Here is a 56,776-nt window from a genome sequence, read left to right on the forward strand (position 1 = left end):
AACAAGACCTTAAGAAACGAAAAGCAGGATACAATGGTGAGAAAGCCGTTGACTATCACCTTAGCTTTCTTACTGACAAGAAATATATGATTCTGAACGATCTCCGACTCCCCATGACTCCTGATTTCTTTCAAATTGATTCGCTGCTTATGACTCCACATTACTCACTCCCAATAGAAGTTAAAAATATTGCCGGTACATTGACTATTGATCCGGAATTCAATCAGTTTTCACAGTTGTATCAAGGAGTTGAAAAAGGATATCCCGATCCCATTTCACAGGCAAACCGTAAAAAATTATTTCTCCAAAGATGGTATTACAACAACAAACTTCCCTGTCCTCCCATTGAATTCCTTGTTGTTTTCAGCAATCCTTCTTCCATTTTAAAAATGGCACCTGGCCACAAACTGATTTCGCCTTATAACAAAATCATCCATGCTCAAAATCTGGTCAGGGAAATCAGTAAGCTAAATGCGAAGTTTGGTAAAGAAGAAAAACCAATCAATGATCTGAGGAAAACCAAAAGACTTCTTCTGAATCAACATCAAGAACACGATTCTTCTATTCTGGATAGCTATCGTTTGCAACCATCAGACATCAAACATGGCGTGCTCTGTGAACAATGCAGTCAGGTCATGACCAGAATGATTGGTCACTGGCATTGCCCCCACTGCAATCACTCCTCCAAAACTGCTCATCTCCAAGCCATTGAAGATTACTTCCTGTTGATTAAGCCCACCATCACCAACCGGGAGCTAAGAGAGTTTCTTATTCTTCCGTCACGAAAAACCTCTACTCTCATCTTGCAATCACTTGATTTAACTCGAATTGGGTTGAACAAGGGGGTATATTATATGAAATAAAGAAGAGGAGTGCCTTGCTACTAGGCACTCCTCTTCTTTATTAATGTAAATCGATATTGACATATCGACAAACGGGTCATATTGTAAAATTTAGGATTTAATCCACAAAGTATGAATCCCAATCCGGATCATACGTGCTGAAATCCAGCTCATAATATGATTCATTCTAATGGACAGGTTTTTTCTCAAATCGCACTTACATTAATACTTTACAAAAAAACAGAAACGACCAATATTAATTCACCGACGACTTCTCTCTCGTCCTCACATACTTAATCAGACCCGCTGAGTACATTATCAGGTGAAGCGATCCTCCCAATCCATAAAAAAGAAAAGAAACCTTCCGTCCGTCCATCCAACTTTGATATGCATGGATGAAACAGAGAAAGGACATTAAAAACCCAAATACACGTTGTCACGAGGTTATCCTCTTCCCTTTCATCACCTTTCAATCTTCCTTATCTTCACCGTTTGGAACGCCGTGAATGAACATGTCAAAATGGCGATGAGTGAGAATAAAAACGGATTGTTTAAAAACTCCTGATTTCCACTTACTACAAACACAGCCATCCCCCAATACATAACGATTGCCAGAATTCGATTCACCTTTTCAGATTTAAACACGAGTTCTCAGCTCCTCCTACCGTGAACCCGAATACCATTCCCCAAACTTCTTCATACCCGAATCTTCTTTCACCCGGTTGTATTCCAAAAAATCTCCTTCATCAAACTCAGCCATCGTTCTATGAAAATGCTTCGGGATAAAGATATACCAAAGGTCAGACCAGCTATTCACATTATCCGATCCCCGTATTTCTTCTGCGATGACGCCGGGAGATTTACTCTCAAAAAATCTCATTTCCTCCCCGTCATAATAAGCCAGACAGGACCTGAATTCACATGCTCTATTCTCCTCCCCATGCATCAGCTTTAAAATTCCCTCGATGCCGATTGTATCAAGCATATGATTCACGTATGCCCTTGGGAAACCATTCAATGCCGAGATAAAAAAGCCTGAATCCAGTGCAATGCATGGCTTTTTCACGATGGAGTATGCTTGCAACACTTTTTCTTTTGCGATTTCCTTGATGTCATCACTTCTCGGTTCACTTAATTCTGCTTCAATCGGCAACACCTTTATGTTCGTTAACTCTTTTTGAGCAGATGCGATTTTCCCTTTGTTGGTGGTGACGAAGATGATTTCATTCATGGTTTTCTCTTTGGTTTTTATCACATTTCTTCCTCCCGATTCTGAATGCTTTCATCTAGCTGTGAGTCGCTGCTTTTTTTCAATTGAAGATGATGATATCCGAAGACAATAGCCAACACGCCCATCACAAATAAGATACTTCCTCCCACCAAATAGGTATTGATATACCCTTTTACAATGACGTTGTAATATTCTGGACCGCCAATTCCATTATGGAATAACTGTGCCTCCGCAGTCGCAGTCCCAAAATAAACATTAAAGAAAAACATAATAAAACCCGCCATCGTTGACAAAATCCCCAGGATGATGACAAGTGTCAAGTTATCCTTTGACATGGGCGTTTCCCCTTTCGTAAACCGCTATTGATCAATCCGCGCCGGCACCTCCACCACCGCCGCCGTCAAATCCTCCGCCTCCTCCGGAAAATCCACCATCAGAGGAACCGGAAGACGTACTCGGAGGGGGACCGCTCCACTTCCATGAATTCGTCAAAAACTCATGAGGATCCTGGCCCGATAGGATAAGGGCAGTCAGGGGGGCGGCTGAAAACACCGTATTGTCTTCCATGCTTGCACCCGTCATCCTTTTCAGTTTCCTCTTTCGTTCAAACAGGAGGGTCCGGATCATCCACTTTTCCATCTCCTCCCCGCTTCCTTTCGGGTACCCTTCTCTCTTCACCTGTTTCCGGAATCTGCCGATGCCCGCTTTCACATCAAGTGCCGCTCCCGACAACGTATGGCGAGGGACGAAGAATAAGAGAAATAAGGTTATTAAAAGGCATAAAAACAGAAGGAAGAAGGAGGTTTCATCCTTGAGTTGAGCAATTGCAAAAAATGAAATTACACCAAAAACAAGTGCCGGCCACTTCTTTTCATTCTTCCACCATAGTAATACAAGGGACCCACAACCAATGATTCCATAAAACCACATGGCAAACATCGATTTCGTGTCAAAGTGATAGGCACATAAAGTTCCAAGCACAACAGAAAGTGGTGCAAGCTTCGTAACGAAGTGGAACCACCGGTCATGCAGAAGTCCCGCTTCCTTGGCCTCTTTCAAAACTTCGGCAAACCATTCTCTTTCCTGCTCCTTCAGTGACTTGACTTTTGTATGATACTTTTTCACATGGCGGCTGAGATCTTTCTCACTCTTTGTCGCCCCAGCAAGATCGGTCATGGCAAAGGATGCGGAACCGTTCTTTCCTCTTCTTTTAAAAATCCAGGACACCAGCTTTTCTTCGATCGTCGATAATTGACCTTCAGAGGTCAAGGTAAAGAACAAGGTCTCATCCGGTGACCGGGCATCACTGAGAAAACGAGTGGTCGTTTTCTGTCTGCGGACCGTTGCCTTCCCTCTTTCCACCAAGGAGTACAACCCTGCCATCAATGCTCCATGGGTGAACTTCCCCCGCCTATGGACCATATATAAAAGAAGAGGATCCGACTCGAGTACATCCCTCGTTCTCCCACTGCCTTTTATTCTGCCTATTAAGAATCCAAGCATCATGATGAATAAAACTGTACCTAAAGTAAGTGCGAGCCCACCCAGCACTTTATTGTATGTTTTCATTTGTGCTTCCCTGTGAGCGGCAAGGGCCACACGGTCTTCTTCTTCCTGAATGGCCGCTTCCAACGATTTCGGAGCCGCGTTTTTTTTCTGCTGACTCATGACTGAAGAAGGGAAGAGCACCCGAGTTTCCGTTAAAGAATACATGGCTGAAACAGGGGTTGTAAAGCGCACCACCTCTGGTCCCTTCTCCTCCACCTTCCCCTTTGGATCGTGAAAGAAAGCATGATACTCCGCCGGGTCGAGTTTTTCAGGAAAAACGAAATCAATTGTTACATTATGTAAATCAATATCATGATTGCTATCTGTTCCGAAAAAAGGAACCGTTACATCGCTGTATGAGTCATACGATTTCACGGCATCCTTCAGTTCATATGCAAATAAAATGGTCTTTGTGGCGTCCTCCACGGGGAATGGTGAACGATACGTACCATCCTCCCGTTTCACATCAAGTTGACGGATATCCCCATTCTCGATGAAGCCAAGCTCCGCCTCATCATTGATCAGTTCAGAGGCTTTAAACCACTGCACTCCCGCATGATGATCCTCATGGATGGCCCTCCTGACACTCTTATACTTTCCATCGAACGTGTACGTGAACAATTCATTGACCAGCAGATTCCCATTCGGCTGGATCCACGCACGGATCTGTACTTCATCGATACTATAAGACTTTGCATAAGCCGTCTGTCCAAAGGAGAAGAGCAGGATAAATAGGATGGCTAATTTCTTGAACATATGCTTTACTCCTCCTCATTAAAAGATCAGGACTTATGGTAAAAAGAACCTTCTCACTTCATTCCAATTCTCCACGCGTACATACCCTAACTCATACCGGTTATGAGGAGCTGAAAATAATATCCCCTCTCCCATAAAGTCTTTAAAATGCCTTGGGCTGTCGTCTATTAAGTAGTCAGCATGAATAATGCTTTTGTTACCGCAGAAGACAAATTGTAAGTCTGATAGAAACGGGAAATGTTCTTTTAGCCATTCGTATTTTGCCGTAAAAGAAGTAGGATGTTCCATTGCCGCAGTCGTGATGTAAATTTCATAGGATTCACTCAGCTCTTTGATCACTTCCTGACTCCCTTCCATTACTTCTAAATCCCTAAAGAACGTCGGGTCATCTATATAAGCAAGGATGTCATCGGCATCATGGGGACGGACTTTCCAAATTCTTGTACCAGTAAGTCCTCTGGAGTCAAGCTTTCGTTATATTTCTCATTAAATAGATTCAGGTGCTTTTTATGTAAGTCAACGATTACTTCATCCATATCAATGGCTATCCTTTTCATACGTCCCCCTCCCTTTGGAGAAGATATTCTTCCCGGAGAAGTCCATACACCGCACAGTCCTTGTACTGATCCTTTGCATTTCTGATCATATGCCGGATGACGCCTTCCTGCTTCATCCCGGCTTTTTCCATGATCCTCCCTGATGCCGGATTATCCGTATTATGGGCAGCGGATAGTTTGTGTACGTTCATGTGGGTAAAGGCAAATTCCACCACGGCTTTCAACGCCTCGGTCCCGTACCCCTTATTCCACCAGTCATATCCAATGGAATAACTAACCTCACAATTACCTGTGGTTAAGTCAAAATCATATAAATCAATCTCTCCAATCAGGTCACGTCCATCATTGAGCTCGATTCCCCAGTGACAAACCTCTTTCGAATCGTACGCATTTACAATCTTCTCCAACCGCAACTTTGTTTCGGCCCCGGTCTTGAGTGCCGGACTGACTCGATGATCGGAAATCCGTTCGTCAGAAAGCCAGTGATCAAAGGCACTTCGCGTATCGTCCATGCGCATCTTTCGCAGAGTTAATCGATTGGTTTTTAAAGCGGGGGTTCCATTAAAGTAAATCATGCGTCACTCCGATCTAAAACAGACTTTCGTTACAAATAGGTCACCATCATCACTACAAAACTGATCATTGTAAATAAAAGGACACCATAAAACACTGAACCTACATTGGATTTCAGCTCATTATCCTTCTGAATCTTCCACCCTGCCTGACTTGCTCCGAGTGTGGCATTTTTAGATAATGCACCGCCACTGCTGTTGAAAAAGAAAAGCCCAACTGTTAATCCGAGACCGATGAAAAAGCTCCATTCTCCAAAGGAAAATGAGAACAGAAGGCTTCCAATCCAAATGGCAACGGCGAGGATCACGGCCGTCACGATTGACGTTCGTGTGATAAATTTTTTCATTACGATTCCCCCTTGTATTATTCATACTTACGTTTGAGATAGGGAGAAGTTTCAATTTTCAGTCAAAATAAGACAGCTAACCTGTCCAAGAGGTTGGATTTCAAGTTGTCTTTCTTCATTTTGTCACCTCTTTAGTAAGAACGATTTTGAAGGCAGCTCGGTAAGCTCCTCCATCGTACATTCACTGTTTTCATTCATATACCATTCAACCAGGTAATAGCCTATAGAATATCCACCCCAAAAAGGGAGTTGCAATTCTTTATTCCCAAACATGTAAGAATCTGTTCTCTTCCCTTTATCATGGATGTGATGCCTAAACGTTGTCTCCCACAGTTGTTGTGCTTCTTTTTCTGAGAGAACACTTTTATAAGGGCCCAGGAAAGCATCACCCAATTCAATTCTTACAAAGTGCTCAGCCAATCCTTCTAAAACTAATCGGTCCAGCAAGGTCTCATTTCCTTCGGTCATATTGTGTTTACTCATTCTCCAGTGATGATGGTACTCGTGAAAAATCACCGACTTCAATGTGTCTCTTACACCTTCATCGGCTGCCACGATAAAGCACATTTGGCCGTTCCATTCTGTATAGGCAGATATTCCTCCAAGCTTCTCTTTCACAAATTCATCATGCTGATCTAAGATCAACAACTCAAATTGAATCGGTTTTTCTGACGGATATGTTGCTTGTAATCTTGTCAATTCGGATTGAATATAAGACTCATAATCACATAGACTTATTCTATCTAATTGCTGCTGTAAAGAATCCACATTTGAATAAAGATCAAACATTCCGAGAAACATTCTGGTATTAAGCTCCTCTTTTTGAAGCTGGAACGTTTCCATGAAGAGCTTTTCTCTATCTATTGTCACATCTACCTTTGTCTGGTCAAGAAAGCGTTTCATCTGAGTCAACCTAGGTAATTTTTCTACTGAACTCACTTTACGTTCTCCTTACTTCAGGTAATATTCGATGTTTTCTAAAATTCCACAAAAAACGGATGCTTTTCCTCATTCAAACAGAGCTCGATCCGCTCTCTGAAATTCGAATGCGTCACCATTTTGAGTGCCTCTTCAATCGAAAAAAATCCAACCTCCAGACTTTCAGGAGAAGTAGTCGGCACTCCCCCAACGGGCTTAGCTAGAAATAGGGTATTGCAGATGGACCTCTTCACATTTTGAAATACCCCACAAAACGCTACGATTTCAACTTCAATACCCGACTCCTCTTTCGTCTCCCTGATCGCTGCGTCTTTTAACGACTCCCCTTCTTCCACTTGACCACCGGGCATTTCCCAACCACGCCTAGGTCCTTTAATTAATAGGATTTCCTGGTTTTCATTCATGACGATCGTAGCCGCTGAAACGATATGTTTTGGCGGTGTGTATGTTTGTTGTGTCATTATTTTTCCCCCTCCATAAAAATAGGAGCTTACCTATCACGATAAACCCCGGATACCCAAAAACCTTTATTCATGGACCAAATGAGAATGTTGGCGCCTTTATGAATCTCCCCTTACTTAAATAGGCTGACCCTTTTCAGCCGTCGTGAAAAATGCACCTTTCACATAAATCGTATAAATTAAGACAATGACCGAAAAAACAAGATTACCTAGAAAGGGTTGCTCAGGTTGATTTGTCACTAATACTGAACTAATTAAAGCAAACAGCACTGAGTACGAGACGAACAACCAAAATCCCCATCTTTTCAATCTCATGTACCCATATACCATCAATAGAGAAAACAGTGCCAATACTATTCTCATCATCCGTTCAGGCAGGATCGATACACCAAAACGTTCCGAAATGCTGATGGCGTCCGAACCAGCCTGATAAAAAATGGCCGTGAATAACAGAACCACCGCTCCAAAAATATAGAAATATCCTATGATAGATACACCTAAAGGTCTTTTCATCCATTCCCTCCATTCCACGGTTTGAGGTCACTTCCCCCACTACCAATTATGTCAAAATAAACCAAAACACTCAATCATTATTTCCATTATATGAGGCTCATTCATCCAGAATTCGTGTCTTTCCAGATTCACTCTGTACCTTTCTCCACCCAATACCCCTCATCCGAATTCCTCACAACCACATCAAAATTCTCACTCTTCGGATGCATGAAGACTTCATATTGAACCCTGCGCTCGTCATGGGTTTTCCGTAAATACTCCACTTCCATCCCTCTTTCGTTCACGTCGCGGATGCCCCTTCTTATGAGCTCTGTCTCTCCATCTGTGTAGAAGTAGATTTTCAAATCATATAAATCCTGTTTACTGAACGCGACGGACATCCCTTCTACAATTGTCAGGTTGTTTTCGGATGAAATGAGCCGACTTGGTTCATAAGGTACGTCCAACGTGTAAAAATTCATTCCCTCCCTCACCATCCGGACGTCCCGATCAAGGGCGAATAGATGATGGGCATCGGGATGACATGCGGTCATTTTGGACTGATGCTTTTCGTTCTTATATTCATATTCTATGAAGGAATGTTTTCTGACAGCCGAACTCACGATATAAGGATCGGTGTTGATATAATTTGCTTCTCCAAGCAGCGCCAGCAGTTTCTTCGCAAATGTCGTTTTACCCGAAGCACCGTGACCTGAGATGCCGATAACCATTTTTCCTTCCTGCTTCTTCAAGCGATCTGCTATGTTATGTAAAATGTTGTCCATAGATGACTCCCTCTCTTAAGTATTAATCTTCTCCGCTGATATCGATCTCAGTATTGTCTTCACCCACACCGTCCGGATGCCTCATTTCATACATCTGTCCACGCCTCCTGAATTGCTTGATCATCATAGCCAGGAATACGCCGACCAACGATAAATAAAAGAGGAAATCGAAGTGAAAAAATAGTGCCACACTTAATAACAAAATCGACGGAAGTGCAATGAGGAATTGAAGCTTTTTCATCGGGAACAAGCCAGTCTGATAAACTCCTCACTATCCTTCACACACAATTCCATCCCTTTTTCCCAGAAATCTTCCTTCGTAATGTCTTCCCCCAAGTGCTTCATGACGAGATCTTCTGCCGACATACGTCCTGAATCCCGCAGGAGGTCCATGTATTGTTCCTCAAATCCTTTTCCTTTTTCCTTTGCACGTGCAAAAAGGTGGAGAGCCAGTAAATACCCAAAGGTGTACGGAAAGTTATAAAAAGGTGATTCTGTTTTATAGAAATGGGGCGTCCATATCCACGAATGAACCGGGACCTCATCAAGGGCACCTGCATATCCTTCTTCCATGGCAGACTCCATGAGCTCGTTCAGGCGTGATGCCGGGATGAACCCTTTTCTCCGCTCTTCGTGAACATTCATTTCAAAGATGAATCTGGCGTGCAGATTCATGAAGTTCATCACACTTCTCTTCAGTTTCTCATCAAGGAGGAACAGCTTCTCTTCGTCGGTATCCGCCTTTTCCATAGCTGCTTCCAGGATGATCATCTCTGCAAAGGTTGACGCTGTTTCTGCCAAATTCATGGGGTACGAATTGTTCATCCCGTTTTCATTTTTCATCGCATGGTTGTGAAAGGCATGGCCCAGTTCATGTACAAGGGTCAGGACTCCTTTAAATGTACCCGGGAACGTCATGAAGACCCTTGATTCCCCCGTCAACGGAAATCCTGCACAAAGGGGAACCGCCGACTTACCAGGTCGGTTTTCCGCTTCGACCCACCCTTCACGGAATGCATTCTCGGCAAACCGCCCCATTTCGTTCCCGAACGCGCGGAATCGCTCTTCGATCAACTGAGCAGCATCAGCGTATTCCATTCCTTGATGATCATGATTCATCGGGGACCAGAAGTGATAGGACTTCATTTTGAGATCACCATTCATCTCTGCCTTCACATTCAGATATTCGGCAAATGGCTCTTTATACTTTTTCATTACGGAAAGCATCGCATTCAGTGTTTCCGGCTTCATCCGGTTTTGAGCGAGAGGTACTTGGGTGACATCCTCCACCCCCATGCTGTCATACATATTCAACCTGAAGCCTATCAGATGATTCAAGATCTGGGCGAACTGTCCCGCGTGTTCGTTCCATTTTGCCACCAGCGCTTCATGAGATTCTTTTCTAACCGATTCATCGGCATGGGTCCGGAGATTGATCGCCTGTCCAACCGAAAGCTCTTCTCCCCTGAACCGTACCTTTATGCTGCTCATGAATGATTGATAGAATTGTCCCCAGGCATGGTAACCGTCTGGCATAAGATTCGCCACTTCACGTGTAGGCTCACGTTCCGCTTCTTCACGCCACTCTTCCAGGATAAAGCGATACTCCTTGAGATTCTCTGAAGCAAGCAGAAGTCCCCATTCCATTTCCTCTATAGAAGCTAACTCTCTCTTCAAGTCACTCCTGATAGAATCATGTCTTGATTGAAGGGCCGTTGCTTCCCCTCTATAAAATTGGGCAACCTGGTCATCCGGATCCACCGAAAGCAGACAAATAGCAAATGACCTCATTTGTGATATCGAAACCTTAATTTCCGTGAGCCGATCAAGAACATTTCTCAGTTGATCAGGCTTTGGCGTCACTTTCTGCATGAGCTCTTCCAGCGCGGAAATCCTTACTTTCGTCTGATTCATATGGTCTTCTAAATCAGGTGATGCGCTTCCCCCATTGAAGATGCTGTCGAGATTCCAAACCGCCTTATATTCCGTATGAATCATATTCCATTCTCCCCCTAATCCCAGAGATTCGCCCTCGTAATCCCGCCTGTTCGTAAATAATCCAATAACTGACCGGCGTGAACGGATTCGTGATATGCGATTCTCATCAACATATCGCCCATTACCCTCACGTATCCTACATCGGAACGATCAATCTTATCAGCAGATAAAGATTCTTCGTTCAAATCCGAAACATATTCCAGAAAACTTTTTCTGAAGGGCTCGGCAAACTCCAACTCATTTTCCACTGAAATGTACGGCTTACCTGCAAAGGGTGATTCGTACTCACTTAAACTCCCTCCATTGATTAATGCCAAGTGATAATAATGTTCACCTTCCAACACATGACGAACCATCTCGATGCAAGACATCGCCTCACCATCTGGTTTCCAATGTAAAAAGTCCTTTGGAATGCCTGACCACAGCTTTACGCTTCTCCGTCTCACTTCTTCCAAATTGAGTATGATTAATTGAATTGCATTCATCTCTAATATCCCCCTAATCAAACGTATGTTCTTATTTTACCTTATTTTCTACTATCTTCCAATCATTATTTGTCCCAATTTTCTAAATAGATTATAATTCCCTTATACTACTAAACGGAGGAATCATCGTGCCAATCACTTTAGCCTTATACAACGAAACCTATGAACATCGGCTTAAGGACTTCCACCTGCCGGATGACCAGCTTCAATTCACGAGCCTGCCACTTGATAAAATCCATAATCCCGCCATCTCTAAAGACACCCGTCACATAGTGATCCTAAGTGATGACACACCTGTCGGTTATTTTGCTTTGGAGAAAGGGGAAAAGCTTCGTAAATATTCGACTAATCCTAAAGCCAGACTCTTAACCTCTTTTTCTATCGATGCAAGACATCAGGGACAAGGCGTGGCGAAAAAGGGACTCATCCAGCTTCCAAACTTCATTCGGGAGCACCTTCCGGATACGGACGAAGTGGTCCTCGGAGTAAACAAACGGAACGGGGCAGCCATCAGCCTCTACTTGAAAACCGGGTTCACTGATGAAGACGAAGTATATGTAGGACCTAAAGGACCACAGCATGTTCTTCATTTGAAAATATAAAAACAGGAATGCCCTCTATCTTGGGCATTCCTGTTTCATTATCCCGTACAGATCATCACTCGATTTCCATCGGGATCCTGGATGACGAAGAAGGAAAAATCATCGAATCTTGTGATGTCAGAGACGATTTCATAATTCAGCTGTTCTACAAACGAATAAGCTTCTTCAATGTTATCAGTGTGGAAATTAAAAAGAGGATGTGGACTCTGACCTGCCTCTTTCGTCATACCCTCCGGCCCTGCATCCAGGGTCAATCCCGTGAAATGATTGATGGCCAGGTTGTAGACGGGATCTTCCACCTGACCGAGATCATACGCCTGACCCAGTAACTCGGAGTACCATCGGACAGATTCCTTCAGATTGCTGACATGAATAAACACCGTATTCATTTGATTTAAAATTGGACTTTTCATTGATTTCCCTCTCCCATACCCTTTGATTGTCTTCATACATAACAACGCAGAAAACGTTCAAAACCTTACAGGGAAATTTAAAAAACATGATAAAAACAGGTGGCGTTCAATTTCACCTGCATCTCTTCAGCTGCCCGCTTCATCAAATCCCAGGAAAAACAATAGAAAGTCCACTTAGTGACCTCGAATCCCACCGTTTCGATTATATGAAGATTATTGAGGTACAGATCTCCGTCAAGCTTCCTCTCCATCTCGACGACGACCTGCTTGCCCCAGAGCATTCTATATTCGGCAACAATTTGATGCTGCGTATCGACGACTTCCTTCCAATCGTTGAGGGAATTCCCCTTCGTTTCATCCCTGCCCATTTCAATCCCGGCATGAACGATATTGACTGTGACATTTTCATTCAGGACTGAAACAATCAACTCGGGATCCTTATTTCTGAACCCCCTCAATAACGTGTCAAGAGTCGCATTGGAAACCAGATTAAGGACGGGTGTCGATGCCGTTTGCTTTCCTTTTGCTTTTCTGAAGACTGATCTTGCCCTTGTCAGGTTGGTATACACAGCCCCTTCCGTCGTCGAAATCATGCCTGCAATCTCACTCGCCTTGAACCGGAAAGCCTCTGCGAGCAGGAGTGAGACATATTGATGGGGAGTCAAATGCTGCATAAGAAACTCTAGATGATCCATTATCTCAAAGTCGAAAGTTGACTTGCGGTCAGGCTGAATCTCTTCCTCCAAAGACTGGACAGTATAAGGAGTTCGTCTATAACGATCAATCCACAGATTGGACGCAATCTTAAATAAATACGATTTCATCTTTACAGGCCGATGCATCTTGGCAAGCATGGCCAGAGACTTGAACAGTGTATCCTGTACCAGATCCTCTGCATCCCAAGGCGATCGAGTTAACTTGTAGCAATACTTCCACAAATCCGATCGATAGGGCTCGATTTCCTTTTTAAAACGTTGGTCGATCCCCCTCAGATCATCACTCAATTGTGTTGTCATAGCTTCTCACTCCTTTATATCACAACCGATTGTTCAGAATATGTTAGTAAGAAATATTTTTAGCCGCATGATTCCGGACACCACGATCACCCGAAAGAAAAGATGACCTTCTCCTCATATAATCTCCATCGAAAAGGGTACGGACCCCGTTTGTCAACAGGGTCAGTGAGACGATCAGAAGGGTTAACATCAGGACCGGAAAGAAAACAATCCATGGTGACAGCATCAACTCATAGTAGTTGCTCCCGATGAATGACGTCCACCCGGGGATATAAAAACCAAGGATCGACACGTGCATCATGAGAGTTAATACAGTAATCAGTTGGCCGCTGATCACCAACAGGAACTTCCCTCTCACACTCGGAAGGACATGTTTTACAAGAATGTGAAGATGTCTTCCTCCCAGCACCCGGGCACCCTGGATGAATTCCTGCTGCATAGCCAGAAAAGTTTCTTTTCCGATCAGCTGGGATAATGAAGGGATGCCCACTCCGATTAATATCCACATGGTCATGGTCCATCTGAAGTCGGGATTTCCCATAAAAAGATTAAAGTCCATTAATCTCATACTGTAGAGTAGTAGAAAGGCGAGAAGCGTAGTCGGGACAAAATGAAACCCCTTTATGAAAACATCCAACCATTTCAACCTTCGATAAAGGAGTCCGTATAGAAGTCCCAACACGAGGGAAATAAGCATTCTCCCACATGTGACAACCAGGGCAAATTTCAGAGTCGTCATGGTTTGCCCTAAAGTCGCATCAAACATATCGATCCCTCCGGTCGAAGTGCCAAAAGGATGTTCCCATGTAGGAGGGAGTGGCTTTTTGTTATAGTAATCCTCTTTGGAAATGTCGCCTATATCCTCTTTAAAGAATTGACTATTCACATAACTTGTCCCTAACAGGAGGACCATCAACACTAGACCCGCTATAAGGCTTCCATCCTTACATAGCCTTCTGATCATAGAGCATCACTCCTTTCGGCAGAAATGATTGAATCAAGAAAAAGACGATCGACAAAGGGAGTGTGAGTAAGATCAAGCCGGCCGATATGATTTCGTAGCTCGGATGATTCGTCATGAATTGTAAAATGCCGTAGATGTTATACATGTATTCGAGGATGATCATATTGGATAGAAGCAGTAGATACATATATTTCAAGTTATAAAAAAATGAATAAAGCACGTTCGGGAAAACATGTCGGATCAAGATGTACAACTTCCCCATCCCCTTTGCCACCCCAAGCTCGACATAGGGTTTCCCGAGTTCATTCTCATACATCAAGATCGTATTTTTATAGATATAAATCATGGGAATCAATGATAGCGTGAGTATCGGCAGAAAATAGATCTTTTGTCCGGATAGTGAATAGGGCTCTGTCACAAGTAGATTCGTATGTTTAAATACCCAAATGGCCCCCAGCTGCAAGGAGAAAATCACGAATACATCGGGCAGCGCCTCTAGAACCGTAAGGATGGTTTTCACTGTTTCCTGCATCTTTTGGGGTAAATAAAACGTTGCCGTCGTAAAAATAACAGCGAATACTAACGCAATGAAGAGTGAAACAAAAAGGGGAATAAGTGAATAGGCATAGGATTCCAGTATATATGGAAAAATCGTTCTCTCGACGTTGGTCCCCTGTGCAACATAGCTGATCTCCTTAAAATGAACCAGCTCATTAAACGTCTTCTTTAATTCAATGAAGTAGTTTCCAGGGAAAAAACCTAATTCTTTTGTTTCCATATCAAAAGGTTGATCAGCCGGTGGCGGAATGTCTTTAAACATAAGCGCTGGAATATGGCAAATCCAGATGACGCTCAACGTAATGGCTACTAAAACAATCAAAAAACGAGTCAATTTACGCCCCATTCAATCCCCCCTGACCATAATGGAAAACAAATCCAATTTATTATTATGTTAATACAAAGTTTAGAGTGATGACAACCTATTTCCGAAAAATCAAAGAAGGGAAATCACCTTAGTGTCTTGAAATAGTTAAAGATGCGATCAAAGGAGATGAGAAAATGAACGTTCAGGACGTACTCGAACAATACAAGGATGCGATTCACAAAAGAGATATTGAAAGCTTCCTCTCCATTTATGATCCCGCCGTCCATATCTATGACTGCTGGGGGAAATGGGAGTGTATCGGACTTGCTTCATGGCAAGAGAATGTGACGGAGTGGTTCATCGGATTAAAGGATGATGGAGAAGTACTGAAAGTCGACTTTCAAGATGTGGTGATTGAGGAAAATGCCAATCTTGCATTTGCCCACTGTGCCGTGACATTCGCAGCCCACAAAGAATCATCTGTGGAGAAACTTCGCCAGATGACGAACCGCTTTACATTCTGCTTGGAAAAAGTAAAGGACACGTGGCTGATCATTCACGAACATTCTTCATTACCGATCAATATGGAGGATGGGAAAGGGATGTTTGGGTTGAGATAGGAGGACGATCAGATTTGGAGGATACTATGCACATTCAACAAATTGACCGTTCAAAACTTCCCCAGTACGCAACTGTTTCCATTGCGTACCAAGTGACTACTGAGCTACACGTATGTCCCATCCACAACGGGTTTGGAGGGCTTCGGCTGGTTGAAAAACCATGCAGATCATATGTGAAGGACTATGATCTCTTACCGGATTGTCATCCACTCTGTTGGACAAAGCAGTTTGACTTAGACGAATGGGGATTGTTCCTGGCTATTGAAAACGGCAAGTACATTGGGGCTGCTGCGGTGGCTCCAGAAATGGAAGGCGCCGCGACCTTATGGGACTTGCGCGTGCAGCCAGATGCCAGGGGCAAAGGCATTGGTGGTAAATTGCTTGAAGCGGTCTTACATTGGTCAAAAGAACGAGACTACCAAACACTGATGGTGGAAACCCAAAATGTGAATACTCCTGCTTGTACATTTTACTCCGGCAAGGGCTTTATTTTAGAGACGATTGATCAACATGGATACCGTGATTCGTTGGTAGAGAATGAAGTGAAATTAATATGGTCGATGGATCTAAAGCTCATAGAGGTCAGCTAAGTGAAAGTTCTATACCATAAGGGTCTTTTATGAGTGTTCACTTCCATACTGCAGTCGAATCCTCATATTTCAATTCCACACTTCCTCAAAACGAATGCCGACGAAAAATAAACTGCCGGCAGCGCTATTAACCAGTAAAATATATTTTTTGGCATGATCATATTAAAATAGTAAAAAAATAAAGTGATCCAACCAAACATCAATACTATCCCGAGTACTTTTTTCATCATTTATGTGAAAACTCCTTCGTTAAAACCTCTTCACCAGCTCCGTATCGGCAAACTGGAATCCGTTTCATGATCCGTTCCACTCTCCTACTTTTCCTCTGAAACATCGGGATACTGCTCATTAAATTCCCGTATCGATAACTTTCTTATAATCATTAATAGAATAATAGAAATTAAGAAACACAAAGGCGCCCCTATATCACTGAACTGAAATTGTCCATCGCCCCAACTGTCAAAGCCTATTATAAATCCATTCGCCAATATGAAAGTGAAAATTAGATTTAACCCGATCACTTTCCACGAGTATTTAAAGATACTTTGCATCCACCAAATAGTAAAACCTCCCTGCATTCGTCTTCTTAAAGATTGAACGTTACTTCAAGTCCCGTCGGCTTCTTTTTAAAAGGAGTCCCATATTCTTTGAATGTTAAGGTCATCCCGGATAGGTCTTCAGGTAACCTGGGAGTGACAATAAAGTCAAAACTCGTATGTTCCTGGGATCCGCCTCCACCCGTTACCCGGCAATCATATCTGTCCCCTATCTCCAAGTGCCAGAAGCTGTTTCGGTGAAACCTTTCCCGCTCCTGACTTTCATCATACTCCCTATCGATGTTCAGGTGGACCACACTGGCATTCGCGTATTGTTTCATAAACGGGACGGTATACAGACAATCATCCTGTTCAGCCGATTGGAGGATCTTTATGTATGTTTGAAAATCCTCAGGTTCAATTTGTGGCTTGAAAGCCTCGTCATTCTCCAACACACCAAAGATAGATCTTAAAAGGTCCTCATACAGATCATACTTTTCGGCCCATTTTGCAATTTCTTCGAGTTTTGGATAACCAGGATTGTTATGGGATACTTGTTTTCTTTGTTGTAGCAATGAGCATAGTTTCTCATCGATTGGTAACAGTTTTTCATCATAATATTCCGTTGGTCGTTCGAACGGCATCCGTCTCATTTGATCAACCTCCATCGTTTAGAATAATGGTTCGTCATTATCGGTTACGGTCACGAACCATGGCAACACTAGTATATACCCCATGACCCACACCATGAACAGAGCCATGTAGCCAAGCATGAACGCAAGCACAAATAACGCGGGTATCAGCATGGTCATACCAAACAGGATCTTCTTGGAACGGGATGTGAAATATAAATTATGACAGCATGATGGGCATTCAAAATCAGGTCTTTTGATAATCATTAATCTCTTGAAAATAAAAAACCAAGACAAGTTCGCTTTACAATGGATACAGCGTGCCATCTGTCAGCCCCCTACTCACCTAATAACTCTGTATCTCCTTACAAAAACAGTTACAAACGGAATCCTATAAAATATTCTCCTCTATCAATACTTCTAATAAATTTGTCTCTGCTCTATTTAAATGTACACCCTTTATTCCGACTTGTTCAGCTCCTTGAACATTCTTTATGATGTCATCTATAAAAATACTTTCATTCACAGTTGCTCCCAGTTTATTTAATGCAGTATGATAGATGGTTTCGTCTGGTTTTTCCGCATTCACAAAAGCAGATAAAATAATTCCATCAAAATATTTTCTTATGTTTAACTTGTCAAAAATCCAATCCATACTTGGCATAGCATTTGAGATGACTCCTAATCTATAGTTCTTACTTAGTAAATCTAAGACTTCTTTCACTTCTGGAAATAGCTCACACTGAGCAGCATAATGAGCGAAAAATAATAATTCATTGGTAAGTTCATCTTCTCCAAGTTCTTCAGCAATAGCCCCATAAAAACGTTTGTAGTATTGCTCTTCTTCCTCCCAATTGGTGATAAACGATAACTTCTGCTCTTTTGCTTTTCTGATCGCCTTATTTATTGCTTCTATTTGATATCCTCTTGCCGTCAGCAAGTTCCTTATCCGGTCATCTCCCTTTTGAAATGTATCAAAAAGGACACCACCAGCGTCAAAGAAGATAAATTTGATACTGCTATTGCTTTTCTCCAACTTCTGAGCCTCTTTTCTCTGGCAGCTTTTCTATGTTTTTATATTCGCAATAATATTATTTACAATCACGGATTTAGGAAGAGTCCCATCAACGATCAAATCAGAACTTGGCTTTACTGAATTCAACATACTAATGTAGCCCGATTTCCCTCGTAGCATGTAGTTTTCCAAATCCACAAGAATCTCTTTGGAAGAACGATTTTGAAAATCCCTTATTATTCTACGGGCCAAGGCAATATCCAAAGGAGTCTCAATAAACACTGCATAATCAATGAATTCCCTGGTTTCGTTATGTAAATAGGCAAATGGAAAATCTAGTATGATGTAGTCCAGAGGTTCATCCAGTAACTTTTTAATATCTCGAATCAACGGTGTTAAATCCCACTCATCAGGAGTACAACCATTCTCAATCCACTCTATCATGTCATCTGGACCCTCAAAGTCATACGCATCAAAAGAAAGAACTTCACTTTGATCCAACTTTGTTTTCAAACCAGTTGCTATTGTCGTTTTCCCGCCTCCTGAAACTGCTGCTACAGCAATCACGATTGGTGTTTTTTTATTCATATACTCTCCCGTCTTTGATAGAAATCAATCATACACCGCTTCCTTCCCACCATCCCTCAAAAACTCAAACATCATCTTAATCTGTGATTCTGTATTTCTTCCAACGGAAAGCTCCGGCAAATCGTCTTCTTCAAAAAATCCGATCCCCTTCGTTTCGACGCCACTTCTGGATTCTCCACCGGTCATCCTGCATTGGATGAAGATTTTGTAGTAATGGTGTGACTGCGGGGGATGGGGATGTTTGTTCAAGTCGAGCAATGCAAGTAATTTCACAGGGGTGACATCATAGCCAGATTCTTCCTTAATTTCATTCACAACGTTTTCACTAGGAGACAGGCCGATGTCACAGAACCCGCCAGGTAACGACCATTTGTCATCGATTTTTTCTTTGACCATCAGTATTTTATCGTCTTTGAAGACGACACCCCTCACGTCGACTTTCGGAGTCTGATAGCCTGATTCGTTCGCGAATAAATCCTTTATCTTCGTCATCTCCAAGCCGGTATATTCCTGCATGATTTCCGTACTGATCGCCCTTAATTCCTCATATCTTTCCTTATCGTAAACGTTCTTGGAAAAGGCCAGACCTGATTGAGATAATGCCTGTATCCGCCTCGCCCATTCCAGCCATTTATCGCTCATCGCTTTGCACTCCTTTCGTATTCCGATTTGTTCAATCGATAATGAAGATACGGTTCTCCATCAATCTTCATCTGTCCTTGATAAGTAAACCCACACTTCTCTATGACTTTTATAGATGAATCATTGTCTATGAGGGCTACGGCGTTCAGGAGGTCAACGTTGGTCTGAGTGAACAAATATTCAATCAACCCAATAGATGCCTTGGTTGCATAGCCGTTTCCCTGGTGTTCAATTGAAATGGCATACATGATTTCCCGATTCGGTGCAGGCAGCTCTTCCTTTATCCCTGTACAGCACCACCCGATCAACTCCTTTGTATCCTTTCGAAATACCCCCATTTTCAAAACATGATCCCCTACATTCCCTGTATTGGCAGCCGCTTCAAGAAAGGATTTATTTGCCGGAATTTCATAATGGGTCAACCACTCGCCCCTTTGCTCTACTGTTGATTTCCAGTCAGGCAGGTAGTGGGCTATTTCGGGTTGGTTGGAGATTCTGTGTATATGATTGGCATCTTCAATGGAGAATTCCTGGAGGTAAATGTCTCCACAGTCTATTTGGAATAGTCCTTCTGGGGTTTTTTGTTCCATCGTTCTCATCCTTTTTTCCATTCCCATTTTGTCCATATATTCAACCAACCTATCAAATCCCCGATCATGTCCGATGTAATCTGATGATTCACACCCTCATACACACGGAAATCTACATGTCTTCTATTCTCTTTCAAATAACGGTCATAATCCATTTGTCCCTCAATCGGCATGATTTCATCACAGTCGCCGTGCATGAGAAGAACCGGAGAAAGACCGGCCTTTCTTTCGACAGGATCGTAATCCATTAAACGTTTTTTCAACCGATCAGGTATGTCATCACGACCGTCTCTTTCCCTAAAAAGCTTTTCTGACAAAACAAATGAGCCAGACCCGTTCATGTTCACCAATCCACTCAGCTTTGGCTCCCGGGCGAAAATCCCATTGGCGATACACCCGCCCATGGAACTGCCGACAAGGAATACTTTCTCCTTATCTATTCCTAATGCCTTCACAAATTCATGAAATTCATCAATCGTCGTCATGATCGTTTCCCAGAAATAAGACTGCACGGTTTTTGACTCAAAATGGTCTGCCAGCGTCTGTCGTGTATCGTGATAGATGATTTCTGGAACGACTACGTTAAATCCTTCTCCCGCAAGTTCTTCCGCCAGGTCCCTGTATCCGAGAGCACTGCCTCCCCAGCCGTGGTAGATGATAATGACTTTATTTGAATCGTTTTGTTTATCCGGTTTAATAGAATAATAGTTGAATGGATTGATGCTGTGTTTTTGCATATTGATGCTCCTATAAAACTTATTTAATTATCGAAAAAGGATGAGCACACGGGTGCCCCTAAAATAATCATGTGCTAAGCATCCATAAAAACATCCATGATCTTATCACAAATATCATGATGGGCAGTCCCATCAAAATTGAGAAGGACCACTATCCCCAGGTTGAGTTCAGGCACCATCGTCATGAGGGATCTTACTGCCATTTGGCCGCCTCCATGTTCAACAACATTGAAGCCTTTATAGTTGTCTGTAAACCATGCTAGTCCGTAACTTCTTACTTCACTTCCAAACCGCCATTCTTCGCTCACAAGGTGAATCGGGTTTTGCATGTCTTTCATTAGATCAGTCCGTAAGACAGTCGGGTGTCCGGTCAGATGAAAGGCTAAATACTTGCCTAAATCATTGGCTGTTGAGTACAGATAGCCGATTGGTGCAGAAAGTGAATTCTTTGGAAAAGGGGTTTCCGTTTGGTCCTTACCCATATAATATTTTGCACTGTTAGGGTCATCTTCAACAGTATTTGAGTCACTTGTGGTGCGATTCATATTCAGAGGGGAAAGTATTTCTTCTTCGAGATGGGTTTCCCACTTTACTCCTGTCACCTTTTCGAACAAATCGGCCAGGATGACATACGCATCGGTGCAATAATTCCATCCCTTCCCTACTGGATATTCCAACTCTACTTTTTGAAACCATTTCGTTACATCTTCTCTGTTGTTAACACTTTCAATCTCTTTTTCCGTTAGATTGTAGTAGTCGAGTGCCTCCTGAAATTCAGTAGGAGTCTCTGAAAATATGTCTCTTACATTCGGAGCAGTCATATTGGCAATCCCCAAATCTGCCGGGAAGCCTGCGGTATGTGATAATAGATGGCGTATCGTGATCGCATCACTTTGCTCTTTATTCTTTGTTCTGAAATATGGCAGAAATTGAACAACCGTATCATCCAAAGATAGGAAGTTCTTTTCGACAAGCTGCATGATCGAAAGTGCCATGAAATTCTTTGAAATACTTTGAATGCTCATCAATGTATCTCCATCCATCTGTTTGTTTACAGGGTGAATACGTGAACTGCCAAACCCTCTGGAATAGATGATGTCAGAACCTTTCACGATGGCAACGCTCGCACCGACTCCTTGCTGGTCATTCATTATTTGCTCGATATAATCCGTTATGTTTATTAATTTTTCAGTTGTTTGTTTCATAGTAGTCTCCTCTTAAATCAGTCAATTCTTCTTTTACTTTGTAAATGAGGAAATGATCAATCTTTCCTCCCAATCTTCACCGACAACCTCGACTCCTCTTTAAACACTCCTGATTCACTCATCTCAAGCATCTTCTCTCTCACTTCACGTTCAAATAACGGTACATCCGACCCTAGGAAACGTTTCGAACCAAATGAAGTGGAGTAAAGGTTCCCTAGGAGCGACTCAATGGTCCAGGTGATCTCGTATGTAGGTAGCGTGTGCACTTCAAGGTTGAACTTAGATTGAGAAATCATGTCTTCGTGAGGGATGACGGGATGGGTGTAGGTGGAGTTCCCGGCTTTCCGCTCGTTTCCATACCATTTTAGGGTCAGTTCATTAAACCTTTCTTGCCATGGTTGCAATGTCTTATGGGGCTCGTAGTTGTCTATGATCGCTACCCCTCCCCCCGGAGACACGATGTCAAATAATTCATCCAACACCTTTGCCCGATCCATCCAGTGAAAGGCTTTTGCGATTGTCACGAGATGATAGTGATGGGAATGGTTGTATTCATCCAACGTGCCATTGAACCACTGAATCTCTCCTATCCTCATTTCACGGTGCAGCCGTTCCGCTTCTTCAATCATTTCCGTCTCCATATCGATTCCGACGACTCTTTTGCACCAATCTGAAAATCGAATGGTCAGATGTCCTGTCCCGCAACCCAGATCCAGGAGGTTCTGTTCTCCGTCTAATGAGAACTCTTCAACTAGGAATCTGATTAAAGTAGAAGGATAGATGGGTCTGTATTTTGAATAATAGGGTGCTGCTCCCTTAAATAATTCTGTGCCGTATGCATTCATTCTTGTAAACCTCCATCATAAGCTTCTTACCAATTATTTCAAATCAGAAGGGTGAACTCAATCATTTTTCATAAAAAGGTAAGCAAAAAAAGCAACCTCCTATCACAGAGATTGCCCTCAAACTCAAATATACTTTTCCGTCTCTTCTACATACAGCTCAATTGCGTCCTTCAACGGGCGTACAGCCGCTTCCCAGAAGTCCGTCCCTAATTCTTCCTGCAGGAACTCGATGCTCAGTTCTTCCATGGAATGGTTCCCCGATTGTGTAAGCAGCTGGTCATACCGTTCAGGGAATGTTTCTTTGTCTTCCTGATAGAGTGAATAGACCCCGTTGCTGAATAAATAGCCGATCGTATACGGCAGATTGTAAAAGGCTTTCTCCGTATTGAAGAAGTGGGGGATGGTCATCCAGTTATGGGCAAACACTTCATCCACGGAGTCCTGAAACCAGTCCCTTTCTGTTTCTTCCATCAATTGAACAATGTCTCCTGCTGAAAGCTTCCCGTTCAGTCGTTTTTTGTAAAAGGCCGCTTCGAACTCGAACTTGGCCGGGATGAATGTGGTGTATTTCAGTCCGTTGGTGATTTTCATTTCTAATAGAGATAGACGGTCCTCTTCTGTCTCCGCCATATCAATCGCCGCATCCAGAACGAGATTTTCCGCGAACGTCGACGCTGTTTCAGCTAGTCCCGTACCCACCTTGTGGGAGAAACCAGGCTGTTCATGAAGCTGGGAATTGTGATAGGCATGCCCCAGTTCATGAGCGATGGTGACGACGTCGTTGTAGTTGCCCGTAAAAGAGAGCATCACTCGGCTTTCCTTCGCATTCGGGAATGAGGCACAGAATGCACCGTGCTGTTTGGAATCTCCTGGCTCCGCGTCAATCCATCCTGCTTCAAAAGCCGTTTGGGCAAATTGGCCGAGGTTCTCACTGAAGCGACGGAACTGCCCGATCACGATGTCTGCCGCTTCCTCATACGTCAAGGTCGCTTTGGACGTGAAGGTCGGGGCATAGATGTCATACCAGCTCAGTTTTTCCATTTGAATCAGTTTGGCTTTTCGTTCAAAAAAACGATGGAGCAGGGATTTATGCTGATGGAGCGTCTCCATCATGGTGTTCACGGACCTTTCACTGATCCGGTTTTGTCCAAACATTTCCTTCAGGGGATTCGTCCATCCTCTCAACCGGTAAAGTTCATTTCGGAAGCCGGCAAAATGGTTGAAGATCGACGCAAACCGGTCTTCATTCTCACGGCAAACCTTCGAGATGGCTTCCCCCATTTCCATCCTCGTCTCACGATCATTTGAAAGCATTCCGCGAATATAGGCCATATCAAAAGAAATGTATTCCGTCTTCCCATTATCCGTTACCGGCACTTTCAGTCGGGCGTATTCCTGATCATAGTGATCCTCCCAACCGTCAAACCCGTCAACGGAAAGGGCATGAATCAGCTTTTCCATCTCCGGATCAAGCTGGTCCTTCACCTTTCGTCTTTGTTCCTTCAAGAATCGCTCACTGCCTGCCACTTCACTGCGTCCGATGAAAGCTTTCCAGTCTTCCTCCGGCATATGGGCAAGACGCTGACTATATGTGAGGAGCAAGGTGTCTATTTTTGCCTGCAGATGAGTGCTCCTGGCGTTTAGATCCTGCGCTTCCACATCCAGGACATTTATCGACTGGAGACAGATGATATACTCATCCATGTGAAATGCCTCTGTATAAAGGTCCTGCACCCGTTTCGTGATGTCGACCGCTTCATCGGGATTCATCCCATGCCCCAATGCAGATTGCGCTTCCTCGATATGTAGAAGAATCTCCTGAATTTGCTCTTTAACCGGTTGGCTTCCAGGTCGTACACTACCCAGATTCCACTGTTTGTCACGTACTTGATTCACATTAATCCCCTCCTATTACTCTATTATCATGGTATAGATAAATGGAAAATTTTACATCAGACTAGGGGCTGAGATTGTCTCATTCATAGGCCGTGATTTTCTCAAAGTCGCTTCCTGCTATGATTTCAGCTTCGTGCATGCTGGTCCATCTCTCAATCGAGATTTCAGGATGATTCTGCCTGTAGCTTTGGACGATTTCATATCCGATTTTGTAGTTGGCCCATTGGGGGATGCCTTTAGAAGAGTTTCCTGCTCTTAACTTTTCGTAGGACTTCATATCATCGGAGTATCGAAGTTCAGTAATCTCCGCTACTACCTTTTCCCTTTCCTCCGTTGTCATTGGTTCTTGCCAAGGGGCCTCAATTTTTGGATAGATGGTATGGGCAAATGCATCTGCCTTCCCTTCCAGCACAACCCCACCGAGGATGGTCCTTATCATTCCCCGATTACTTTCTTCTGCGATGAGATGGTTGTATTCATGAGCGACAGTGTACTTCAAAATGTCTTCTTGCACGGATGGTGAAAGTTGCAGCACAATGACATCCTCTGAAAGGGCAAACCCCGATACACCGCCCATTTGTTCCACTGTAAACGTATCCTCTGGGTTCGCTGGCAAAACAATAACTTTCTTATCCTTACCTGGAAGTTCTTTAGCTGATTTCATCAATGCTTCTTTAATGATCCCGCTCGTCGGATCTTTGTCCTTTTCCAAATCCTTTATGGATTCTCCAAGCTTGTCCACTTCTGAGGACGGATCAAAAACATATCTTATGCTGATATCCTCCATATTGGATTCCTTTTTAAACGGTTCAAACACCTTTTCAATAAACACGGTCTCATTGCTTTTTCCTGTTTTTTCTCTTACGGTGTCTATGTACTCCTTAATTTCATCATACATATAAATGATTTCGAAGTTTTGCTCCTTTTGGGAGAAGGTGATATGCGTTTCCTGTTCCTTCTTATCAAATGGCTCTTTATTGGAGCATCCTACAAACATGAAGCATAATGCCGGTATGAGTAACGCCTTCCCAACAGTCTTCAAGTGTTCAATCTCCTCCATTCATTTCCACTTGTTACTAACTATACGCTTCTCATTTGGAAATAGTTTCAAATAAAGGAGGACCAAAAAAAGAACCACCCGATTCTAACCAGGAAGTTCTTTTTATCCTCACCCACCGGTATACACACTTGCACACGTCCCTGCGGCCGGTTCATAGTAACAATGATTTTTGAATTGTCCCGCAAACGGCTGATCGTACCATGTCGGGGGACACGGTGCATAGGGATTGAAATACCAAAGGGAATACTTTGCAGGATGCATCGCCCAATAATCCAGGTTCTTTTTGGCTAATTTCTTCTCGACAGATCTTGCACGATTATAAAATAAATTCCCTTTTTGGACTGCTTCAAAGGAGTAGTTTCCCCCCTGTACCTGGAAGATGACCTGCCGGATGCTCCTCACCTTCTTAAAATCCAGACAGTCCGCTTTCGCACGGTTCACGATGACATTGCCAACGTACAACATTCCCTGTTTCCCTTCGCCTTCCGCTTCCGCCCTCATCATCCTCGCCATCAAGGCAACATCCGCATCGGTATATTTGACTCTTGGCATTTTACTCACCTCAGGATAGTTTATGAGGAATACCGGGTTTCATGTCAGGAATTATTACTAAAGGAGAGTTGGATATGCTTCTGGTGCTTATTTTGACATAATTTCCTCTTCGTACTTTATGTCTTTTGATGACCTATAATCCATTTTAATCAGCTGATCATAACTAATATCCCCGTCATTCGCGGCATAGTCAACCCTTGCCATCGCCACAATGCTCCCGGCTTTCCACCTCATATAGAGGCTCGTGGTTATATAATCATTTCTCTTGTTATTGCTTTTGTAATAAACATAGGTATGGTGACCCTCTTGAAAAACCCGAAAACCTGTTACACTTGTGTCTTTATAAATGTCTTTCCTGATTTTTTTTGGTGCTTCTTCCAGTGAAATTTCTTCATAGTCCACTTTAAAACCTATACTCATATAGTAGAAGAAACCTAGCCCCAAGAAGAAGGTTAACAGAATGAGCCTCTTTTTCATGATCTTACCTCTCCGTTTTCAACCGTTATAGATTGGGGGTATATGAAAAAATTCAAACCGAGGGCGAGGATCATCACTCCCATTTTTTGGATCACGTCCATCCCCCCCTTGTACCGAATTAAAATTCTTCAAGTTCTTTTAAGAAGATCTTCATCCGCTCTTGTATCTGCTCCTTCGTCCCGTACCGAATCATTTGCTCCCGGCTTAAACACTCCTGCTTAAGGAGCTGATCATGTTCATGAGTCATGGTGACAAGCTTCAAGTACACTTCTACCCTCAGGTCATTCCATTTTTGTTTTGAACCGTTCGTATACCCTTCCACGAATCCTTTTGCACTTGCCTTTAATTGCGGGATGAGGAGGTGGTATTGATTCTTGCCGTGCCTCTTTGTGTTATGCAAGGCATGAAAAAGCGTCTGATAATTGAAGACGTAATTTGCCGCAAGGGACGTCCCTGTATAGATAATCGGAAACGGATCAATCATCCTGACGCCGCTGCTGGTAAAAATCATATTCTCAGGGGACGTATCCTGATTCGTCAGAACCCGTTTCTCCCGGTCAACGGAACGGGCGGCAATCAGCTCTTCCCCGGTCCTGCTCACTTTTTCCTTATTAAAAGAATAGGAGCTTTCAAGAAGCGCCTCCCATTCTTCCCGGTACTCTTCAGTTTCTTCCAGGATAAACGCACTCAGGTCCCCTTCGTATTGCCCTTTGATCTCTCCCCCGGCCCCGACGGTTATGTATCCTATTCCTGGTATGGGAGAATCCAGTTCTTCAAGGGCGAGGAAGAACTCCCCGACTTCCCTTCCATATCGTTTCGATTGCTCCGGTGTCTGGCCAACAAGACCGATCGATTTCCCAACATAGGATTCGATGGTGTAGGTTAACTCCTCGGAAACATAGTAGTTATAATGCTCGGGACACATCCCTTTCCCTGTCCTGTTGGCATGCTGATAGAACGCCTTCGTCCCGGCATAATCCGCCGTCAGCTCAGCCCGGTTGAAGACGACCTCTTTCTCATAGGCAATCCTTTTCGGAATGCGGAGGACGAGCTGCTCACCTTCTATTAAATATGCGCAGTGCCAGGCACCTTCTCCTAATCTGGTGATCTCGGAATCACATGAGAGTTGTTTTAATCCTTCGTTATTAAGAGCTTTGTTGATGAGTTCGCGTTCTGTAAGTGGTGTGGTTGTGAGGAATGGCATGTAGTGTGGTCTCCTTTTTCTACTCTTATGTTGGTGCTGATAATAAAACGATCTCACCGGTGAAATGACCCTTACATTGCTTGGGTATTCACCCTCGGCCAACTTGTTTACATCCCAATTATTTCAAAATAATCCAATAAACTCAATCACAAAAAAGAAGCCTGACTCATTCCGGCTTCCTCCGGAGTAAAGCTTACCGGGATATTGGAAGTGATCAGAAAACGAAACAGGAACTCACATACACATAACCCCATTCCGAGCGAATAAAGAAAAGCCGAGGACGTTTCTACTCAACATTGGTCTTCTCCTTTTGATGGTCTTCCGTATCTAAACTCAAGAAATTCAACACCAACACGTAAAAAGGATAAGCGACCAACGCTCCGATCATCACCAATCCCGTCGCAGGGTTAGGAGCATCACCTCGATATGTCGTCGGAAAGAAAGTTGCGATAAGGTTAGTAAACAACATAAAGTACGGAAACCAAATCACCGCTGTCCAATAGCATGCCTTCCGTCCCTCCATCCACTTCCCTGTTAAAAAGTAGAGAAAGACCGATCCTATCAGTAGGACCGCGACTATCATGAAGCCACTGCCATCCATCACCGATTCCATTTCCCAACCCGTCAGCCTCGTCAACCTGTATACATTCACCATCAGCTCAACAGGAACGAGGATCATCAGGGCATAAATTATGCTGACCACATTTATTTTGACGAAATAGTTCATTTAAAATCACCTGTCTTCTGATACCAATTATTCCAAATTTACTTAATTTCCTCAACAAAAAAAGGAATGACCAGGTAGATGATCATCCCTTTTTTATAAACTAGAACTGACCTCGTTCCAGTTGTTTCTTGCTAAGCGGTTGCATAAATTCTTCCCGTACGTTCCCATGGGAATAGCTGGAGTTATTCGAAATATCACTGAATCCAGCTTCCTCCTCATTTTCGTCAAGCGGTAGCCAGCCAAATCTGGAGTGCAATCCCAAATTAAACTCTTCCCCAAAGGATAGGCCCGTACCTTTACTGCCGTCAGATAATTTCATCGCAAGAACCCATTCCCTCGGAAGCTTCTTGACACCATATGATTTCCCCTCCGTGGAGACTTCCATCTTCATCAGGATACTGGGAACATAATGTTGCTGATCTGCACTCATTGAATAGCCCCTCTCCCTTAAGAAGTAATACTGCAAGATGGAAACCTGATCAGGGTTGATGTTCCATACGATACGGAAACTTGATGGATCTCCTCGATCTACCATCCATACCCTGGGCTCCCCATCGGTCCGGATGCTTTTCACCTTCCATCCGGTTATGTTCCACTCCCAGTAACTAATCCCATAATCTCCTCTATCTGAGCGGAAAGGTGCTACCCCGTGACGGGCATCGACTTTCAGAAAATCTTGGATTTCAATGGCTTCTACATTTTCCTGGGTAGAATTGATTCTGGATATCATTTTTTTGTCTTCGGGGCGAGAATCTGCTTTTCCCACATACATCCAGAAGAATATCAGTATCCCCACAAGCATTAGTCCACCCGCGAGGAAAAGGATTTTTCTCTTATTCATCGTTCCACCACTTCCAGTACCGATTGGGAAAAACGGAAGTAATACTGAGTCTTAGGAGTGGAAATAAGTATTCCTCTTCCGTTATTTTCCATATAGATATCAGAATCCTGCCCGCTTCCCCATTTCGGCGAGGTGCCGACCAACTGATAAGGAAAGCGTTCATTCTTGGAATTCTGGCCGTCCATCTCTTGATACCACCTTTCACTATCGAATTCGACTTGTTTCATGTCAGAAAGTTGCTTCTTCAACTCCACCTCATCCAAGGTCCGTCCCTCTCCGGCTGGATGGATGACATTGATGGAGGCTTCTTTGGTTCCAGAAATGTAGGTGGATAGATTGTTTTCTGGATAGATCAGTGATTGGACCGGGATGGTGAGTAAGGTTCCTGCCAGGAAGATGAAATTGGCCAGGAATCCGATCCAGGCAAACCGGCGATAAGTATCCCAGCGATCCTCTTTTCGATTAAGAACTGCGTATAGGATCCATACACCAAGTGGCAGGATTGGAATTTTCACAAAGGTATGAAACCATTCCATGTTGATGGTAAATGAAAATAAGCCGACAAAAATGGCGAGGATGACTTTCCACACCTTTGGTTTTGCCGAAAGTCTTTTATACACTCTAAGTGCAAGATAGCCGATGACCACCCATTCTATAATGGACATCACGGTCGACACGATGCCAAATGAATAATCGATATGGACGATGATCTCCACCTCCTCTTTTTCTATTAGAATCATGCGCCAACCCATTTTACCATCTATACCCATATAATGGCCTACCCGTTTTCACATAAAAAAAAGAATGACCATCCAACGATGATCATTCTTTCCTCTTATTTATACGTTTTTAACAGCTTCTTCTATTCCAGTGCTTCCTGAAATAAGATCGAACCCTTTATTAAACGTGCTTGCTTCTGTCAACGATGCCACGATCGTTTTCGCTACATCTTCACGGGGAATCGATCCTCTTTCAAGATTTTCAGCAGCCGATACCTTACCCGTACCTTCTTCATTCAGCAATCCACCCGGACGGATGATCGTATAGGTAAGTCCGCTGTCTTCCAGTGCACGGTCTGCGAAATGCTTTGCCACATAATACGGTTTCAGGGAATCGTTCCAGTTCTCACGGTGATGAGCCTGGAGGGCACTCACGATGATGAAGCGTTCGATTCCCGCCTCTTTTGCGGCCTCCATCGTTTTCACCGCTCCGTCAAGATCGATGAGCAGGGTCTTATCTGAACCTGTGCTGCCTCCTGATCCTGCAGTGAAAACAACAGCATCGGCTCCCTTCAATCCATTTGAGATTTGATCAACCGTACCTTCCAAATCAACCAGTGCAGCTTCCACACCGTCCTGCTCAAACGACTGTACCTGCTCTTCTTTTCTCACGATCGCTCTCGGAGTATGTCCGTCTTTCTTCAAGAATCCGACCACTTGCTTCCCGATCTGTCCATTTGCTCCTACAACTGCTACGTTCATAACCTCATCTCCTTATTCCGATAATTTTAGTATGGATTAATCATCCCATGTTTGGCAGGGGAATGACAAATCATCTGTTTGATGTGTGCTCATATAATGTATCCGAAAGGGGGAATTTCAAAACAAAGATGAGCACATACAGGTGTAAATGGATAACGATTTTGATAAATAGCAGGAAATTGGTAATGTCGTAGACTTCTGTGGAGTTGATTTAAGTTCAGAAAGGGAATTGGTCGAGAGGGATTGCGTCGTTTTCACGATAATTGCGTCATTATTTTTTTATGCATCATTTACCAATATTACCCACAAAAAAACCATCGAGGTCCGTCCCTCAATGGTCTCCATCCTTAAATAATCTTGTACAACTCTTCCGCACTTGTAACCACGTAATCAGCATGGGGATTCTCAACCCGTTCATCTGTAAAGTAGCAGGAACTGATTCCGGCATTTTTTCCTGATTCGAGATCCAAATCGCGGTCACCGATCATGATTGCTTCTGAATGTTCGATATTATGAGTGCGGATAAGGTGCTGAATAGCGTTCGGACTCGGCTTCCGCTCGAACCCATGCTCGGAAGTGATGAAATCAGTGAAGTAGTCCTTAAGCCCATAATTCTCCAACATTGTGATGGCAGATTCGCCTCTGTGTGTGTACAGATAATTCTTTCTTCCGGTTTCATGAATGAACTTACAGATTTCAGCGATTCCTTCAAAGGGCTTGGACAAGTCGAACTCGACTTCTTTTCTGCGGGTATTGTAGGCTGTGATAAACTCGTCACCAATCCCATACTTTTCGCCATAGTGATTGAGTGCGTAAGTCACCGATACCTTCATCTTTTTCATGATATCTTCCAATGGTTCATCGATCCCATTTATTTCAAGGGTTTCCTTGAAACTGCCTGCCATGACAGGGTATGTATCGAAAAGTGTGCCGTCAAAGTCCCAAATGATATGTTTGTACATGTCCAATCCCCTCTCTTATGTAAACTATTTTCATCGTACCACAATGAAAAATGAACAGATACAAAATAGGAAAATTATGCTAAACTATTTTCAACGATTTCCACAGGAGGACTATATGACCCGTTCATCGCATACCTTTTTCCTTATAAGCTCTGCCTCCATATTTTTTACAGGCATCATCCTTCTTTCGTATCGAGCATACGGATGGGGACTTCTGCCGATGCTCGGGCTTCTCATCCTCTATTTATCTATTAATAACAACCGGTCCGTCTCTTCCTTATTCCTATTCTTCCTTATCGGGTTCGTGACCTTCCAATGTACAACAGGCTGGATTAACGGATGGGATATTTCAAAAGAAACCAACATCCTTTTAAACAGAAGTTTTCTTATATTCATCCTAGGGGCCTTAGCCGTCTCACAATGTATAGCAAAGGAAAAGGTCCGATTCTACATGAGATTTCCGGATTGGGGCAAGCGCATCTCCATGCCTTCACATACTATTTCACTGCCCCTTTTTTTATTGATCGGGCTTGCGGGGTCAAGCACCATCTTCATTCCCCTCATCTGGTCGGAGGGAATCAGTGAGATGAAGTCATTATTCCTATTTGCAATAGGATTCACCATCCTGAACGCAACGCTGGAAGAACTCATTTGGAGAGGCGTCTTGCTGTCGTCGTTGATCCGGAAGACCTCTGCCATTTACGCCGTCACGGTGACAAGCATTGGATTCCGACTCCTGCATCTCTCCATCGGGATCTCGCCTCTGCTCAGTCTCTTATTCTCTTTCGGAGGATTATTTTTCAGCATCGTAGTCTTGAAGACAGATAGCATCTATCCTTCTATCGCCTTTCATATGGTAATGAATATGGGGATGGTGTTGAATGGGTGGATAAACTAGATTAAAAACATGATAAACGAAAGGATTTTCATCATGGGATATGTAAAAGGCTTCATCTATTTGCTCATCACTTTCGCCCTGACAGGCTGCATCGCGGAAGATTATGATTTCACACCACCGACCGTCACACTTATGGAGACAGACAGTGTGAATTCTGTTGAATTAACCGAAACCAATATCGATTGGCACGGAGAGAACGAAAAACCATGGGAAAAAGAAACGAAAGAAGTAGTAGACTTCGCCCGGGAACAGGAGGAACTCACCTTTCCATCCGGGCAGCAGGTAGACGTACTTTTTGACAGCGAAGACTTTGCAGTTGAGGAATTACATGCATTCTTATGGCTGGGTAATGAAAAGTGGCATCTGGATATGGATGAGGACCGTACCTTCACATTTCCTAGAGGAAAAGGGTCTTATGTACTGGAGATTGACCTTCAAACGGATAGAGGCAGTGCACAGTATGTTGGAAATATTGTTATACAGTAAATCGGGGGTGAAGAGATGGAAATACCATGGATTATCCTGGGTGGAGTCTTAGGTCTATCATTCTTTTACATGATCATCGAAAGAGCGGTGCGTGACGGAATTAACAACTCGATCATCGGACGCTATCTGGAGGAAAAGCATGAAGTCAAAGAACCACAGGGGGATGAAGATTTATATGACGATACCTACAAGGGGGAATGATGGTTGTTCGGATGAACACTGTCAGTTTCTGCCTCGGTGTAACATCCCTCCTCTCCATCTCGACATATTCAACGAGGTGAATTCAATGAAAAAGATCGGCTATTTTATCCTAATTGTAACCCTACTCCTTCTAAGCTGTGAAAAGCAAGAATTGATTGATGACCACATCTCAGACAAAAAAATCATACATGGAAAGGTCCTTGAAAAACGAAATCAGGGAATGACCCTCGAACTAACCGGGGAATCAAAGAAACGTTATTCTGAAAAGATTCATGTATCTGTACCTGATAAAAAAATGCTAGAGCCTATTGAGGAAGGACAGAATATATCCGTGTGGTTTGATATTATCCGTGAATCCAATCCGCCGCAGACTAAAGCCTTAAAAGTAGAAATCATCGTCACTCCTAACTAAAATATGATAAGATAAATTTAACAATATATGGTATAGAAGGTGAGTACTATGAAATACTTTAAATCCTTTTTAGCATTTGAATGGATCACTATCATCGGAGCATCCATAGCTCTGTACACCCGCTGGGACATTCCACTTTATATTTGTCTTGGAATCGTTGGTCTTGGCATGATTCTTACACTTTATTTCACGAAGAAATATGAAACTATCGCTGGTAAAGTAGAAGATATGTAATGAAGGGAGGAATGGGGATCTAACTAGACTATTCCCCCTAGACACCCCTCCTCCTTTTTCACATTAATTTCACCTATTCTTTTATCCCTTGCCGTTCCTATTCTTCCTCAGACTATAGATGATTCCACCAACCCAAATGACAGTAACTAGAATATACGCTCCCGTGGAAATATCCCCGCTGACCCCTCCCGCTTTCAATAACGTATTGAGGTTTGTAAGGACAATGAATCCTCCCACCAGAACACCGAGGAGATAAGAAGGCATGATTCTTACCAGCCATGCAGCAAGTGGCGCAGCGAGAACGCCTCCAATGACGAACGCCAACACCCAGAACCAGTTGAATTGTTCCCAACCAAGGAACAGAACAAACCCCGCGGTCGCTGAGATCGTAACGATGAATTCACTTGTATCAACCGTTCCTACTACTTCACGTGGGGAAGTATGTTTGTTTGCCATCAGGATGGGGGTGTTGATTGGTCCCCAACCTCCTCCACCAATCGCGTCAAAGAAGCCTGCAATCGCTCCAAGCGGGAAAAGAAATCGTTTCTTTAACAGTTGACCGTCACCACTGGAAGTCACTTCATCCTGTCTCCTGGAAGTGAGCAGGAATCGGACAAATATATACCCTCCCAACAGCAACAGGAACGTGGAAATGTAAGGTTTGATTAAACCTCCCGGAATATTGCTCAGGAATGCTGCCCCTAAGAAAGCACTGATGGCCCCTGGAATTGCCAGCAAGATCGCCATTCGTTTATTAACATTTCCAAATTTATAATGGGAGAAACCCGAAGCCGCAGTCGTAGCAATCTCTGACATATGAATAGAAGCAGATGCAACGGCGGGTGCCACTCCATATGCCAACAATAAGGACGAGGACGTCAATCCAAACGCCATCCCCAGTGATCCATCCACTAACTGTGCGAAAAAACCGACTATAGCAAAGATCAATAATTTTCTCATCTCAATCCCTCATCTCTACAAAATGAATTTAATATTTATTATTTATATAAGATTACTCGGAATTATGTGCGAAAAATTTTTATCAATCAAAAAAGGCTCTGAATCATTTCCAGATTCAAAGCCTTTGGATTACCAATCAGCTATTCTATACATTTGATATTTCAGCTCACCATGAAAATCGTAGCCGATATTCATCACAACTTCCCATCCACCTCAGACGTATCCACATCCTCACCGAACCAGTCCCTCAACTTCGCCTTTGCCTTCCCTTTCACTTCATCATCGATATACATGGACACCTGCAATAAAGCGAGACCCAGTGCGCCAAGGTCATCTGTAAACCCCACCCCCACTGCCATGTCCGGTATGAAATCCGTCGGAAGGATGAAATACCCGAGCGCCCCGATGATGATCATCTTCGACTTTTTTGGAACATCCGGTTTCTGCAGGACAAAATAAAGGAGCAGCGCCGTATAAACGACGGAATGTCCCGCCTTCAAGCCGTACCTTTTCAACTTATCCCAGAACTTTTCCTCTGAATAATGCTTTTCAGTGTTGTCCATTTCATTGCACCTCCGTCAATATACGAGTGAACATCTCTTGTTCCTTTCATTGTAGAAGGTTTGGGGGAAATAGACAAATGTTTGCAAGTCTTGATTTGCGTTATAATTCAAATATAGGGAGTGGTTAACATGCTAAATGCCATCATCTTATTCCTCTTTGCCGGTATTGCCGAAATCGGCGGAGGCTATCTCATCTGGTTATGGCTTCGGGAAGGAAGACCTTCGTATTGGGGGCTTGCCGGCGGAATCGCCTTAGCTCTTTATGGTGTCATTGCCACCTTTCAGTCCTTTCCTTCATTCGGCCGTGTCTACGCTGCTTATGGAGGAGTGTTCATCGTTCTGTCCGTTCTCTGGGGATGGGGAATCGATAAGAAAACGCCTGATATGTATGACTGGGTGGGTGCCGGGATTTGTCTGGTTGGGGTTGGTGTGATGCTGCTTGGACCCAGGCAGTAGACAAAATAGAACGTTTGTTCTAATATGGATGTAAATGGAATTTTAGGAGCTGGTTACATTGAGACCCATCTTAAACAGGGACACCCCGTTCGAAACGTTCAAAGAGTATTACTGGTTAAAGGAAGAGCTGCAAACGTTCTGTCGTCACTATGGAATCAGTGCTTCTGGATCCAAGATAGAGATATCAGAACGAGTTAGCTTTTTCCTTTCGACAGGTGAGATCATAAAACCTGTAAGGAAATCAAAACAGTCAGCAGCCCCTCAAGAAACCTTAAGCCTGGATACCGTTATCACCGAACATCATCGTTGCAGCCAGGAAGTCAGGGCATTCTTTAAATCTGTGATTCCCACATTCCACTTCTCCACCTACATCCAGAACTATTTCAAACTGAATGCAGGAAAGACCTATCGTGATGCAGTTGAAGAATGGCATCATGAGGAAAAGCGTAAGAAAGAGCCGGCATACAAGAAAGAGATCGCGCCACAATTCGAATACAATCAATTCACACGTGACTTCTTTGCTGATCCAAAGAATCAGGGTAAAAAGAGAGCAGATGCCATTGCCGCCTGGAATGAGATTAAGAAGCTTCCGGGTAGTAATAAATATGTGGTGGATAATTGAAATGGTCCGTCCCTCTTTTTTATCCCAACCAGTAAAAAAAGCCCACAATCCATTCAGGATATTTGTGGGCTTTCGGTATTTATCTTAAAGCTGAGTCAACGTATTCGTCACCGTCATGATCGTAATGATAAACGCATTGATGAATCCTGCTAGATAAGGATTTCCTGTCACTTTGTAAATCTTACGGGAAACTATGGCTGCCACCATCAGGATCACGATGATCGGGAACAACCAGATTCCGATGATGTGGGATAAATCATTGTAATAAACTTCCCCTGTCACAAAGAAGGAAATGTACTGAATGGCAACCAGGATGATGATGGCAAGTGAATTGAACAGGGTTAATACTGCCGTGTTCATCCATTCTTTCTGCCCGAGTTTGATAAAGTTAAAGCTATTGATGGCAATGGAGTTCGCTACATAGAATACCAGGAAGAAAGGCAGATACTTCAAAGCAATCAACAGCTTATCCGGCGTGAATGCTTTCACGGTCAGCACCCATAACCGAAAGTCCGTCTTGAAAAAATAATCCGCTATGAACACCATGCTATAGGATAATGCCGTGACACAAAGGGCAAGCCCGATCGTTTTCACCAGTGTTCGGAAGCTGATGACCACCCCTGTCGCCCTTAGGTCCATTCCGTTCTTCCTGGAATAGAAGAAGTAGCACGCCCCCACAACAATCAGTGTAAAGATACCAGTGACCAAACACCACATCCCTATATAAAAAGGCGGGAACTGTGGAAAGAAAGGTGTAATATGTTCTACAGACCAAGTGGATAACTTCAAGTAACTGAAGTAGGAAACGAATGCACCCGCAATGAGGCCACTCCAGAACCATAGCTTCCCTCCTCCATCACGGAATGTCATTGGCTCTGCTTCCTTTTCAGCTCGTAGTGAAGCAAATGCTTCAGTGAAGAGAAGCCATTTGGTGATGCTCACGATAAAAATCACAAATCCGACCAATCCCAAAGCATTAAAGAACACTTTGTACTGCCAGATCTGATTGTCCGCCGCTATTGGATGAGGCGCTCCAAGAGAATCCTCGAAAAACTCCAGGGAACTCGTCACGACATTCTTGGAAATATGGTTCCACGGATGGATTTGGGCAGGATTATAAATGACCCTCGCTGCTTCTTCACCGTCTACGTCTTCCTTATAAATCTCGTAGCTCTTCCGCTTCTCTCCGCCGGATGGATCAATCCCAAAATTCAGGAAAGATTGGGCAGGTTCCGTATCAATGAAGTCCCTTGGAACAGTGGCAGTTCCGTCCTCTCTCAAACTTCTGAAGAAAAATTCGTCGTACTGAGCAGCCACAATCCCGACATCCCTCGCCCCATACACATTTACATATTCCTTATCCTTCGGCTGCATTGACCAATAGAGTGGTTCTGCAGGATCATTGGTATACATAGCATCATTGGCAATTAACAGTACCGACGAAATCAACTGCTCATCCTTCTTATTATCTTCATTGATGGACCAGTTGGCGGCACGTGCCCCATTGGAATGACCTGTCACACCGATTTTACTCTTATCTACATAAGGAAGATCCGCCAGAAGCTCCACGGCATCATACATGCCCGTCCCCCGGTTCATCCATTCTTCCGGTTTCACAGCATCGGAATTTCCGTGTCCGTACATATCAATCGAAATGACGACGTACCCGCGTCTTGCAAGCTCCACATAATTCAGATCCTGCATCTCCCGCGTATTATACCAGCCGTGACTTGTCACAATTCCCGGTAACGGATTGTCTTTTGACACATCATCTGGAACATATAGCAAAGCACTCATCATGTGGCCCGAAGCCGTTTCCCAGCGAAGATCCTTCACAGTCACCTTCCCACCTGACGTTTGTACAAACCAGGCACCTATCGCACTGATTAAACACAAGACCAAAGCAATGACAACCCAACGGAACGACTTCCTTTTGCCCATCTCTAAACCCCCTGTAGCTCGTTCTTATAGGTTTGTGGTGTGGATAACCCTACAGTATAAGGATATTGGGGTTGTCAGAAAAAAAGACCTGGGGGCAATAGATTGATATCTATATGAGAGAAGGTCCGTCCTCCATATTGAGGGACGGACCTTCAACATTTCCTGCAACCTCTGTAAATCCCCGAGAACAAACTCAAAATCAAAATCTTACTAATCGCTGTCAACCCGGCTATGAAACCGCCAAGTGTTCTCGCTTTCAATGTCTGATCTTCCGTCAGTCAATTCACCAAATCGGTTCACTACCCAAAATCGTATGAAAGAGAAAGACCAATAACGAATCCACAGGCAAGTCCGTGTAAGAATGGGAACCACCAAGCTCAACTGGATTTTAGCTTCTCCACCATTAGCTTCTTAAACGTCACTTTTCCCCCTTCTGAAAACAAAGAAATCCCCCTATCGTGAGTTCGCGGAAAGACCAAATTTGATTGGACAATCCGACCACCTTCCATAAACACCTCGACACTCGTCTTATCCACTAAAATGGTGACATGAAGCTGTTTATCAGCGGAATAGAATGGTGCCTTGCTTTCCACAAATGTCCCTTTTCTATCGGGTTGATCAGTAAAGCTTCTGTTCAAGTAAGAGTAGTCGCCTTCAAGTGAGATTCCCACATCGATATGTCGGGATTGGTCTTCGGACTCTCGTAATCTGAAACCGACTTGATCAGCATCCTCCCACGAAATATCCGCCTCAATTCGATAAGTTTCCCCTTCAAAATCCAGCTTCTTTGTTTCATTTTCCACAGTAACATCCTCAAACATCTCCGTAGATTCCACCAACCCATCAAGCGCTTCAATAGGCACGGAAGCAAGATAGTACCCACTCTCAGAATCACCATCCAACCTAATCTCCCTCACAATCGAATCCGTGCCATTAAACCCATCATGCTCCATCGTCGGAGTGTTATCCGCATAAAACCACTTATTCATCCAGGCAAACGCATAACGCTTCTCTTCTTTATCCTCAGCTTTACCGTCTTCAAACGTAACTCCACCGTACCAGTCAAATCCATAGTCCAACCACTGTGGATCGGACTGATTGGCTTCAAACCCCATGCCATTGAACTCCCCTGTCCAATAAGCATACGTATTAGGTTCCCCGATTGCTTCTCCATTAGCGCTCACTCCAAGCACCCACTTCATCGTGCCATCGGTGGCCCTTATTTTAAATAGATCCGGGCATTCCAACACCCCTAAGTCTGATGTCTGAAAATCCCCAGTAAATGTCCAGTCCTTCAGATTCTCAGATTCATAGAATCCTATCTTGGATCCTTCTGCCATGAGCATGACCCACTTGTCACGTTCGTCATCCCTGACGACCTTCGGATCACGGAAATCCTCTACTCCCGGGTTATTCAGGACAGGATCTTCACTGTAATTCTTGAAAGTTTTACCTTCGTCGGTACTCACCCACATGTATTGCTCCTGCTCGCCGGTTTCACCGGTTGGCTGGGTCACGATCGCAATGAAGGCATCTTTTCCGAAACCTGCGGTGTTCTCCCGGTCAATGACGACGGAGCCGGACCAGGGGTCACCGTTTTTGTTGGTGTATTTCGGTATCGACACTCCCTGGTCTTCCCAGTGAAGCAGGTCTTCGGATACGGCGTGGCGCCATTCGGTTCCATTGCCTTCGGGGTAGTCTTTGTTATAGAGATAATAGTAATGGTATTTCCCTTTATAGTAGACCGGCTTTTGCGGGTCATTTTTCCATTTGTCCGGGGTCGTGAAGTGATAGGAGGAGCGGTAGGAACCATCCTCATCTACAAGCTGCTCTTTGTCTTTTTCGCGTGCCTTTGTCCACCATGCAGCCGCTCCAGCCATTAGGACGATCAGAACAATCAACATGACGATTCCCTTCTTCCTCTTTTCTAGTTCCATTTTTCCACCACCTACTAAAAAAAGAAAATGCCATCTCTGACATTTCCTTTTTTGAAGTTTGCTATTATTGCCCGTCGTACGTGATTTGACCTTGCTCCAGGATGCCGTTTTCTACAACAGAAGATTTCTTGTTGTTGATATCAAGCAGGAATGATGGAGCGAATGTTGATTTGTGGTCTTGGAAGTATCCACGGTTGGTCATGTAGCTGGTTACGACGAATTTGTCCGATTCTTTTTGAGGGATGACATAGTGTGCATACGTCCAAGTGACGTCGTTTGGATCAAGGTCCTGATGAAGGACAATTCCCGTTTTGTTCATTGGTTTAAATGGTCCTGTTAGTGAGTCGGCTACATATCCGAGCATGTAGATGTCTTCATCGTCAGTTCCTTCGATGGTCATTTTTGATCCCCGTGTGCTTGTGAACAGGTAGAACTTGCCGTCTTTTTTGAAGATGTTCGGGCGTTCAATTTCGTCTGTTACCGTGTTGGAAACCAGCAGCGGCTTCATTTCTTTCTTGATGGTATAGTCATCGTTGATTTCGATGATTCCCATGGCGCCGTTGGCAAGCTCTGCCAGGTCTTTCTTAGGGCTTTCCTGAAGGGCTTGGAATTCCTTCTTGAAAAAGTTCATTCCGTTTCCGTAGTATGCGCGGTTATAAAGAGAATCTTCCCCGGAATAGCCATACTCTGTTCCAGTGTTTGCTTCGAATACCAAGTATTTTTTACCGCCGTCTTCGATGTAGTGCGGGTCACGGAGCGTATGGTTGTTCATGAAGTTTCGGTCTTCAAATGCTTTCCCGACAGTTTCATACGTATCTCCGTCGCCACCGCTGTAGATGGATTTGTGATCCTTAACTCCGTCGATATTCAATTTGTTTGACGTTTGTTCAGAGATATTCACTTGAGCCGTCGTCAATGATTGACGTCCAAACAGGCCCTTGCTTTCATTGAAATCTCCACGGTTCGTGTAGAATAAACGGATGTCACCGTCTTCTGTATAGAGGGCGGATCCAGACCATTCCTCTACCTGACCTTTTAACGTTTCGTCGTTCGCTTTGTATTTGTCTTCATCGTCGAAGACACGGCCAGCGTTTTTCCAGGCATCGATGGAATCGTCGCCGACTTTTTTATAGAACATGTAGATAAAGGTGTCGTTGGCATTTTCCGGATCACCGGCGAGTCCGAAGACGATGTGGTAGCCGTTGTACTCAGCGACTGTGCCGTCTGCGTTTTGAAGCGGCCATGTATCCCATACATCCATTTTGATTTCATTTCCGTTTTCATCAATCTTGGTTGCTGATTCTACATTTTTGATGGATGATGCGTCAAAGGAAGGGACCTTGAATTGGGCGTCTTGCTGCTGTCCGACCATGTTTTTCATGTCCTGGCGGGTGATCTGTGACGTTCCGTACGTTTCTTTGTATCCTTTTTCCGGAGCTTCGTTGGCAGATGCCGATGTGATGATGCCTCCGAACAGAATGGATGCACTTAACGAAACAACGGTTGCTTTAGTGACAAATTGATGATAGTTCATTATGTATTCCTCCTATAAGATCGTATTCCGTATGGCGATTCAAGTTCGCCTTACATTTATCAGTATAAGAGGTGGGACCAGAACTGGATATGGCATGGTTTGATGTCATTTTCGTCTTAAATTGATAAAGGGGAAGATGGGCTCATATGGGGGATAGAAGTCATGTGAAAAACGACCGCCCATCTGGACGAGTCGTTTAACTGCCTGGCCTAAGAGGAGGATGAAAGACACGCGCCTTCCTTCCAGGCCATGTCAAACTCTTCTAATGCTTCTTGCCTTGAGCTTTCTTTATCGATGTAATCCTGCATGATTTCACCCATCTCCCGCTTGCTGCAAGGGGAAAAGGAGGACCAGTTGAAGGTGTCCGTCTCATTGATGAGCTTCAGGGTTTCCTTACCAAGTGGACCGATATCCTTAACAGGGATGTCCTTGAAAGCCGGGATAAAGTGGAATTCTTCCGTCAAGTATGCCTTGCCTTTTTCGGATGACACCATCCAGTTCAAGAATTTTTTCGCTTCCCGTTTTTCCTCTAGGGAGGATTGGGAGTTGATGACCCAGAACCCGGGGACGCCTGCCAATATCCTGCTCTCTTCACGATCACCAAGAGGCACGGGGAACATGCCGGCGGATATTGTTTTTCCTTCCAATAGCGGCTGGATCCAGTTTCCCTGCAGAATCATGGCGGCCTTTCCTTCTGTAAACTGTTCGAGTTCTGTATAATAATCCGTACTTGTCGGGCGCTTATTTCCGTAACGGACTGTCAGATCGATGAGGGTGAATAGATCCTGGAAAGCAGCGTCTTCATTGAAACTTGCTGAACCATCTTCCAGTCCTTGAGTGAATCCTCTCTCAGACTGGGCAAAGGCAACACTCACCATATGATGCCCGAGCTTCCAATCCTCATAATAACCGTTGGCGAAAGGCATGATCCCCTTGCCTTCCAGCTTGGCTGCCGCTTCCTTCAGATCCGGGTATGTGGATGGTGGTGAGGTGATGCCGGCACTGGCAAAGAGTTCCCGGTTGTAGACGATTCCGAACCCTTCAATATTCATCGGCATTCCATATACCTTATTATTAAGGGTGATACCCGACAATACATTTTCTGACGCCCTGTCGACCCATGGTTCTTCTGACAAATCCTCTAAGAACCTGCTCCATTCTTTCGCCGCTTCCCGTCCGAGGTTGGTGAAGATATCCGGTCCTTTTCCTGCTGCAAGCTTCGCCGTGATATCGGAGTAATCATCCGCCGCTCCTCCTACCGTTTCCACTTTGATGGCAACTCCTGGGTGCTCATCCTCATATGCGGAAACCATCTGTTCGAACTCACTGGCGATTTCCACCTTGGGATTTCGGATTGTAAGAGTGACCTTATCTTCCTCAGGTTGTGATTCTTTCTTCTGTTCTTGCTCCCCGCCGCAGGCTGTTAGCGTGACAGAAAGAAAGCCGATGATGAAAACTTTAAGCAGTGTTGGTTTCATTCTGATTCCCCGCTGGATCGGTACTCAAACGGCGTCTTTCCGGTCACTTTTTTGAATAGTTTGGAAAAGTATTTCTCATCTTGATAGCCGAGCATCGTGGCAATGGAGTAAATCGAATCTTCTGTCCCGGCAAGCCACGTCTTCGCCTGCCCTACCCGGAGAATTGTCACGAACTTCGACAGATTCATACCCGTTTCTTTCTTGAACGTCCTTGAAATATGCTCACGGGTGAGGAAAAACATTTTCGACAGCTTTTCTAGAGAAATATCTTCCATATAGTAGGTCTCAACATAAGAGACAATCTCCTTTATCCTCCTCGCCGCCTCCATTTCATCCGGGCGGCGGATCGTCCGGTACTGATTCTGTTCGAGTTGCCGGGATAGTCTTTTGAACACTTCCGGGGTGGATCTCTGGGAATCAAGTTTGTCCTGGACGAGGCGGACGGGAACGGTCATGTTCTCACTCAACCACTCTTCTGCATAAAGCCACTGATTCTCCATAGTGAACACGATGCACAGGTTCTCCACTTCAAGATAGGTGAATGCCCTACCGATTCTCCTGGATCTGAGTTCCTCATCCAGGGCGTCGATATGTATTTTGGGACGATTCTTCCCATAGAAAAAGAGAAGCGTCATGTCCATTTTCTCTTCATCAGGAAGAAGGCTGGCAGCGGCATCTTCCTCTACGCTCTCACCTGAACAGATGGTGGTGATGATCTGATTACTCCTCAGTTTCAATGCCTCTTCCAGGATTTCTCCCTGCTCGATTCCCTCTGACGCTTCCACTTTTACTGCCTCGACTACTTTTTCAAGCACTTCCTGAAACGCTTCTTCCTCTATGGGCTTAAGTAAATAATCGAAGCTGTTCAGCTGGATAGCCTTCCTCATGTAGGTATAGTCGTCATATCCTGTGATCAGGATGATCTTACCCTTGAAGGGAAGCTGATTGATTTCTTCTATGAGTTCCATCCCCGACATCTTCGGCATTTTAATATCTGTCAAAACGATATCCGGTTTCTCATGTTGGATGATCCCAAGTGCCTCGACTCCATTTGCCGCCTCCAGGATCTCCGTGATGCCAAGTCTGTCCCATTCCCCAAGCTGACGGAGGACGTTTCTGACATTCCGTTCATCATCCACGATCAATGCTTTCATTTGGTTTCCCCTCCCTAACGGTCTTCACGGAATGGAAGCGTCATGATGACCCTGAATCCATTCCCTTCCATCCGATCTATCTTAAACGATGCTTCTTCATTGAAATTCAACTGCAGGCGTTCATAAATGTTCTTCAGCCCGATACCTGATGTCACAGAACCTTTCTTGTGCAATGAAGCTTGGAGCCGCTCCAGTTCTTCAACTGTCATGGAGCTCCCTGTATTTTGAACGATGAATGTCATCAGGTCCCCTTCTTTTTTTCCTCGTATGATCAAAGAAGAGTGCTCATATCCTTCTTCATAGCTATGCTTGACATAATTCTCCACAAGGGGCTGGAGAATCATGCTCGGAATTGATGCGGAAAGGACCTCTTCTTCGACACTTATTTCAGCCTGGACACACTCCCCGAAGCGTTCCTTCTGCAGGGAAAGGTACGCTTCGATATAGGCGAGCTCATCTTTGACCGTGACCCATTGATCCGCATGGAGGGAATACCTCATCATCTTCGACAGGGAGGTGATGAGCTTGTAAACATCCTTCGCATTGGACCTAAGGGAGACAGCGCCGATCGTCTGAAGGACATTGAAAAGAAAATGTGGATTCACTTGTGACTTAAGGGCACGAAACTGATTGGTACGGCTTTCGATTTCCAGCCTATATTCCCGATCGATATGCTGATTAATCCGATTCATCATTTCGTCCATATGTTCCTCCAGGTGCCCGAGTTCATCCTTCCGGGAAGTGGAGAAGTCGATGTCCAGATTGCCGCCTTCAATGCTCCTTACCTTTTCACTTAAGTGGACGATGGGCTTCGTGATGATATGGGAAATCACCATCACCATGATGACTCCAAGAATCACTACACCGACACCTAATAGAATATTCGAGTACGCCGTCTCATTTACGTCCTTGAACAGAGCATCTTTCGGAATGATTTTCACGAGCTTCCAGTCTTCCAACTCTCCTCCAAGGTTAACTTTCAGAACGAGCTCATCGGGAGACGCTTCTCCTTTGAAGGTCTTCCCTTTCCCACTGGAGTAAATAGTGGTCCCCTTTTCGTCGAGGAGGGCCACCCGCGCGTCCCCCGTATCGGATAAATGCCTGATGATTGATCCGTACGAATTCACCTCCAGGTCCATCGACAAAAAGCCCAGGAATTCTCCCGTAAGGATATTCTTCACTTTGTGATGAATGGTGATGACCTTCGTTTTATCCGATTCTGGAATAATGGCCGCATTGGTGGCATTCTCAATCACATGCGGTGCCTCAATCAGATAATTCCCATCTGACTTGTAAAGCTCTTTAAATATGGGGGTATCGAGAAAATCCTTCTGTATCTTCGGCGCACTGAACTTCGAACGATACACTGTCAACGCCTCTTCATCCCGTTTGAAATAAAAGCCCAGCTGTCGGATATCAGGTCGGGAAACAGAAAAAATCTTCATGCTTCTCTCGAAGGAATCCTCTCGATCACCTTCCAGTCCCTGTTCGAACACCTGTAACACGTCGGGATCGTTGTAAAGGGCGTAAGGCAGTGAAATGATTTCCCCGAAATACCGTTCCAGCACGGATCCGCTTTCCTTCAATTCTTCCCGGCTCGTCTCAACCTCATGTTCCTCGACACTCGTCTTCGTGTTGCTGTAAATGATGAACACCGACAGAAAATACGGCAGGATGATGAACAGAATCAGCATCCCTAACAGCCTGCTGCGGACACTTCGCATCGGCACCGCCCCCTTTCTTTCTGACAAAAACACTATAATAGTGCCGGAAGACCGTCAATGATCCGGAAGTCGCAAGCAGTGGCTGAATATAGCCCATTTGCATTAGGTTGCACATGGGAAAGACGGTTTATGTTTTTGATGGGGTGTGGGTGCAGGCCATTTTAGGACGCAGGGAGCTTCACGTGCGCCAACTACAGACGAGTTGTTCTTTACTATCTCTTCTTTCTCTATAGATCTACTGTCTGTTTTCGCTTCGGTTCCATGGGTGATTCACATTGTTTTGGGCATGGGAAATAGGGGGTCACCATGTTACGTGAAGACCCTTGAATTATATTATTGTTCTACCTTACAACCACGTGCCTCTCATATGTATTGCCCCCCTCACCCTCAATCTTTATATATTGACTTGAATCAAAACTGGATACCTTGTGATACAATTTTTCCGATCTGATTAATTATCAGAAAATTAACTTTATTTTTCCTCATCCCCATCATACAATGAATATATCGAAATTAAAGGAGGCTGTTTTCATGAGAAACATTGCTATGGTAACCGTTCGAATATATAAGGGTGGAACACCTTTTTAACGTTGACGGTCTTCCCCCTTATATGTGTTTTGTGAACTAACACATAAAGGGGTATGTTATGTCATTTCCAGTGAAAAAATTTCTTTCGTATTACAAACCGTATCGTTCGATTTTTCTTAGTGTATTGTTCTGTGCTTTGATCACGTCTTCCCTGACTCTCGTTTTTCCGTTGCTTGTTCGTTATGTGACGAAGGATGTTCTCTCAGGAAGTCTTTCCACGGCTTTTGCCGATGTCCTTTGGGTCGGCGGAGTGATGGTGATTCTTGTCTGCGTCCAAAATGTCGGGAATTATATTGTGGATTACAAGGGGCATGAGATCGGTGCACGAATGGAGACCGATATGAGGGATGAATTATTCGCTCATCTGCAGAAGCTTTCTTTCAGTTTTTATGATAGAGAGAACACCGGCCGGCTGATGAGCCGTGTGACAAATGATCTCTTAATGGTATCGGAGCTTTACCATCACGGTCCTGAAGATTATGTGAAATATCTCGTTCGGTTTCTTGGAGCGTTTGTGATTCTGTTCTGGATCAATGCGCCTCTTACCCTTACCGTCTTTTGCTTCTTTCCGGTCCTTGGGTTCTTTTCACTTTATTTCAATAAGAGGCTGAACCGGGCGCTGACGGATAACAAAGAGCGGATCGGCGACATCAATGCCCAGGTGGAGGATTCCTTATCCGGGATCCGCGTTGTTCAGTCGTTTGCCAATGAATCTCTTGAAATCAGGAAATTCAATGTGGAGAATCAACGGTTTCTCGAGAGCCGCAAGGGAACCTACCGGGCAGAGGCTTACTTCTATAACGGGACGGAAGCGTTCATTCAGCTGATTACGATCACCATCGTCATCTTCGGATCCATTCAGATTGTAAATGCGACCCTTGACCTGGCTGATTTGATTACCTTTCTGCTGTATATAGGCTTTATGATCGAACCGATCCAGAGGCTCACTCATATGAGTACGCAATTCCAGGAGGGGGTTACAGGATTTCAGCGATTCATGGAAATCATGAATACCCAACCGGTGATCGAGAATGAACATGAAGCAAAGTCCCTGGCAAACGTGAAGGGACACATCTTATTGAAAAACATTTCATTTCATTACGATTCGTCCTTGGAAGCGGTATTCAAAGATCTTTCCCTGGAGATTCTTCCAGGTGAATACGTAGCGATGGTTGGACCATCTGGAGCGGGAAAAACGACCCTTAGCTCTTTGATTCCCCGTTTTTATGATGTCACGGCTGGCGGGATTTATGTCGATGGTGAAAATGTGAAAGACCTGGATTTGCATTCTCTCAGAAGCAACATCGGAATCGTGCAGCAGGATGTGTACCTTTTTTCCGGCACTGTCATGGAGAATATCCGCTATGGTCGTCCCGAAGCGACAGACGAAGAGGTGATGACGGCTGCTCAGAAAGCGAACGCCGATGAATTCATTACCTGTTTGCCACAAGGTTATCATTCCGAAATCGGGCAGCGCGGAGTCAGGTTATCCGGCGGGCAGAAACAGCGGCTCAGTATCGCCCGTGTCTTCTTGAAGAACCCGCCGATCCTCATTCTCGACGAAGCGACGAGTGCCCTGGATAATGAAAGCGAAAGCATCGTCAAGGAATCCCTGGAGTTGCTGGCACAAGGTCGGACCACGCTTGTAATCGCCCATCGCTTATCGACGATCAGGAACGCCGGAAGAATAGTAGTGTTGTCAGATGGAAAGATTGTTGAGGAAGGGACACATGAATCACTGCTAAAGCTAGATGGTCCTTATTCCAGACTGTATTCAAAACAGTTTGAGGTTCACGTGTAAATCGAGAAGGCTCTCATACCATTTTGGAGTGAGAGCTTCTTTACTTTGACATAAGATAATCTTATAACTTTTCATAAAATAAATATTATTCACTTATTAGATTAATTCCGTTAGCATAGAAGCTATCCATAACGTTTTCTTTATGAGGAGGATTCACTTGGAGAGAGAATTGCACTTTAGAGAAGCTGTTGAAAGAGACGTGGATCGGATCGTCGAAATGCTCGCTGATGATGTGCTTGGCAGTATACGTGAACGTTACGAACATCCCCTTCCCGAAAGCTATATACAAGCATTTAAAGCCATTGATTCTGATCCGAATAACGAATTAGTGGTCGCTTGTGATGGAGAAAAAGTAGTCGGTGTGCAGCAAATCACGTTCACTCCATACCTCACTCATCAAGGCGGATGGAGAGCGACGATTGAAGGTGTCAGGACCTCTGCTTCTGTAAGAGGGGAAGGCGTGGGTACGAAACTGATTCAGTGGGCCATAGCTCGTGCAGAGGAACGGGGATGTCACCTCATTCAATTGACGACGGATAAGCAAAGGCCGGATGCATTGAGATTTTATGAGAGATTGGGCTTTAACGCCACCCATGAAGGGCTGAAGCTTAAGCTGTGAGACATGACAAAACGCTTGGAGATCCAAGCGTTTTGTGGTTTACCTCACTTCCACTGAAAATGCATAACTGCCGTCCCCCTGCTTCCAGTGGGCCACCAGATGATACATATAGATCCCTTTCCGGTCAGGGACCATGATCGTATGATTCTTCAGTTCTACCCTCTTTACCTGTTCCTCCCCAATCCATTGCTCAGCTTCCACCTTCTTTGGTTTCTTATTGAACGTTACCTTGATCTTCTCCCCGGGAGAAACGGCCGTTGGTTTATATTCCTCTCCCATGGCCACAATACTGCCATATGCCTTATCTACACAATGCCCTGAAAAGAGTCCGTCCCAACAATAGGAGCCTTGTGTCGTCGGAATGGCGACTTCTCCTGCTGTGACGATTGCTGTCGGTGGCGATGTTTGAAATGGTTTGATCATAAACACAATTATTGCGATCACTGCAATGATATTAGCCATTGCCAATATCTTTCTCATGGCCATCACCCCTTTCCAACTTTAGACGTATCCCATAAGAAAAGGGTTATCCCTTGACCCTCTCCCTCTTCACAAGCTCACCCATAGGAAGATACGTTAGGAAAAACACGACAAGTGCCGCAATTTCCAGATTAATATAATATATGACTCCCTCTCCGAAAAAGGACAAGATTGTTTTAGATTCAGTGGGATTTGCCAGATAGAAGAAATTCGTATCGAGAAGGATATTCAGGAAAAAGATCGGCAGGGCGAGAATATTGACCATGAGAAAGCCGGTCCATACAGCTCTTTTCGGCACACGATATCCCTCATATACGATGAAATAAAGGACGGACCACGCAATGGCTGCATGATGAAGGAAATATTTAAGAAAGCGGAAATGAGGAAATTGGTAGGCTATTTCAGGTGTCACCATACTCAGAATCGGAGGGAGAAATCCAATAAAGAAGAGCAAGTAAAAAGCTTTACGATTCGGTTTGAGGAATACATAAATGGCGATGAACGTACTGAGAGAACAAAGCTGGAGGGGCAGATCTCCCACCTCCCACGTACCGGTGGCCACGAGCCAGGTATGCCAAGACAATTCACTCAGCACCAACATCCAAAAAAGCGTCCATTTCAACACGGGCTGATATCTCTTCAGGAAATGCCTGAAGTACACAAGCCAGAATGATATCACCACAAACATCAAAAGCACCGAGATATGGGGAACAGAAAACAATTCGAACGTCTGCATCTCTGTTACGGAAAACATCATGCCACCCCTATTCCTTTTGAAAAGTGGTTATCAGGGATAGTTTATTCGGCATAGGGGTTGACTAAGAACGGCTTGCAGAAATAGAAAAAGCCCCCTAATAAAGGGGACATCATCTTACAACGTAAATGGTGGAATATACCGCCCATCCACATCCGTAAATCCATATTCTTTTGCTAGATCTCCTACTTTCAATGCCTGACCCGTCTTCTCCATCACACATGGATCCATGGCAAGCGCCGTGATGGCACGTCCCACATAATAAGGCGTTTCAGATGGCTTTAAGTCTTCTGATTCCTGCCAGTTTTCCTCATCCACACCCATATGTTCAAGCACCAACTCTGTCCTCATGAATCCTGGAGATACAGCCATGACGGCGATACCCCCTTCCTTTAATTCTTCCGACAGACCGTAAGCCATCCGGACGAGTGCATTCTTTGCCAAATCATAATAGAATTGTCCGGTGTACTTGCCTTTATCATAGAACGTTGTATGAATGATGATCGCATCTTTATTTTCCCGCAGCAGAGGTATGGCAAAATGATTGGTCGCAAGCTGGGCTCTTACGCCTGCCGTGAACATTGTATCCCAATTTTCAAGAGACTGTTCCCAGAATGATCCAGGATTCACACCGATATCATGGGCGCCCCATACATTATTGATGAGAATATCGAGCTTGCCTTGTTCCTCCCGAATTTGCTCAATGACTGCTTTTGTTTCAGCATCAATCGTATGATCACATCGTACTGCAATTCCTGTTCCACCTGCCTCTTGAATTTGAGCTGCGGTATCATCGATTGTCCCTGGAAAGTTTTGAGTAGAGTTTCCTTTTGTACTGCGTCCGGTGACATAAACCGTTGCTCCTGCTTTTCCAAGTTCAATGGCGATGGCACGTCCCGCTCCCCGGCTCGCTCCTGTGACAAGTGCTACTTTTCCTCTCAGTGACTTCATCCAACCATTCCTTTCATCATGTAAGATAACCCCATTATACGATCCCATTCTTGACATCTATTGTCATATTTCATTAAATAAAAGAAAATCCAAGAAAAAGGTGATCGATATGAGAGGCGACCGATTAGTATCCATTCTGTTACTACTGCAAACACACGGCCGAATGACCGCGAAAGCATTGGCTGAAAAATTGGAGGTGTCTGAACGGACCATCCACCGGGACATGGATGCCCTGAGCGGCACTGGGATTCCCGTCGTGGCGGAACGGGGCCAAAACGGAGGCTGGTCGCTCTTGGAGGATTACCGGACGGATTTGACCGGATTGAAGGAATCGGAAATCCGGGCACTATTCGTGTCTCCTTCTGATCATCTCCTGGAAGATCTCGGACTGACCCGTACGACGGAGGAAGCACGGAATAAGCTCATCGCCTCCCTCCCGTCCACGTATCGGGAAAATGCGAAGGACGTATGGAACCGGATCCACATCGACACGAGCTCCTGGCGAAAGCAGACAGACAAGACTGTCTCCCTTGAAATCATCAAAGAGGCGATCTTTCAGGAAATCAAACTAGTCATCACCTACGAACGCGCAGACGGAGAAACCGATGACCGGGTGGTGGAACCGCTGGGGCTCGTGGCGAAAGGGGATCTCTGGTACCTCGTCGCAGCCAAGGAAAACGGGGATATTCGTAACTACAGGGTTTCCCGTATTCATCATACCGAAAAATTGGACGAGTCGTTCCAAAGACCCGATGACTTTGACCTGGCACAGTACTGGTCATCCTCCACAACATCCTTTATCAAGACTCTTCCCTCTTTTGAAGTGAAAGTCGAGGTATCGCCACAGACCTTATCCAGGCTCACCTTCACGGGACGGTTTGCCCGGGTCCTTGAAGTTGGGGAACGAAAAGGTGCGAATTGGATCCCTGTGACGCTATCTTTCGATACGGAAGAAGAAGCGAAAGGCTATCTAATAGGGTTCGCCGATCAAGTCAACATCATTGAACCGGTTGATCTCAAGCAGAAAGTCCTGGAAATGGCAGAGGCTACGGTTTCATTTTATCAACGAATGGAATAATTCTTCCTTTTCTCCGATATGTTTTAACAAAACAGTTGTCGAGGAGAATTCCCATGAAAAATATTCTTTTATTTGCCGATCCGGGTATAGATGATTCTGTGGCCATCATGTATGCCCTCTTGAATCCGGACATTCACGTACTCGGAATCGTATCCAGTTACGGTAATGTCGAAAAGAAACAGGCCACCGATAATATCGCCTACCTTCTGAAACTCGCGGGGAGGACGGATATTCCAATCATCGGCGGTTCCAACAGTCCATCTTCGGGGAAAATCCCCACATATTATCCCGAGATCCACGGAAAGGAAGGGTTGGGACCGATTCGTCCTCCAGAGAACTTCTCTGGTGAACTCACCAACTTTTCCAAACTCTACACTATCTTAAAAGAAAATGAAGACGTCACAATCGTCGATGTCGGAAGGAACACATCACTCGCCTCCCTTTACATCCTGGGAGAAGATATTGCCAAGAACGTAAAAGAATTTTATATCATGGGAGGTGCCTTTTTCGTTCCGGGGAACGTCACCCCGTCAGCGGAAGCAAACTTCTACGGAGATCCGATTGCATCAGAACTCGTAGTCAAGAATCTCAACAATCTTTATATCGCTCCGTTAAATGTCACAAACAAGGCAATCGTCACCCTCGAACACATCAAAACCATTCAAGAGATGAACGGTAATCCCCTCGTTCATATCTTGGATGACGTTATGTCCTACTATATTGATGCCTATAAAAAACTCATCCCCGGCATAAACGGCGCCCCCCTCCACGATGTCGTCACCCTCTCCCTGATGGTGAATCCGGAGATGGGAAAAACGATCAGAAGGGACGTCGAGGTACTGACAACAGGCTACGGGCAAGGCACCTCTATCGCCGATTTCAGGGTGAGCTCGAAACCGGCTGAAAAGAATATCAACATCTATCTGGAGATCGATTACCAAATGTTCGTGAACGATTTCATAGAGGTCATGACCAGAAAAAGATAGCTTGTTGAAATAAAGAAAGGATAGGCTTGAATACTCCAGCCTATCCCTTCGTATCCTATCGACTCTTTTCCCCAATGGCGATTAACTCCTGGAGGAACACATCAATTTCCCCCACCAGCACACCTCCATGTCCTGTACACAGTACATCCACATCATATTCCTTCATGATCTTCAGGCCGATCAGGAATTCAGGCAGATCTGCAACTCCGCCACCCTCAAGATACTCGAACCAGGCTTGTCTCAGGTCATCCCCTTTTGAAACAAGCCCTCCATCTGACAAAGGATCGCCAAAAAAACAAAGAAAATCCCCTGTGAACAGTGTTCTGGTCGGGCGATGAAAGAAAATGACAGAACCCGGGGAATGATACCCGACCCTTCTGTAGTCGTACTCCCCAATCGTCCCCCTGTCAAGGAGCTCTCCCCTGATGGAATACTCAGCCGGCAACGTTTCATCGGCATGAATGACCTTCCTTGCCTTCGTAAATAATGCCGCCCCTCCCACATGGTCCTCATGACCATGGGTGACGAGCATGAGCTTTACATCGTCTGCCGTTTTCCCGATTTTGTTTAAAGCGTGCTGCAGGAATACCAAGTGACCTTCTTTACACGAATCGACCATAGTCATTCCAGCTTCTTCCTCGACCAAGTACGCATTCGTATAGGTATTCCACTCAGCATCCCATATCGCCAGCACATATATTTGATTATTTACTTGTTCCAATTGGTACTCCACTTTCACTTCCCCCTCCTACATTTCACTAGAATCAATTCCACAAACAGGGGGCATTCTCCTTTTCAAGAATTTGAAATTAGTAGATAAAACCTTCAATGGACACCACGATCAATAAAAGAGACACAGCAAAAAACAGATAGCTTCGATACGATTTCCGGTTCTTCTGTCGTTCTTCCGCTCCCATCACGATCATCATGATTGCAAAACCTGCCATCGTAAAAGGAATGATACTATTATTATTTGAAATTAACCCATAGAGTGATAGTGTCATGACAATAACAGCACTCGTAATCCTAACTTTTTTCAGCACGGTAGGTTCCTCATTTCTCCTGTAAATTAGATGATGTAATACCTATAAGAATCGAAATGGTCGCCGCCCATCGTTACTTTCATTCGTTTAATGGGCGATAGTACGATTATTTATATTTGATGATTTTGAAAAATATATAGACCTTCATAGGATATTTCCTTTTATTTTCATCATCCTTATTTTACCACACCATTATTCATGATAACTTATTAGCAGGAAACCATTCATGATTTTATTTATAAAAAATGAAACCAATTTTGAATTAATGAAGTCTTAATAGCGAAGGAAAGGAGGAAAGGCATTGGAAGAAATGAAAACTAACGAAGGAATCACTAACAATAAAGAGCTAATGCTTGAACATATCATGACCCATTATTCTAAAGATGTGTATCTCCTGGCATATTCATTTGTAAAAGAGAAAGGATTAGCTGAGGACGTTTCACAGGAAGTCTTCATCAAGTGCTATCGAAATCTCGATTCATTTAGAGGAGACGCAGAGATAAAATCCTGGATCTACCGAATCACAGTGAATACTGCAAAAGATGCTGTAAAGAAAAAGAGTTTTAAAATCTTAAAATTCCCTAAGGTATTCTTTGAAAATTTCAAGAAAAGCGAAAGTGCTGAAAAGACCATGTTGAAATACAATCATAATGAACAGATTTTACATATAGTCTTGGATTTACCGATTATTTATAGGGAAGTCATCATCTTATATTATTTCCAAGATCTAAAGGTGAATGAAATATCCGATGCACTAAACGTAAACATCAACTCTGTGAAGACCCGATTATCACGAGGCAGATCCATACTTAAAGAGAAAATGGTAAAGAAAGGAGAGATCCCGTTTTGGATAGACAATTAAAAAAGGTAAAAGCACATTTTGAACATCATTATTATGATGATGAAATGACAGATAAACTGAAACACATTGTTATGAAGGAAGTTCATAAAACACCTAAGAAATTCTATAGAAATCATATAACCTATTTTTCAAGTGTAGCTATTCTGGCAATCGTTGTACTAATCGGGTCTACTTTTCTTTCTCCAACTATGGCTGCCGTCATGTCCAATGTTCCATATTTTGACGAGATTTTCTCCAGTATGCAAGACTCTGAAGATCAAGAGAAACGGATGGATATTTTTTACGACGATGTGACAAAAAGAGTAAAAGACAAAATGCCCGAAGGAGTTGTCGATACTTCTCTCTTCACTTCTCATTTCTCTAAAAAACCAAACTTCACTCTAATGGTTGACGATAAAAAATGGAAGAAAGAGTATGAGAAGGAATTTGAAGACATAGTAAATTCCATGGCGATTAAGAATCATATTGATCATTATAAGACCGAAGTGACTGTTATTGATCCACCTGAAACCATTGTAAGCGAGAAAGAAAAGGAAAGGATGGAATATTTAAATAAAGTGTACAATACCATAGATACAGTTTTGACGACGAATCATTTTAATAAAAGCCAAGTGGATATAGACCCTCAAACTAAAACAGCTACTATCAAAGTAGCGTTCAATAAAACAAATAACACAAAGCATGTAACCGAAAATTTAACTAATAAACTTGAAGAGGCATTCCAAAAAGAAAACATTCAGGACCTCGCAATAAAGATTAAGAAAAGAAGCAAGTCGGAAATTTGGGACGAAGAATGGCAGCCGATTTTCACTTCAATCATGGAGGTATCCAGTGATAAGTTCACCGAAGTGAATGGGTTCGCTTATTCATTCCACCCAGCACCTTTGGAGATCATTATCAAAACATCACTCCCGAAAAATGAAAAGAATAAGGCAAAAGAA

At 44.0% G+C, this 56,776-nt stretch carries 68 protein-coding genes (2 of these 68 running past the window's edge); 17 read left to right on the top strand and 51 right to left on the bottom strand.

Features of this window, described 5'->3' with window-relative positions; genetic code table 11:
- A protein-coding gene (locus tag NQ095_RS12980) for a nuclease-related domain-containing protein (protein ID WP_258263892.1) crosses the window boundary here: on the top strand, positions 1–863 show its 3' portion. It extends 100 nt beyond the left edge of the window; only the last 863 of its 963 coding nucleotides appear in the window; the start codon falls outside the window, past its left edge; the stop codon is at positions 861–863.
- A gap of 441 nt (positions 864–1,304) precedes the next feature.
- On the opposite strand, the gene NQ095_RS12985 is transcribed toward NQ095_RS12980, so the two are convergent.
- From NQ095_RS12985 to NQ095_RS13055, 15 genes are all read right to left on the bottom strand, one after another.
- A complete protein-coding gene (locus tag NQ095_RS12985; RefSeq protein ID WP_258263893.1) occupies positions 1,305–1,487 on the bottom strand; it encodes a hypothetical protein in 183 nt (60 codons plus the stop codon).
- 16 nt (positions 1,488–1,503) lie between these two features.
- On the bottom strand, positions 1,504–2,097 hold the full coding sequence (locus NQ095_RS12990) for a non-canonical purine NTP pyrophosphatase (protein ID WP_258263894.1): 594 nt from the start codon (positions 2,095–2,097) through the stop codon (positions 1,504–1,506).
- Positions 2,094–2,408 (bottom strand): hypothetical protein, encoded by a 315-nt coding sequence (locus NQ095_RS12995; RefSeq protein ID WP_258263895.1) that lies wholly within the window; start codon positions 2,406–2,408, stop codon positions 2,094–2,096. Before NQ095_RS12995 ends, NQ095_RS12990 begins: the two co-directional genes overlap by 4 nt.
- Positions 2,409–2,439: 31 nt before the next feature.
- Positions 2,440–4,377 (bottom strand): DUF2207 domain-containing protein, encoded by a 1,938-nt coding sequence (locus NQ095_RS13000; protein ID WP_258263896.1) that lies wholly within the window; start codon positions 4,375–4,377, stop codon positions 2,440–2,442.
- Between the two features lie 33 nt (positions 4,378–4,410).
- Positions 4,411–4,815 (bottom strand): 5' nucleotidase, NT5C type, encoded by a 405-nt coding sequence (locus NQ095_RS13005; protein WP_309137644.1) that lies wholly within the window; start codon positions 4,813–4,815, stop codon positions 4,411–4,413.
- Positions 4,767–4,934, bottom strand: coding sequence for a 5' nucleotidase, NT5C type (locus NQ095_RS13010; RefSeq protein ID WP_258263897.1), 168 nt, complete (start codon positions 4,932–4,934; stop codon positions 4,767–4,769). The genes NQ095_RS13005 and NQ095_RS13010 overlap by 49 nt, the downstream gene beginning before the upstream one ends.
- Positions 4,931–5,509, bottom strand: coding sequence for a GNAT family N-acetyltransferase (locus NQ095_RS13015; RefSeq protein ID WP_258263898.1), 579 nt, complete (start codon positions 5,507–5,509; stop codon positions 4,931–4,933). Before NQ095_RS13015 ends, NQ095_RS13010 begins: the two co-directional genes overlap by 4 nt.
- A 29-nt stretch (positions 5,510–5,538) precedes the next feature.
- Entirely contained in the window at positions 5,539–5,853 is a 315-nt protein-coding gene (locus tag NQ095_RS13020) for a hypothetical protein (RefSeq protein WP_258263899.1), read from the bottom strand.
- A gap of 123 nt (positions 5,854–5,976) precedes the next feature.
- Entirely contained in the window at positions 5,977–6,792 is an 816-nt protein-coding gene (locus NQ095_RS13025) for a DUF2268 domain-containing protein (protein ID WP_258263900.1), read from the bottom strand.
- Between the two features lie 38 nt (positions 6,793–6,830).
- Positions 6,831–7,253 (bottom strand): NUDIX hydrolase, encoded by a 423-nt coding sequence (locus NQ095_RS13030; protein ID WP_258263901.1) that lies wholly within the window; start codon positions 7,251–7,253, stop codon positions 6,831–6,833.
- A 117-nt stretch (positions 7,254–7,370) separates the two neighbouring features.
- A complete protein-coding gene (locus NQ095_RS13035; RefSeq protein ID WP_258263902.1) occupies positions 7,371–7,766 on the bottom strand; it encodes a hypothetical protein in 396 nt (131 codons plus the stop codon).
- A gap of 128 nt (positions 7,767–7,894) precedes the next feature.
- On the bottom strand, positions 7,895–8,530 hold the full coding sequence (locus tag NQ095_RS13040; RefSeq protein WP_258263903.1) for a uridine kinase family protein: 636 nt from the start codon (positions 8,528–8,530) through the stop codon (positions 7,895–7,897).
- A 22-nt stretch (positions 8,531–8,552) separates the two neighbouring features.
- A complete protein-coding gene (locus NQ095_RS13045) occupies positions 8,553–8,771 on the bottom strand; it encodes a hypothetical protein (protein WP_258263904.1) in 219 nt (72 codons plus the stop codon).
- Positions 8,768–10,528 (bottom strand): M3 family oligoendopeptidase, encoded by a 1,761-nt coding sequence (locus NQ095_RS13050; protein WP_258263905.1) that lies wholly within the window; start codon positions 10,526–10,528, stop codon positions 8,768–8,770. Before NQ095_RS13050 ends, NQ095_RS13045 begins: the two co-directional genes overlap by 4 nt.
- Positions 10,529–10,542: 14 nt before the next feature.
- A complete protein-coding gene (locus tag NQ095_RS13055) occupies positions 10,543–11,013 on the bottom strand; it encodes a DinB family protein (protein WP_258263906.1) in 471 nt (156 codons plus the stop codon).
- Positions 11,014–11,141: 128 nt separating this feature from the next.
- On the opposite strand from NQ095_RS13055, the gene NQ095_RS13060 reads away from it, so the two are divergent.
- A complete protein-coding gene (locus tag NQ095_RS13060) occupies positions 11,142–11,615 on the top strand; it encodes a GNAT family N-acetyltransferase (protein ID WP_258263907.1) in 474 nt (157 codons plus the stop codon).
- A 38-nt stretch (positions 11,616–11,653) separates the two neighbouring features.
- Here the strand turns inward: NQ095_RS13060 and NQ095_RS13065 are convergent, their stop codons facing one another.
- The 4 genes from NQ095_RS13065 to NQ095_RS13080 all read right to left on the bottom strand — a co-directional run bounded on the left by NQ095_RS13065 (position 11,654) and on the right by NQ095_RS13080 (position 14,912).
- Entirely contained in the window at positions 11,654–12,028 is a 375-nt protein-coding gene (locus NQ095_RS13065) for a VOC family protein (protein WP_258263908.1), read from the bottom strand.
- Positions 12,029–12,105: 77 nt separating this feature from the next.
- Positions 12,106–13,044, bottom strand: coding sequence for an RNA polymerase sigma factor (locus tag NQ095_RS13070; protein WP_258263909.1), 939 nt, complete (start codon positions 13,042–13,044; stop codon positions 12,106–12,108).
- A gap of 43 nt (positions 13,045–13,087) precedes the next feature.
- Positions 13,088–14,008 carry an ABC transporter permease subunit gene (locus tag NQ095_RS13075; RefSeq protein ID WP_258263910.1) on the bottom strand — a complete coding sequence of 307 codons (921 nt, stop codon included), beginning with the start codon at positions 14,006–14,008 and terminating at the stop codon, positions 13,088–13,090.
- Positions 13,989–14,912, bottom strand: a complete 924-nt coding sequence (locus NQ095_RS13080) for an ABC transporter permease subunit (protein WP_258263911.1) — start codon at positions 14,910–14,912, stop codon at positions 13,989–13,991. The genes NQ095_RS13075 and NQ095_RS13080 overlap by 20 nt, the downstream gene beginning before the upstream one ends.
- 155 nt (positions 14,913–15,067) lie before the next feature.
- Between NQ095_RS13080 and NQ095_RS13085 the strand changes: the two genes are divergently transcribed.
- Positions 15,068–15,493 carry a YybH family protein gene (locus tag NQ095_RS13085; RefSeq protein WP_258263912.1) on the top strand — a complete coding sequence of 142 codons (426 nt, stop codon included), beginning with the start codon at positions 15,068–15,070 and terminating at the stop codon, positions 15,491–15,493.
- Entirely contained in the window at positions 15,418–16,083 is a 666-nt protein-coding gene (locus NQ095_RS13090; protein ID WP_258263913.1) for a GNAT family N-acetyltransferase, read from the top strand. The genes NQ095_RS13085 and NQ095_RS13090 overlap by 76 nt, the downstream gene beginning before the upstream one ends.
- Positions 16,084–16,669: 586 nt before the next feature.
- Here the strand turns inward: NQ095_RS13090 and NQ095_RS13095 are convergent.
- From NQ095_RS13095 to NQ095_RS13185, 19 genes are all read right to left on the bottom strand, one after another.
- Positions 16,670–17,272, bottom strand: a complete 603-nt coding sequence (locus tag NQ095_RS13095) for a hypothetical protein (RefSeq protein WP_258263914.1) — start codon at positions 17,270–17,272, stop codon at positions 16,670–16,672.
- An 18-nt stretch (positions 17,273–17,290) separates the two neighbouring features.
- Positions 17,291–17,578: a TIGR04104 family putative zinc finger protein gene (locus NQ095_RS13100; RefSeq protein ID WP_258263915.1), complete on the bottom strand. Its 288-nt coding sequence runs from the start codon at positions 17,576–17,578 to the stop codon at positions 17,291–17,293.
- Positions 17,579–17,642: 64 nt separating this feature from the next.
- The gene (locus NQ095_RS13105; protein ID WP_258263916.1) at positions 17,643–18,287 is read right to left on the bottom strand and encodes an HAD family hydrolase; all 645 of its coding nucleotides are present in this window, start codon (positions 18,285–18,287) and stop codon (positions 17,643–17,645) included.
- Positions 18,288–18,317: 30 nt separating this feature from the next.
- Positions 18,318–18,854: a nucleoside/nucleotide kinase family protein gene (locus tag NQ095_RS13110; RefSeq protein WP_258263917.1), complete on the bottom strand. Its 537-nt coding sequence runs from the start codon at positions 18,852–18,854 to the stop codon at positions 18,318–18,320.
- Between the two features lie 24 nt (positions 18,855–18,878).
- Positions 18,879–19,496, bottom strand: a complete 618-nt coding sequence (locus tag NQ095_RS13115) for an NUDIX hydrolase (protein ID WP_258263918.1) — start codon at positions 19,494–19,496, stop codon at positions 18,879–18,881.
- The gene (locus NQ095_RS13120; protein ID WP_258263919.1) at positions 19,493–20,086 is read right to left on the bottom strand and encodes a GNAT family N-acetyltransferase; all 594 of its coding nucleotides are present in this window, start codon (positions 20,084–20,086) and stop codon (positions 19,493–19,495) included. Before NQ095_RS13120 ends, NQ095_RS13115 begins: the two co-directional genes overlap by 4 nt.
- Before the next feature lie 5 nt (positions 20,087–20,091).
- Positions 20,092–20,823 (bottom strand): alpha/beta fold hydrolase, encoded by a 732-nt coding sequence (locus NQ095_RS13125; protein WP_258263920.1) that lies wholly within the window; start codon positions 20,821–20,823, stop codon positions 20,092–20,094.
- Positions 20,824–20,897: 74 nt separating this feature from the next.
- Positions 20,898–22,028 carry a serine hydrolase domain-containing protein gene (locus NQ095_RS13130; protein WP_258263921.1) on the bottom strand — a complete coding sequence of 377 codons (1,131 nt, stop codon included), beginning with the start codon at positions 22,026–22,028 and terminating at the stop codon, positions 20,898–20,900.
- Positions 22,029–22,084: 56 nt separating this feature from the next.
- Positions 22,085–22,873: a class I SAM-dependent methyltransferase gene (locus tag NQ095_RS13135; protein ID WP_258263922.1), complete on the bottom strand. Its 789-nt coding sequence runs from the start codon at positions 22,871–22,873 to the stop codon at positions 22,085–22,087.
- Between the two features lie 123 nt (positions 22,874–22,996).
- On the bottom strand, positions 22,997–24,769 hold the full coding sequence (locus NQ095_RS13140; protein WP_258263923.1) for a M3 family oligoendopeptidase: 1,773 nt from the start codon (positions 24,767–24,769) through the stop codon (positions 22,997–22,999).
- A gap of 79 nt (positions 24,770–24,848) precedes the next feature.
- Positions 24,849–25,811 (bottom strand): DUF2268 domain-containing putative Zn-dependent protease, encoded by a 963-nt coding sequence (locus NQ095_RS13145; RefSeq protein WP_258263924.1) that lies wholly within the window; start codon positions 25,809–25,811, stop codon positions 24,849–24,851.
- A 126-nt stretch (positions 25,812–25,937) separates the two neighbouring features.
- Positions 25,938–26,381, bottom strand: coding sequence for a cell wall hydrolase (locus NQ095_RS13150; protein WP_258263925.1), 444 nt, complete (start codon positions 26,379–26,381; stop codon positions 25,938–25,940).
- An 87-nt stretch (positions 26,382–26,468) separates the two neighbouring features.
- Positions 26,469–26,858 (bottom strand): hypothetical protein, encoded by a 390-nt coding sequence (locus tag NQ095_RS13155; RefSeq protein WP_258263926.1) that lies wholly within the window; start codon positions 26,856–26,858, stop codon positions 26,469–26,471.
- A 118-nt stretch (positions 26,859–26,976) separates the two neighbouring features.
- Complete coding sequence (locus NQ095_RS13160; protein WP_258263927.1) at positions 26,977–28,062, bottom strand: hypothetical protein; 1,086 nt, start codon at positions 28,060–28,062, stop codon at positions 26,977–26,979.
- Between the two features lie 286 nt (positions 28,063–28,348).
- Positions 28,349–28,789: a hypothetical protein gene (locus NQ095_RS13165; protein ID WP_258263928.1), complete on the bottom strand. Its 441-nt coding sequence runs from the start codon at positions 28,787–28,789 to the stop codon at positions 28,349–28,351.
- A 100-nt stretch (positions 28,790–28,889) separates the two neighbouring features.
- Complete coding sequence (locus NQ095_RS13170; protein WP_258263929.1) at positions 28,890–29,630, bottom strand: hypothetical protein; 741 nt, start codon at positions 29,628–29,630, stop codon at positions 28,890–28,892.
- The gene (locus NQ095_RS13175; RefSeq protein ID WP_258263930.1) at positions 29,627–30,400 is read right to left on the bottom strand and encodes a hypothetical protein; all 774 of its coding nucleotides are present in this window, start codon (positions 30,398–30,400) and stop codon (positions 29,627–29,629) included. The genes NQ095_RS13170 and NQ095_RS13175 overlap by 4 nt, the downstream gene beginning before the upstream one ends.
- A 69-nt stretch (positions 30,401–30,469) precedes the next feature.
- Entirely contained in the window at positions 30,470–31,111 is a 642-nt protein-coding gene (locus tag NQ095_RS13180) for an SDR family oxidoreductase (protein ID WP_258263931.1), read from the bottom strand.
- A gap of 347 nt (positions 31,112–31,458) precedes the next feature.
- Positions 31,459–32,073 carry an HAD-IA family hydrolase gene (locus tag NQ095_RS13185; protein WP_258263932.1) on the bottom strand — a complete coding sequence of 205 codons (615 nt, stop codon included), beginning with the start codon at positions 32,071–32,073 and terminating at the stop codon, positions 31,459–31,461.
- Positions 32,074–32,188: 115 nt separating this feature from the next.
- Between NQ095_RS13185 and NQ095_RS13190 the strand changes: the two genes are divergently transcribed.
- The 5 genes from NQ095_RS13190 (at position 32,189) to NQ095_RS13210 (ending at position 34,304) form a co-directional block, all read left to right on the top strand.
- Entirely contained in the window at positions 32,189–32,971 is a 783-nt protein-coding gene (locus NQ095_RS13190) for a CPBP family intramembrane glutamic endopeptidase (RefSeq protein WP_258263933.1), read from the top strand.
- A gap of 33 nt (positions 32,972–33,004) precedes the next feature.
- On the top strand, positions 33,005–33,457 hold the full coding sequence (locus NQ095_RS13195; RefSeq protein WP_258263934.1) for a hypothetical protein: 453 nt from the start codon (positions 33,005–33,007) through the stop codon (positions 33,455–33,457).
- Positions 33,458–33,472: 15 nt separating this feature from the next.
- The gene (locus NQ095_RS13200) at positions 33,473–33,658 is read left to right on the top strand and encodes a hypothetical protein (protein ID WP_258263935.1); all 186 of its coding nucleotides are present in this window, start codon (positions 33,473–33,475) and stop codon (positions 33,656–33,658) included.
- 85 nt (positions 33,659–33,743) lie between these two features.
- On the top strand, positions 33,744–34,070 hold the full coding sequence (locus NQ095_RS13205) for a YobA family protein (protein ID WP_258264052.1): 327 nt from the start codon (positions 33,744–33,746) through the stop codon (positions 34,068–34,070).
- Between the two features lie 48 nt (positions 34,071–34,118).
- Positions 34,119–34,304 (top strand): hypothetical protein, encoded by a 186-nt coding sequence (locus NQ095_RS13210; protein ID WP_258263936.1) that lies wholly within the window; start codon positions 34,119–34,121, stop codon positions 34,302–34,304.
- An 81-nt stretch (positions 34,305–34,385) separates the two neighbouring features.
- Here NQ095_RS13210 and NQ095_RS13215 read toward each other — a convergent pair whose 3' ends face one another.
- Both NQ095_RS13215 and NQ095_RS13220 read right to left on the bottom strand, forming a co-directional pair.
- Positions 34,386–35,264 carry a sulfite exporter TauE/SafE family protein gene (locus tag NQ095_RS13215; RefSeq protein WP_258263937.1) on the bottom strand — a complete coding sequence of 293 codons (879 nt, stop codon included), beginning with the start codon at positions 35,262–35,264 and terminating at the stop codon, positions 34,386–34,388.
- Between the two features lie 194 nt (positions 35,265–35,458).
- Positions 35,459–35,827, bottom strand: coding sequence for a YkvA family protein (locus NQ095_RS13220; RefSeq protein WP_258263938.1), 369 nt, complete (start codon positions 35,825–35,827; stop codon positions 35,459–35,461).
- Positions 35,828–35,956: 129 nt separating this feature from the next.
- On the opposite strand from NQ095_RS13220, the gene NQ095_RS13225 reads away from it, so the two are divergent.
- Both NQ095_RS13225 and NQ095_RS13230 read left to right on the top strand, forming a co-directional pair.
- Complete coding sequence (locus NQ095_RS13225) at positions 35,957–36,283, top strand: YnfA family protein (protein ID WP_258263939.1); 327 nt, start codon at positions 35,957–35,959, stop codon at positions 36,281–36,283.
- A 58-nt stretch (positions 36,284–36,341) separates the two neighbouring features.
- Positions 36,342–36,905 carry an SAP domain-containing protein gene (locus NQ095_RS13230; protein WP_258263940.1) on the top strand — a complete coding sequence of 188 codons (564 nt, stop codon included), beginning with the start codon at positions 36,342–36,344 and terminating at the stop codon, positions 36,903–36,905.
- 84 nt (positions 36,906–36,989) lie between these two features.
- Here NQ095_RS13230 and NQ095_RS13235 read toward each other — a convergent pair whose 3' ends face one another.
- The 6 genes from NQ095_RS13235 to NQ095_RS13260 all read right to left on the bottom strand — a co-directional run bounded on the left by NQ095_RS13235 (position 36,990) and on the right by NQ095_RS13260 (position 46,673).
- Positions 36,990–38,846, bottom strand: a complete 1,857-nt coding sequence (locus NQ095_RS13235; RefSeq protein WP_258263941.1) for a dienelactone hydrolase family protein — start codon at positions 38,844–38,846, stop codon at positions 36,990–36,992.
- A gap of 377 nt (positions 38,847–39,223) precedes the next feature.
- Positions 39,224–40,783, bottom strand: coding sequence for a glycoside hydrolase family 32 protein (locus NQ095_RS13240; protein ID WP_258263942.1), 1,560 nt, complete (start codon positions 40,781–40,783; stop codon positions 39,224–39,226).
- Positions 40,784–40,847: 64 nt separating this feature from the next.
- On the bottom strand, positions 40,848–42,317 hold the full coding sequence (locus tag NQ095_RS13245) for a glycoside hydrolase family 68 protein (RefSeq protein ID WP_258263943.1): 1,470 nt from the start codon (positions 42,315–42,317) through the stop codon (positions 40,848–40,850).
- 209 nt (positions 42,318–42,526) lie between these two features.
- Entirely contained in the window at positions 42,527–43,795 is a 1,269-nt protein-coding gene (locus tag NQ095_RS13250) for an ABC transporter substrate-binding protein (RefSeq protein WP_258263944.1), read from the bottom strand.
- On the bottom strand, positions 43,792–44,949 hold the full coding sequence (locus tag NQ095_RS13255; protein WP_258263945.1) for a response regulator transcription factor: 1,158 nt from the start codon (positions 44,947–44,949) through the stop codon (positions 43,792–43,794). The genes NQ095_RS13250 and NQ095_RS13255 overlap by 4 nt, the downstream gene beginning before the upstream one ends.
- A 14-nt stretch (positions 44,950–44,963) precedes the next feature.
- Positions 44,964–46,673, bottom strand: coding sequence for a cache domain-containing sensor histidine kinase (locus tag NQ095_RS13260; RefSeq protein WP_258263946.1), 1,710 nt, complete (start codon positions 46,671–46,673; stop codon positions 44,964–44,966).
- 646 nt (positions 46,674–47,319) lie between these two features.
- On the opposite strand from NQ095_RS13260, the gene NQ095_RS13265 reads away from it, so the two are divergent.
- Positions 47,320–49,062, top strand: coding sequence for an ABC transporter ATP-binding protein (locus NQ095_RS13265; RefSeq protein WP_258263947.1), 1,743 nt, complete (start codon positions 47,320–47,322; stop codon positions 49,060–49,062).
- Between the two features lie 142 nt (positions 49,063–49,204).
- Positions 49,205–49,681, top strand: coding sequence for a GNAT family N-acetyltransferase (locus NQ095_RS13270; RefSeq protein WP_375162839.1), 477 nt, complete (start codon positions 49,205–49,207; stop codon positions 49,679–49,681).
- Between the two features lie 39 nt (positions 49,682–49,720).
- Here the strand turns inward: NQ095_RS13270 and NQ095_RS13275 are convergent, their stop codons facing one another.
- From NQ095_RS13275 to NQ095_RS13285, 3 genes are all read right to left on the bottom strand, one after another.
- The gene (locus NQ095_RS13275; RefSeq protein WP_258263949.1) at positions 49,721–50,161 is read right to left on the bottom strand and encodes a hypothetical protein; all 441 of its coding nucleotides are present in this window, start codon (positions 50,159–50,161) and stop codon (positions 49,721–49,723) included.
- A gap of 46 nt (positions 50,162–50,207) precedes the next feature.
- Entirely contained in the window at positions 50,208–50,918 is a 711-nt protein-coding gene (locus tag NQ095_RS13280; protein ID WP_258263950.1) for a YwaF family protein, read from the bottom strand.
- Between the two features lie 114 nt (positions 50,919–51,032).
- Complete coding sequence (locus NQ095_RS13285) at positions 51,033–51,866, bottom strand: SDR family NAD(P)-dependent oxidoreductase (protein WP_309137645.1); 834 nt, start codon at positions 51,864–51,866, stop codon at positions 51,033–51,035.
- 109 nt (positions 51,867–51,975) lie between these two features.
- On the opposite strand from NQ095_RS13285, the gene NQ095_RS13290 reads away from it, so the two are divergent.
- On the top strand, positions 51,976–52,944 hold the full coding sequence (locus NQ095_RS13290; RefSeq protein WP_258264053.1) for a helix-turn-helix transcriptional regulator: 969 nt from the start codon (positions 51,976–51,978) through the stop codon (positions 52,942–52,944).
- A 53-nt stretch (positions 52,945–52,997) separates the two neighbouring features.
- The gene (locus tag NQ095_RS13295; RefSeq protein ID WP_258263952.1) at positions 52,998–53,930 is read left to right on the top strand and encodes a nucleoside hydrolase; all 933 of its coding nucleotides are present in this window, start codon (positions 52,998–53,000) and stop codon (positions 53,928–53,930) included.
- Between the two features lie 55 nt (positions 53,931–53,985).
- On the opposite strand, the gene NQ095_RS13300 is transcribed toward NQ095_RS13295, so the two are convergent.
- Positions 53,986–54,669, bottom strand: coding sequence for an MBL fold metallo-hydrolase (locus NQ095_RS13300; protein WP_258263953.1), 684 nt, complete (start codon positions 54,667–54,669; stop codon positions 53,986–53,988).
- 70 nt (positions 54,670–54,739) lie between these two features.
- Positions 54,740–54,973, bottom strand: coding sequence for a hypothetical protein (locus NQ095_RS13305; protein ID WP_258263954.1), 234 nt, complete (start codon positions 54,971–54,973; stop codon positions 54,740–54,742).
- Positions 54,974–55,283: 310 nt separating this feature from the next.
- Between NQ095_RS13305 and NQ095_RS13310 the strand changes: the two genes are divergently transcribed.
- Entirely contained in the window at positions 55,284–55,835 is a 552-nt protein-coding gene (locus tag NQ095_RS13310; RefSeq protein ID WP_258264054.1) for a sigma-70 family RNA polymerase sigma factor, read from the top strand.
- Positions 55,820–56,776, top strand: the 5' portion of a protein-coding gene (locus tag NQ095_RS13315; RefSeq protein ID WP_258263955.1) for a DUF4179 domain-containing protein. The gene runs 126 nt beyond the window's last position; the window shows 957 of its 1,083 coding nt (coding positions 1–957); it begins with the start codon at positions 55,820–55,822; its stop codon lies off the right edge, out of view. The genes NQ095_RS13310 and NQ095_RS13315 overlap by 16 nt, the downstream gene beginning before the upstream one ends.

Source organism: Rossellomorea sp. SC111 (assembly GCF_024733565.1).
Taxonomy (GTDB): Bacteria; Bacillota; Bacilli; order Bacillales; family Bacillaceae_B; genus Rossellomorea.

Excerpts from the sequence above, each read along its gene's own strand:
- NQ095_RS12995 (WP_258263895.1), bottom strand. The coding sequence starts at position 2,408 with ATGTCAAAGGATAACTTGACACTTGTCATCATCCTGGGGATTTTGTCA.
- NQ095_RS13000 (WP_258263896.1), bottom strand. The coding sequence starts at position 4,377 with ATGTTCAAGAAATTAGCCATCCTATTTATCCTGCTCTTCTCCTTTGGA.
- NQ095_RS13010 (WP_258263897.1), bottom strand. The coding sequence starts at position 4,934 with ATGAAAAGGATAGCCATTGATATGGATGAAGTAATCGTTGACTTACAT.
- NQ095_RS13015 (WP_258263898.1), bottom strand. The coding sequence starts at position 5,509 with ATGATTTACTTTAATGGAACCCCCGCTTTAAAAACCAATCGATTAACT.
- NQ095_RS13020 (WP_258263899.1), bottom strand. The coding sequence starts at position 5,853 with ATGAAAAAATTTATCACACGAACGTCAATCGTGACGGCCGTGATCCTC.
- NQ095_RS13030 (WP_258263901.1), bottom strand. The coding sequence starts at position 7,253 with ATGACACAACAAACATACACACCGCCAAAACATATCGTTTCAGCGGCT.
- NQ095_RS13035 (WP_258263902.1), bottom strand. The coding sequence starts at position 7,766 with ATGAAAAGACCTTTAGGTGTATCTATCATAGGATATTTCTATATTTTT.
- NQ095_RS13040 (WP_258263903.1), bottom strand. The coding sequence starts at position 8,530 with ATGGACAACATTTTACATAACATAGCAGATCGCTTGAAGAAGCAGGAA.
- NQ095_RS13045 (WP_258263904.1), bottom strand. The coding sequence starts at position 8,771 with ATGAAAAAGCTTCAATTCCTCATTGCACTTCCGTCGATTTTGTTATTA.
- NQ095_RS13050 (WP_258263905.1), bottom strand. The coding sequence starts at position 10,528 with ATGATTCATACGGAATATAAGGCGGTTTGGAATCTCGACAGCATCTTC.
- NQ095_RS13055 (WP_258263906.1), bottom strand. The coding sequence starts at position 11,013 with ATGAATGCAATTCAATTAATCATACTCAATTTGGAAGAAGTGAGACGG.
- NQ095_RS13065 (WP_258263908.1), bottom strand. The coding sequence starts at position 12,028 with ATGAAAAGTCCAATTTTAAATCAAATGAATACGGTGTTTATTCATGTC.
- NQ095_RS13070 (WP_258263909.1), bottom strand. The coding sequence starts at position 13,044 with ATGACAACACAATTGAGTGATGATCTGAGGGGGATCGACCAACGTTTT.
- NQ095_RS13075 (WP_258263910.1), bottom strand. The coding sequence starts at position 14,008 with ATGATCAGAAGGCTATGTAAGGATGGAAGCCTTATAGCGGGTCTAGTG.
- NQ095_RS13080 (WP_258263911.1), bottom strand. The coding sequence starts at position 14,912 with ATGGGGCGTAAATTGACTCGTTTTTTGATTGTTTTAGTAGCCATTACG.
- NQ095_RS13085 (WP_258263912.1), top strand. The coding sequence starts at position 15,068 with ATGAACGTTCAGGACGTACTCGAACAATACAAGGATGCGATTCACAAA.
- NQ095_RS13095 (WP_258263914.1), bottom strand. The coding sequence starts at position 17,272 with ATGAGACGGATGCCGTTCGAACGACCAACGGAATATTATGATGAAAAA.
- NQ095_RS13100 (WP_258263915.1), bottom strand. The coding sequence starts at position 17,578 with ATGGCACGCTGTATCCATTGTAAAGCGAACTTGTCTTGGTTTTTTATT.
- NQ095_RS13110 (WP_258263917.1), bottom strand. The coding sequence starts at position 18,854 with ATGAATAAAAAAACACCAATCGTGATTGCTGTAGCAGCAGTTTCAGGA.
- NQ095_RS13115 (WP_258263918.1), bottom strand. The coding sequence starts at position 19,496 with ATGAGCGATAAATGGCTGGAATGGGCGAGGCGGATACAGGCATTATCT.
- NQ095_RS13120 (WP_258263919.1), bottom strand. The coding sequence starts at position 20,086 with ATGGAACAAAAAACCCCAGAAGGACTATTCCAAATAGACTGTGGAGAC.
- NQ095_RS13125 (WP_258263920.1), bottom strand. The coding sequence starts at position 20,823 with ATGCAAAAACACAGCATCAATCCATTCAACTATTATTCTATTAAACCG.
- NQ095_RS13130 (WP_258263921.1), bottom strand. The coding sequence starts at position 22,028 with ATGAAACAAACAACTGAAAAATTAATAAACATAACGGATTATATCGAG.
- NQ095_RS13135 (WP_258263922.1), bottom strand. The coding sequence starts at position 22,873 with ATGAATGCATACGGCACAGAATTATTTAAGGGAGCAGCACCCTATTAT.
- NQ095_RS13150 (WP_258263925.1), bottom strand. The coding sequence starts at position 26,381 with ATGCCAAGAGTCAAATATACCGATGCGGATGTTGCCTTGATGGCGAGG.
- NQ095_RS13155 (WP_258263926.1), bottom strand. The coding sequence starts at position 26,858 with ATGAAAAAGAGGCTCATTCTGTTAACCTTCTTCTTGGGGCTAGGTTTC.
- NQ095_RS13160 (WP_258263927.1), bottom strand. The coding sequence starts at position 28,062 with ATGCCATTCCTCACAACCACACCACTTACAGAACGCGAACTCATCAAC.
- NQ095_RS13165 (WP_258263928.1), bottom strand. The coding sequence starts at position 28,789 with ATGAACTATTTCGTCAAAATAAATGTGGTCAGCATAATTTATGCCCTG.
- NQ095_RS13170 (WP_258263929.1), bottom strand. The coding sequence starts at position 29,630 with ATGAATAAGAGAAAAATCCTTTTCCTCGCGGGTGGACTAATGCTTGTG.
- NQ095_RS13175 (WP_258263930.1), bottom strand. The coding sequence starts at position 30,400 with ATGGGTATAGATGGTAAAATGGGTTGGCGCATGATTCTAATAGAAAAA.
- NQ095_RS13180 (WP_258263931.1), bottom strand. The coding sequence starts at position 31,111 with ATGAACGTAGCAGTTGTAGGAGCAAATGGACAGATCGGGAAGCAAGTG.
- NQ095_RS13185 (WP_258263932.1), bottom strand. The coding sequence starts at position 32,073 with ATGTACAAACATATCATTTGGGACTTTGACGGCACACTTTTCGATACA.
- NQ095_RS13190 (WP_258263933.1), top strand. The coding sequence starts at position 32,189 with ATGACCCGTTCATCGCATACCTTTTTCCTTATAAGCTCTGCCTCCATA.
- NQ095_RS13195 (WP_258263934.1), top strand. The coding sequence starts at position 33,005 with ATGGGATATGTAAAAGGCTTCATCTATTTGCTCATCACTTTCGCCCTG.
- NQ095_RS13200 (WP_258263935.1), top strand. The coding sequence starts at position 33,473 with ATGGAAATACCATGGATTATCCTGGGTGGAGTCTTAGGTCTATCATTC.
- NQ095_RS13205 (WP_258264052.1), top strand. The coding sequence starts at position 33,744 with ATGAAAAAGATCGGCTATTTTATCCTAATTGTAACCCTACTCCTTCTA.
- NQ095_RS13210 (WP_258263936.1), top strand. The coding sequence starts at position 34,119 with ATGAAATACTTTAAATCCTTTTTAGCATTTGAATGGATCACTATCATC.
- NQ095_RS13215 (WP_258263937.1), bottom strand. The coding sequence starts at position 35,264 with ATGAGAAAATTATTGATCTTTGCTATAGTCGGTTTTTTCGCACAGTTA.
- NQ095_RS13220 (WP_258263938.1), bottom strand. The coding sequence starts at position 35,827 with ATGGACAACACTGAAAAGCATTATTCAGAGGAAAAGTTCTGGGATAAG.
- NQ095_RS13225 (WP_258263939.1), top strand. The coding sequence starts at position 35,957 with ATGCTAAATGCCATCATCTTATTCCTCTTTGCCGGTATTGCCGAAATC.
- NQ095_RS13235 (WP_258263941.1), bottom strand. The coding sequence starts at position 38,846 with ATGGGCAAAAGGAAGTCGTTCCGTTGGGTTGTCATTGCTTTGGTCTTG.
- NQ095_RS13240 (WP_258263942.1), bottom strand. The coding sequence starts at position 40,783 with ATGGAACTAGAAAAGAGGAAGAAGGGAATCGTCATGTTGATTGTTCTG.
- NQ095_RS13245 (WP_258263943.1), bottom strand. The coding sequence starts at position 42,317 with ATGAACTATCATCAATTTGTCACTAAAGCAACCGTTGTTTCGTTAAGT.
- NQ095_RS13250 (WP_258263944.1), bottom strand. The coding sequence starts at position 43,795 with ATGAAACCAACACTGCTTAAAGTTTTCATCATCGGCTTTCTTTCTGTC.
- NQ095_RS13255 (WP_258263945.1), bottom strand. The coding sequence starts at position 44,949 with ATGAAAGCATTGATCGTGGATGATGAACGGAATGTCAGAAACGTCCTC.
- NQ095_RS13260 (WP_258263946.1), bottom strand. The coding sequence starts at position 46,673 with ATGCGAAGTGTCCGCAGCAGGCTGTTAGGGATGCTGATTCTGTTCATC.
- NQ095_RS13265 (WP_258263947.1), top strand. The coding sequence starts at position 47,320 with ATGTCATTTCCAGTGAAAAAATTTCTTTCGTATTACAAACCGTATCGT.
- NQ095_RS13270 (WP_375162839.1), top strand. The coding sequence starts at position 49,205 with ATGAGGAGGATTCACTTGGAGAGAGAATTGCACTTTAGAGAAGCTGTT.
- NQ095_RS13275 (WP_258263949.1), bottom strand. The coding sequence starts at position 50,161 with ATGAGAAAGATATTGGCAATGGCTAATATCATTGCAGTGATCGCAATA.
- NQ095_RS13280 (WP_258263950.1), bottom strand. The coding sequence starts at position 50,918 with ATGATGTTTTCCGTAACAGAGATGCAGACGTTCGAATTGTTTTCTGTT.
- NQ095_RS13285 (WP_309137645.1), bottom strand. The coding sequence starts at position 51,866 with ATGAAGTCACTGAGAGGAAAAGTAGCACTTGTCACAGGAGCGAGCCGG.
- NQ095_RS13290 (WP_258264053.1), top strand. The coding sequence starts at position 51,976 with ATGAGAGGCGACCGATTAGTATCCATTCTGTTACTACTGCAAACACAC.
- NQ095_RS13295 (WP_258263952.1), top strand. The coding sequence starts at position 52,998 with ATGAAAAATATTCTTTTATTTGCCGATCCGGGTATAGATGATTCTGTG.
- NQ095_RS13310 (WP_258264054.1), top strand. The coding sequence starts at position 55,284 with ATGAAAACTAACGAAGGAATCACTAACAATAAAGAGCTAATGCTTGAA.